The organism is Nitratireductor sp. ATLC21 (assembly GCF_057196525.1).
The window spans coordinates 57,672-113,959 of the sequence record NZ_JBXUOU010000006.1 but is presented as its reverse complement, the minus strand read 5'-3'; the positions used below and the strand labels follow the sequence as shown (position 1 = coordinate 113,959).

The 56,288-nt window shown below is 61.1% G+C and carries 53 protein-coding genes and 5 pseudogenes (2 of these 58 cut by a window edge); 32 read left to right on the top strand and 26 right to left on the bottom strand.

Annotation, left to right across the window (positions count from 1 at the left end; genetic code table 11):
- The 5 genes from AC2CHD_RS20860 to AC2CHD_RS20840 form a co-directional block, all read left to right on the top strand.
- Positions 1-843 carry the 3' portion of a substrate-binding domain-containing protein gene (locus AC2CHD_RS20860; protein ID WP_484555188.1) on the top strand. The gene continues 111 nt to the left of window position 1, outside the view, so 843 of the gene's 954 nt are visible here — the last part of the coding sequence; the start codon falls outside the window, past its left edge; its stop codon occupies positions 841-843.
- A gap of 75 nt (positions 844-918) precedes the next feature.
- Positions 919-2,982: a hydantoinase/oxoprolinase family protein gene (locus AC2CHD_RS20855; protein ID WP_484555187.1), complete on the top strand. Its 2,064-nt coding sequence runs from the start codon at positions 919-921 to the stop codon at positions 2,980-2,982.
- On the top strand, positions 2,979-4,670 hold the full coding sequence (locus tag AC2CHD_RS20850) for a hydantoinase B/oxoprolinase family protein (RefSeq protein WP_484555186.1): 1,692 nt from the start codon (positions 2,979-2,981) through the stop codon (positions 4,668-4,670). Before AC2CHD_RS20855 ends, AC2CHD_RS20850 begins: the two co-directional genes overlap by 4 nt.
- A 5-nt stretch (positions 4,671-4,675) precedes the next feature.
- Entirely contained in the window at positions 4,676-5,974 is a 1,299-nt protein-coding gene (locus tag AC2CHD_RS20845) for an NAD(P)/FAD-dependent oxidoreductase (protein ID WP_484555185.1), read from the top strand.
- Positions 5,971-6,483, top strand: coding sequence for a hypothetical protein (locus AC2CHD_RS20840; RefSeq protein ID WP_484555184.1), 513 nt, complete (start codon positions 5,971-5,973; stop codon positions 6,481-6,483). The genes AC2CHD_RS20845 and AC2CHD_RS20840 overlap by 4 nt, the downstream gene beginning before the upstream one ends.
- Positions 6,484-6,792: 309 nt before the next feature.
- Here AC2CHD_RS20840 and AC2CHD_RS20835 read toward each other — a convergent pair whose 3' ends face one another.
- The 13 genes and pseudogenes from AC2CHD_RS20835 to istA (AC2CHD_RS20775) all read right to left on the bottom strand — a co-directional run bounded on the left by AC2CHD_RS20835 (position 6,793) and on the right by istA (AC2CHD_RS20775) (position 20,132).
- The gene (locus AC2CHD_RS20835; RefSeq protein ID WP_484555197.1) at positions 6,793-7,491 is read right to left on the bottom strand and encodes an IS6 family transposase; all 699 of its coding nucleotides are present in this window, start codon (positions 7,489-7,491) and stop codon (positions 6,793-6,795) included.
- A gap of 139 nt (positions 7,492-7,630) precedes the next feature.
- Complete coding sequence (locus AC2CHD_RS20830; protein ID WP_484555183.1) at positions 7,631-8,722, bottom strand: ABC transporter ATP-binding protein; 1,092 nt, start codon at positions 8,720-8,722, stop codon at positions 7,631-7,633.
- 37 nt (positions 8,723-8,759) lie between these two features.
- Positions 8,760-10,148 (bottom strand): NAD(P)/FAD-dependent oxidoreductase, encoded by a 1,389-nt coding sequence (locus AC2CHD_RS20825; protein ID WP_484555182.1) that lies wholly within the window; start codon positions 10,146-10,148, stop codon positions 8,760-8,762.
- Positions 10,149-10,159: 11 nt separating this feature from the next.
- The gene (locus AC2CHD_RS20820; RefSeq protein ID WP_484555181.1) at positions 10,160-11,029 is read right to left on the bottom strand and encodes a PfkB family carbohydrate kinase; all 870 of its coding nucleotides are present in this window, start codon (positions 11,027-11,029) and stop codon (positions 10,160-10,162) included.
- Positions 11,026-11,871, bottom strand: a complete 846-nt coding sequence (locus AC2CHD_RS20815) for a sugar phosphate isomerase/epimerase family protein (RefSeq protein ID WP_484555180.1) — start codon at positions 11,869-11,871, stop codon at positions 11,026-11,028. Before AC2CHD_RS20815 ends, AC2CHD_RS20820 begins: the two co-directional genes overlap by 4 nt.
- Positions 11,872-11,881: 10 nt before the next feature.
- On the bottom strand, positions 11,882-12,742 hold the full coding sequence (locus AC2CHD_RS20810) for a carbohydrate ABC transporter permease (RefSeq protein ID WP_484555179.1): 861 nt from the start codon (positions 12,740-12,742) through the stop codon (positions 11,882-11,884).
- Positions 12,739-13,704 (bottom strand): carbohydrate ABC transporter permease, encoded by a 966-nt coding sequence (locus AC2CHD_RS20805; RefSeq protein ID WP_484555178.1) that lies wholly within the window; start codon positions 13,702-13,704, stop codon positions 12,739-12,741. The genes AC2CHD_RS20810 and AC2CHD_RS20805 overlap by 4 nt, the downstream gene beginning before the upstream one ends.
- Before the next feature lie 12 nt (positions 13,705-13,716).
- Positions 13,717-15,042 (bottom strand): ABC transporter substrate-binding protein, encoded by a 1,326-nt coding sequence (locus AC2CHD_RS20800; RefSeq protein ID WP_484555177.1) that lies wholly within the window; start codon positions 15,040-15,042, stop codon positions 13,717-13,719.
- Between the two features lie 81 nt (positions 15,043-15,123).
- Positions 15,124-16,137: an SIS domain-containing protein gene (locus AC2CHD_RS20795; RefSeq protein WP_484555176.1), complete on the bottom strand. Its 1,014-nt coding sequence runs from the start codon at positions 16,135-16,137 to the stop codon at positions 15,124-15,126.
- 165 nt (positions 16,138-16,302) lie between these two features.
- On the bottom strand, positions 16,303-17,325 hold the full coding sequence (locus AC2CHD_RS20790) for a LacI family DNA-binding transcriptional regulator (protein ID WP_484555175.1): 1,023 nt from the start codon (positions 17,323-17,325) through the stop codon (positions 16,303-16,305).
- Between the two features lie 215 nt (positions 17,326-17,540).
- Positions 17,541-17,744 (bottom strand): annotated as a pseudogene (locus AC2CHD_RS20785) (integrase core domain-containing protein); the annotation flags it as partial.
- 57 nt (positions 17,745-17,801) lie between these two features.
- Positions 17,802-18,613, bottom strand: a pseudogene (istB, locus tag AC2CHD_RS20780) (IS21-like element helper ATPase IstB).
- On the bottom strand, positions 18,603-20,132 hold the full coding sequence (istA, locus tag AC2CHD_RS20775) for an IS21 family transposase (protein ID WP_484555174.1): 1,530 nt from the start codon (positions 20,130-20,132) through the stop codon (positions 18,603-18,605). Before istA (AC2CHD_RS20775) ends, istB (AC2CHD_RS20780) begins: the two are co-directional and overlap by 11 nt.
- A 112-nt stretch (positions 20,133-20,244) precedes the next feature.
- Here istA (AC2CHD_RS20775) and AC2CHD_RS20770 point away from each other — a divergent pair.
- Positions 20,245-20,361: pseudogene (locus tag AC2CHD_RS20770) on the top strand (IS6 family transposase); the annotation flags it as partial.
- A 383-nt stretch (positions 20,362-20,744) separates the two neighbouring features.
- On the opposite strand, the gene AC2CHD_RS20765 reads toward AC2CHD_RS20770, so the two are convergent.
- Genes AC2CHD_RS20765 through AC2CHD_RS20755 form a run of 3 tightly spaced genes read right to left on the bottom strand, consistent with a single transcriptional unit; the run spans position 20,745 to position 22,725 of the window.
- Positions 20,745-20,945 carry an antitoxin VbhA family protein gene (locus tag AC2CHD_RS20765; protein WP_484555173.1) on the bottom strand — a complete coding sequence of 67 codons (201 nt, stop codon included), beginning with the start codon at positions 20,943-20,945 and terminating at the stop codon, positions 20,745-20,747.
- Between the two features lie 35 nt (positions 20,946-20,980).
- Positions 20,981-21,685, bottom strand: a complete 705-nt coding sequence (gene scpB, locus AC2CHD_RS20760) for an SMC-Scp complex subunit ScpB (RefSeq protein WP_484555172.1) — start codon at positions 21,683-21,685, stop codon at positions 20,981-20,983.
- A 2-nt stretch (positions 21,686-21,687) separates the two neighbouring features.
- Positions 21,688-22,725 (bottom strand): DUF1403 family protein, encoded by a 1,038-nt coding sequence (locus AC2CHD_RS20755; protein ID WP_484555171.1) that lies wholly within the window; start codon positions 22,723-22,725, stop codon positions 21,688-21,690.
- Between the two features lie 125 nt (positions 22,726-22,850).
- Between AC2CHD_RS20755 and AC2CHD_RS20750 the strand changes: the two genes are divergently transcribed.
- Complete coding sequence (locus tag AC2CHD_RS20750; RefSeq protein ID WP_484555196.1) at positions 22,851-24,074, top strand: site-specific integrase; 1,224 nt, start codon at positions 22,851-22,853, stop codon at positions 24,072-24,074.
- 372 nt (positions 24,075-24,446) lie between these two features.
- Positions 24,447-24,728 carry a DUF982 domain-containing protein gene (locus AC2CHD_RS20745; protein ID WP_484555170.1) on the top strand — a complete coding sequence of 94 codons (282 nt, stop codon included), beginning with the start codon at positions 24,447-24,449 and terminating at the stop codon, positions 24,726-24,728.
- 69 nt (positions 24,729-24,797) lie between these two features.
- Here AC2CHD_RS20745 and AC2CHD_RS20740 read toward each other — a convergent pair whose 3' ends face one another.
- Together AC2CHD_RS20740 and AC2CHD_RS20735 are read right to left on the bottom strand one after the other, a co-directional pair.
- Positions 24,798-25,211 carry a PIN domain-containing protein gene (locus AC2CHD_RS20740; RefSeq protein ID WP_484555169.1) on the bottom strand — a complete coding sequence of 138 codons (414 nt, stop codon included), beginning with the start codon at positions 25,209-25,211 and terminating at the stop codon, positions 24,798-24,800.
- Positions 25,208-25,456, bottom strand: coding sequence for a type II toxin-antitoxin system VapB family antitoxin (locus tag AC2CHD_RS20735; RefSeq protein WP_484555168.1), 249 nt, complete (start codon positions 25,454-25,456; stop codon positions 25,208-25,210). The genes AC2CHD_RS20740 and AC2CHD_RS20735 overlap by 4 nt, the downstream gene beginning before the upstream one ends.
- A 155-nt stretch (positions 25,457-25,611) precedes the next feature.
- Between AC2CHD_RS20735 and AC2CHD_RS20730 the strand changes: the two genes are divergently transcribed.
- A complete protein-coding gene (locus AC2CHD_RS20730) occupies positions 25,612-26,325 on the top strand; it encodes a recombinase family protein (protein ID WP_484555167.1) in 714 nt (237 codons plus the stop codon).
- A 24-nt stretch (positions 26,326-26,349) separates the two neighbouring features.
- A complete protein-coding gene (locus AC2CHD_RS20725) occupies positions 26,350-26,559 on the top strand; it encodes a hypothetical protein (protein ID WP_484555166.1) in 210 nt (69 codons plus the stop codon).
- A 63-nt stretch (positions 26,560-26,622) separates the two neighbouring features.
- Here AC2CHD_RS20725 and repC read toward each other — a convergent pair whose 3' ends face one another.
- The 3 genes from repC to repA form a co-directional block, all read right to left on the bottom strand.
- The gene (repC, locus tag AC2CHD_RS20720; protein ID WP_484555165.1) at positions 26,623-27,939 is read right to left on the bottom strand and encodes a plasmid replication protein RepC; all 1,317 of its coding nucleotides are present in this window, start codon (positions 27,937-27,939) and stop codon (positions 26,623-26,625) included.
- A 190-nt stretch (positions 27,940-28,129) separates the two neighbouring features.
- A complete protein-coding gene (repB, locus tag AC2CHD_RS20715; RefSeq protein ID WP_484555164.1) occupies positions 28,130-29,125 on the bottom strand; it encodes a plasmid partitioning protein RepB in 996 nt (331 codons plus the stop codon).
- A gap of 78 nt (positions 29,126-29,203) precedes the next feature.
- A complete protein-coding gene (gene repA, locus AC2CHD_RS20710) occupies positions 29,204-30,400 on the bottom strand; it encodes a plasmid partitioning protein RepA (RefSeq protein WP_484555195.1) in 1,197 nt (398 codons plus the stop codon).
- A 518-nt stretch (positions 30,401-30,918) separates the two neighbouring features.
- Between repA and trbB the strand changes: the two genes are divergently transcribed.
- The 12 genes from trbB (at position 30,919) to AC2CHD_RS20650 (ending at position 41,197) form a co-directional block, all read left to right on the top strand.
- Positions 30,919-31,890 carry a P-type conjugative transfer ATPase TrbB gene (gene trbB, locus AC2CHD_RS20705; RefSeq protein ID WP_484555163.1) on the top strand — a complete coding sequence of 324 codons (972 nt, stop codon included), beginning with the start codon at positions 30,919-30,921 and terminating at the stop codon, positions 31,888-31,890.
- Positions 31,880-32,257, top strand: a complete 378-nt coding sequence (locus tag AC2CHD_RS20700; RefSeq protein WP_484555162.1) for a TrbC/VirB2 family protein — start codon at positions 31,880-31,882, stop codon at positions 32,255-32,257. Before trbB ends, AC2CHD_RS20700 begins: the two co-directional genes overlap by 11 nt.
- Entirely contained in the window at positions 32,250-32,549 is a 300-nt protein-coding gene (locus tag AC2CHD_RS20695; protein ID WP_484555161.1) for a conjugal transfer protein TrbD, read from the top strand. Before AC2CHD_RS20700 ends, AC2CHD_RS20695 begins: the two co-directional genes overlap by 8 nt.
- Before the next feature lie 5 nt (positions 32,550-32,554).
- Positions 32,555-35,002, top strand: a complete 2,448-nt coding sequence (locus AC2CHD_RS20690; protein ID WP_484555160.1) for a conjugal transfer protein TrbE — start codon at positions 32,555-32,557, stop codon at positions 35,000-35,002.
- A gap of 16 nt (positions 35,003-35,018) precedes the next feature.
- Positions 35,019-35,774, top strand: a complete 756-nt coding sequence (gene trbJ / locus AC2CHD_RS20685; protein WP_484555159.1) for a P-type conjugative transfer protein TrbJ — start codon at positions 35,019-35,021, stop codon at positions 35,772-35,774.
- A complete protein-coding gene (trbK, locus tag AC2CHD_RS20680; protein WP_484555158.1) occupies positions 35,771-35,980 on the top strand; it encodes an entry exclusion protein TrbK in 210 nt (69 codons plus the stop codon). The genes trbJ and trbK overlap by 4 nt, the downstream gene beginning before the upstream one ends.
- Entirely contained in the window at positions 35,961-37,127 is a 1,167-nt protein-coding gene (gene trbL / locus AC2CHD_RS20675) for a P-type conjugative transfer protein TrbL (RefSeq protein ID WP_484555157.1), read from the top strand. The genes trbK and trbL overlap by 20 nt, the downstream gene beginning before the upstream one ends.
- 8 nt (positions 37,128-37,135) lie before the next feature.
- On the top strand, positions 37,136-37,798 hold the full coding sequence (locus AC2CHD_RS20670; RefSeq protein WP_484555156.1) for a conjugal transfer protein TrbF: 663 nt from the start codon (positions 37,136-37,138) through the stop codon (positions 37,796-37,798).
- 20 nt (positions 37,799-37,818) lie between these two features.
- Positions 37,819-38,643, top strand: coding sequence for a P-type conjugative transfer protein TrbG (gene trbG, locus AC2CHD_RS20665; RefSeq protein ID WP_484555155.1), 825 nt, complete (start codon positions 37,819-37,821; stop codon positions 38,641-38,643).
- A gap of 3 nt (positions 38,644-38,646) precedes the next feature.
- Positions 38,647-39,114, top strand: coding sequence for a conjugal transfer protein TrbH (trbH, locus tag AC2CHD_RS20660; protein WP_484555154.1), 468 nt, complete (start codon positions 38,647-38,649; stop codon positions 39,112-39,114).
- Positions 39,111-40,412 (top strand): IncP-type conjugal transfer protein TrbI, encoded by a 1,302-nt coding sequence (trbI, locus tag AC2CHD_RS20655; protein WP_484555153.1) that lies wholly within the window; start codon positions 39,111-39,113, stop codon positions 40,410-40,412. Before trbH ends, trbI begins: the two co-directional genes overlap by 4 nt.
- Before the next feature lie 80 nt (positions 40,413-40,492).
- Positions 40,493-41,197 (top strand): autoinducer binding domain-containing protein, encoded by a 705-nt coding sequence (locus AC2CHD_RS20650; RefSeq protein WP_484555152.1) that lies wholly within the window; start codon positions 40,493-40,495, stop codon positions 41,195-41,197.
- A gap of 15 nt (positions 41,198-41,212) precedes the next feature.
- On the opposite strand, the gene AC2CHD_RS20645 is transcribed toward AC2CHD_RS20650, so the two are convergent.
- The 4 genes from AC2CHD_RS20645 to AC2CHD_RS20630 all read right to left on the bottom strand — a co-directional run bounded on the left by AC2CHD_RS20645 (position 41,213) and on the right by AC2CHD_RS20630 (position 44,132).
- Positions 41,213-41,551: a transcriptional repressor TraM gene (locus AC2CHD_RS20645; protein WP_484555151.1), complete on the bottom strand. Its 339-nt coding sequence runs from the start codon at positions 41,549-41,551 to the stop codon at positions 41,213-41,215.
- Between the two features lie 296 nt (positions 41,552-41,847).
- Positions 41,848-42,507 carry an acyl-homoserine-lactone synthase gene (locus tag AC2CHD_RS20640; protein ID WP_484555150.1) on the bottom strand — a complete coding sequence of 220 codons (660 nt, stop codon included), beginning with the start codon at positions 42,505-42,507 and terminating at the stop codon, positions 41,848-41,850.
- 83 nt (positions 42,508-42,590) lie between these two features.
- Complete coding sequence (locus AC2CHD_RS20635; RefSeq protein ID WP_484555149.1) at positions 42,591-43,340, bottom strand: LuxR family transcriptional regulator; 750 nt, start codon at positions 43,338-43,340, stop codon at positions 42,591-42,593.
- Between the two features lie 93 nt (positions 43,341-43,433).
- The gene (locus AC2CHD_RS20630) at positions 43,434-44,132 is read right to left on the bottom strand and encodes a TetR family transcriptional regulator (protein ID WP_484555148.1); all 699 of its coding nucleotides are present in this window, start codon (positions 44,130-44,132) and stop codon (positions 43,434-43,436) included.
- Between the two features lie 314 nt (positions 44,133-44,446).
- Here AC2CHD_RS20630 and AC2CHD_RS20625 point away from each other — a divergent pair, with 314 nt between their 5' ends.
- The 8 genes from AC2CHD_RS20625 to AC2CHD_RS20590 all read left to right on the top strand — a co-directional run bounded on the left by AC2CHD_RS20625 (position 44,447) and on the right by AC2CHD_RS20590 (position 53,343).
- Positions 44,447-45,319, top strand: a complete 873-nt coding sequence (locus AC2CHD_RS20625) for a beta-keto acid cleavage family enzyme (protein ID WP_484555147.1) — start codon at positions 44,447-44,449, stop codon at positions 45,317-45,319.
- An 84-nt stretch (positions 45,320-45,403) separates the two neighbouring features.
- Complete coding sequence (locus AC2CHD_RS20620) at positions 45,404-46,597, top strand: TRAP transporter substrate-binding protein (protein WP_484555146.1); 1,194 nt, start codon at positions 45,404-45,406, stop codon at positions 46,595-46,597.
- A gap of 73 nt (positions 46,598-46,670) precedes the next feature.
- Positions 46,671-47,183, top strand: coding sequence for a TRAP transporter small permease (locus tag AC2CHD_RS20615; protein ID WP_484555145.1), 513 nt, complete (start codon positions 46,671-46,673; stop codon positions 47,181-47,183).
- A gap of 2 nt (positions 47,184-47,185) precedes the next feature.
- Complete coding sequence (locus AC2CHD_RS20610; protein WP_484555144.1) at positions 47,186-48,490, top strand: TRAP transporter large permease; 1,305 nt, start codon at positions 47,186-47,188, stop codon at positions 48,488-48,490.
- A gap of 40 nt (positions 48,491-48,530) precedes the next feature.
- The gene (locus AC2CHD_RS20605) at positions 48,531-50,297 is read left to right on the top strand and encodes a CocE/NonD family hydrolase (protein ID WP_484555143.1); all 1,767 of its coding nucleotides are present in this window, start codon (positions 48,531-48,533) and stop codon (positions 50,295-50,297) included.
- A 110-nt stretch (positions 50,298-50,407) separates the two neighbouring features.
- Entirely contained in the window at positions 50,408-51,388 is a 981-nt protein-coding gene (locus AC2CHD_RS20600; protein WP_484555142.1) for a cyclase family protein, read from the top strand.
- A gap of 63 nt (positions 51,389-51,451) precedes the next feature.
- Complete coding sequence (locus tag AC2CHD_RS20595; RefSeq protein WP_484555141.1) at positions 51,452-52,609, top strand: alpha/beta hydrolase family protein; 1,158 nt, start codon at positions 51,452-51,454, stop codon at positions 52,607-52,609.
- A gap of 209 nt (positions 52,610-52,818) precedes the next feature.
- Positions 52,819-53,343 (top strand): gamma carbonic anhydrase family protein, encoded by a 525-nt coding sequence (locus AC2CHD_RS20590; protein ID WP_484555140.1) that lies wholly within the window; start codon positions 52,819-52,821, stop codon positions 53,341-53,343.
- Between the two features lie 636 nt (positions 53,344-53,979).
- Here the strand turns inward: AC2CHD_RS20590 and AC2CHD_RS20585 are convergent.
- Positions 53,980-54,300 (bottom strand): annotated as a pseudogene (locus AC2CHD_RS20585) (transposase domain-containing protein); the annotation flags it as partial.
- Between the two features lie 119 nt (positions 54,301-54,419).
- Here AC2CHD_RS20585 and istA (AC2CHD_RS20580) point away from each other — a divergent pair.
- Together istA (AC2CHD_RS20580) and istB (AC2CHD_RS20575) are read left to right on the top strand one after the other, a co-directional pair.
- Positions 54,420-55,989: pseudogene (gene istA, locus AC2CHD_RS20580) on the top strand (IS21 family transposase).
- Positions 55,919-56,288: the 5' portion of an IS21-like element helper ATPase IstB gene (gene istB / locus AC2CHD_RS20575; protein WP_484555139.1), read on the top strand. It continues 365 nt past the right edge of the window; only the first 370 of its 735 coding nucleotides appear in the window; the start codon lies at positions 55,919-55,921; its stop codon lies beyond the right edge, outside the window. Before istA (AC2CHD_RS20580) ends, istB (AC2CHD_RS20575) begins: the two are co-directional and overlap by 71 nt.

The window sequence follows — 56,288 nt, the reverse complement described above, 5'->3', positions numbered from 1 at the left end:
GGCTTCCACGAAGCCATCGCCTGTGGCGCACGCGCTGCAGCTGACGAATTTGGCGCTGACATCACCGTTCAGGCTGCCAAGAACTACGGCCCTGCCGATCAGGTGCCGCTGCTGAACTCGGTGCTGGCGCGCAGCCCGGACTTCATCGTCCTCGATCCCACCAACCGCACCTCGCTTGTCGCGCCGCTGATGGATGTCGTGGCGCAGGGCGTGAAGGTGATTGCGGTCGACACGACACTCGACGACACCTCGATGCTGACGGCGCGCATCGGTACTGACAACGTCGAAGTCGGCCGCCAGCTCGCCCGCGCGCTCGCCGAGCAGATCGGCCCCGACGGCGGCAAGGTCGTCATGGTTGGCTCCAGCCCCGGCATCTCGACCGTTGACCAGCGCATTCAGGGCTTCGAGGAAGAGATCGCCACCTTCGAGAACATCGAATTCATCGGCACGCAACATGCCGGCAACGAGGTCTCGCAGGCCCAGAACATGTTCTCCTCGCTTCTGTCGGCGAATCCAGACCTCGTCGGCGTCGCTTCGCCGTCAGAAAATCCGTCGATGGGCGTTGCAGGTGCAATCCGCAACGCAGGCGTGGGCGAGACGGTCGCGGCCGCCGGCGTCGACGCCAGCGAGGCTCAGATCGAGTTGCTGCGTGAAGGCATTCTCGACGCGCTTGTCATCCAGCAGCCCTACGAGATGGGCTACCGAGCCGTCGAGACGGCAGTGAAGGTTGCCAATGGCGAAGACGTCGTCGCTGAGACGGGAACCGGCGCCATCATCGGCACGCAGGCCAACATCGACGATCCGGAGGTGTCCAAATACCTCTACAAGGGTAGCTGCATCTGAGCCACCAATCACGACCGGGGCGCGCCCTCGTGCCCCCCGGAAAGCGACTTCAACCATGGGACCACGCGACTGATCATGAGCACTGTGCTTGGAATTGACATCGGCGGCACGTTCACCGACCTGATCCTCATGCGCGACGATGGCGCTGTCGTGGAGAAGGTTCCGAGCACACCCTCCAACCCGGCGCAGGCAATCGTCGACGGATTGCGGGTGCTCAAGGATCGTCACGGCGTCGACCTTGCAGCACTGGACCTGTTTTGCCACGGCTCGACGGTGGCGACGAACGCCCTGCTTGAAAACAAGCTGCCGGCTACAGCCCTGCTTGTCACCAGGGGGTTCCGGGACGTGCTGGAAATCGGCTCGATGATGCGGCCGTCCCTGTTCGACCTCAAGGCGCAGAAGCCGCAGCCGATCGTGGCGCGCGAGCTCGTTTTCGAAGTCGAGGAACGCATCGGCCGCACCGGCGAGATTGACATCGCCCTCACGCAGGCGGCGATCGACGGCGTGATCGAGGCGCTACGTGCAGCCGGCGTGCGCTCGGTGGCGATCTGCCTCCTCTTCAGTTTCCGCAATGATGCGCACGAACGGGCGCTTGCGGAGGCGATCCGTGCGTCGTTGCCGGATGTCTCGGTCACGGTCAGCGCTGATGTCGCGCCCGAGATCAACGAGTATCCCCGCGCCTCGACCACAGCCATCAGCGCCGCGCTGGAGCCGCTCGTTGCCCGCTACATCGACGAGATGAGCCGCGGCGTGATCGCGGAAGGGTTGGCCGCACCTGTCTATGTGATGCAAAGCTCCGGTGGGGTGATGACGGCGGAGGAAACCGCGGTCAATGCCCACCGCATGATCCTGTCGGGACCGGCCGCCGGCGTGCTTGCCGCGCAGCGGCTCGCGGAATCGACGCCGTATTCCGACATGATCACCTTCGACATGGGTGGCACCTCGACCGACATCTGCCTGATCAAGGACGCCCGCGCAGACCTCGAGCGGGAATCGATGTTCGAAGGCAGGCCGTTGCGCGTGCCGCAATTCGCCATCCATACCATTGGCGCCGGTGGCGGCTCGATCGCGCGTGTTGATGCAGCAGGTATGCTGAAGGTGGGGCCTGAAAGCTCCGGCGCGATGCCCGGTCCGGTCTGCTATGGCCGCGGCGGCACACAGCCTACGGTGACTGACGCCCACGCGGTCCTGGGACGCATCGACCCGGCCAACTTCCTCGGCGGGGAAATGAAGCTCGACGTTGATGCCGCGCGCCGTGCCGTCGAAGAGCGGATTGCGAGCCCGCTGGGTCTGAGTGTGGAGGCGGCCGCGCAGGGAATCCTCGACATTGCGGACGCCGCCATGGCGCGCGGCGTTCGTGTCGTCAGCGTCAACAAGGGCCACGACCCACGCGACTTCGCACTGATACCCTTCGGCGGCGCAGGTGCGATGCACGCGCTGACCGTTGGCGCGCTCGTAGAGGTCGGCCGCGTGGTTGTGCCGCAGCGCGCAGGCATCTTCTCGGCCGTCGGGCTCGCCAGCTCCGACGTCAAGTATGACTTCATCCGCGTGGTCGAACAGCCGCTTGATGCAATGCCGGCGACGGAGTTCCGCGCGGTCTTCGAGCCGCTGGATCGCCAGGCGATCGAACGGCTCAACGACAAGATGCCGGCCGGCGCCTCGATCGACCTGATCCGTACCGCGCAGCTCCGCTACATGCGCCAGGACAACAAGGTCGAGATCGAACTCCCATGCGGCGAGATCACGTCGGATGTTCTGGAGAAGTTGGCTGCAGATTTCCACGAGGCGCACCACTTTCAGTTCGGCCACAACAATCCGGAAGGCCGCATCGAACTCGTCTCGCTTTCGCTGGAGGCGTTTGGCCGAATGGGGCACGCACGTTCGGAACAGATCGGCGCGCTGCCAGATTCCGTTGCCGCCAGACCCCGAACAACGCGACGGGTCCACTTCAAGGAAACCGGCTGGACTGACGTCGGCGTCTACGACCGTCGCGACCTGCAGCCGGGTTCATCCATCGCGGGGCCGGCAGTGATCGAAGAGCGCGAAGCCACCATCATCGTCACGCCCGCCGTGTCAGGGAGCGTCGATGCGGGCGGCAACATCATCCTCGAACGCATTCAGACGGGGGCAGCAGAATGAAGCGCGATCCGATCACCACTGAAGTCGTCCGTCACGCCCTTGAAACCATCGCCGAAGAAATGGGTACTTCGATGAGGCGAACGGCCATCAGCGTCGTCATCAAGGACCTGCGTGACTATTCCTGCGCGGTCTTTGACGCAAAGGGCGGGCTCCTGGCCTGCGCGCTCGACGTGCCAGGCCTGATGGCGGCGATGGCACCTGCCCTGCAGGCGACACTGGCGAAATGGGGCGACGATGTTTCGGAGGGTGATGTCTTCATCACCAACCATCCCTATATGGGCTGCGCGCATACATCCGATATCAATATCTTCGTCCCGGTCTTCGGCGACGACGGCAAGCTGGTCGGCTTCACCGGTGCGATTGCGCACCATGCCGATTGGGGCGGGCGCGTGGCGGGAACTGCAGCCTATGACAGCCGCTCGCTCTATCAGGAAGGCGTGGTGCTGGCGGCGCTGAAGCTCTACGAGGGCGGCAAGCCTGTGCAGGCGATCTTCGATATCATCCGCGAAAACGTGCGCCATCCCGACCAGAACATGGGCGACTTGCGTGCACAGCTCGCTTCCGCGCGTGCCGGCCGCGAACGGTTCGCCCGCCTCGGCAAGACCTATGGTGCGGAAAACCTGCGTGCGATCCTCACCGGTCTCATCGACTACACGTCACGGCGCGTGCGCGCCGAACTATCAAGCCTGCCCGATGGTACCTGGAGTGCGGAAGGCGCTATCGATGACAACGGCATCACCCCGGGTGCGCGGGTGCGTTATGTTGTTGACGTCACCCTTAAGGGCGATGCCATCACCTTTGATTTTTCGCGGGGCGACAAGCAGATGCCGGGCGGCATGAACATTCCTTGGGCGTCACTGCGCTCGGCGGTGCAATATGCGCTGACCTGCATCTTGCCCGATGACATTCCGGTCAACGAAGGCGTCATGGATGCAGTCGCGATCGTTGCGCCGGTAGGGGGGGCCGTGAACCCGGCACATCCGGCAGCCGTCAGCGACCGGCACATCGCCTGCGAGCGCCTTTGTGATGTTCTCGTCAACGCCATGGGTCAGATCGCGCCCGGTCGCACCTCGGCAGGCTGGTGTGTCGGCTTCCCGGTGTTCATCTGCGAAAGCGTATCGCCCAAGACCGGTGACAGCGCGGTGCTGCTGGGCATCATCGCCGGCGGAGCGGGGGCGGCAAACGATCGCGATGGCGCTAGCGGCATCGACGTGCATCTGTCCAACTGCGCTATCATCCCTGCGGAAAGCATCGAGAGCAATTACACGCTGCGCATCGACCGCTACGAGCTGATCCGCGACAGCGGCGGCGCGGGCGAATTCCGCGGCGGCCTTGGCATCCGCGCCGACTACCGCAACATCTCCGGGAAGGCGATGGACGTGCAGACCGAGGTGGAGCAGAACGCGCCCGATTCACCACCGTGGCCGCTGGCGGGCGGACAGCCCGGCACCAATTGCAGCGTGTGGATGCTGAGCGATGGCAAGGAAGAGCCGTTGCCGTCGAAGGGCTATTTCTCGATCCCGCCCGGTGGCGTCGTGTCGATGCGCGGCGGCGGTGGTGGCGGCGCTGGCGATCCGCGCAGGCGGCCGGTGGAACGCGTGCTGGCCGACGTGAAGGCAGACCTGGTCAGTGCTGAAATGGCCCGAAGCGTCTACCGCGTTGATCCGGCAACCAGAGTGAGGATCTGAAAGCCATGAAGCAGGCGCGCCAGAAAGGCACGGCTTTTGGCACCCCCTATTGGGATGAGGGCGTCGGCATGGCGACGACGACACCGGTGACGGAGCTGCCGGCATCAGCCGACCTCCTCATCATCGGTGCAGGATATACCGGCCTCAACGCAGCGCTTGCCGCGGCGAAAGTCGGCCTTGACGTTATCGTGCTCGATCGCGAACATCCCGGATCCGGCGCCAGCGGCCGCAATGGCGGCCACGTCTCCACATCGATGAAGCCCGGGCTGGACGAGCTTTCGGCGAACGTCGGAAAGGAGAAGGCCCGGGCCATACTGTCGCTCGGTAAATCTGCGGTGTCCTACCTGAACGATATGATCGCCGAGGAGGGCATCGACTGCCAGCTCGAGAATTGCGGCCACTTCACCGGCGCGCACAAGCCTTCGGCGATGGTGGGCCTCCGGGCCTGGGCCGACGAGCAGCGGACGCTTGGCAATCCGGTAGAGATGGTGGCGCAACAGGACCAGCGCGCCTATTGCGGCAGCGACCATTTCCATGGCGGTGTGTTCATGCCGGCCTGGCAATCAATCCATCCCGGCCATTACGTGAACGGACTTGTGAAACGCGTGCTCGCCACCGGTGTGCGGATCTTTTCTGGGCAGGACGTGGTGGGTCTTACACAGTCCGCAGCAGGCGCCGACGTCGCGCTTGCCAGTGGCGCAACGATACGGGCGCGTTCCGTCGTGGTGGCAACGAACGCCCATACCGGGCCGATGGCCCCTCGCCTGCGCCGGCAGATAATCCCGATCGCCTCGGTCCAGATCGCAACCGAGCGTCTCGATCCGGAGTTGGTACAACAGCTTCATCCGCGCCGGGCGATGAGTTATGACAGTCGCCGGCTCGTTACCTATACACGCCCGTCGCCCGACGGCACCCGCGTGCTTGTCGGCTCCCGTGTGCCCTTTGCCCCTGGAAATCCGGAAGCCTCGCGCTTGCCGATGCATGCGCGGATGGAACGCCTGTTTCCCGAGCTCGCCGGCGTGCGCAGCGACTATCTGTGGGGCGGCCTGGTCGGTTACACCTTCGACCACCTCCCGCATATCGGTACGGACGGCGTCATTCACCATGCCATGGGCTATTGCGGCACTGGCGTGGCAATGGCGAGCTATTTCGGCCACCTGCTCGGCCGTCGCGTGGCGGACGACACCACAACGATAACCCCACTCGACGGCATGCCGTTTGCCTCCGCGCCATTCTATCGCGGCGAGCCGTGGTTCCTCCCGTTCGCCTTCGCCTGGTACGCATTCAAGGATCGGTTTGGATGAAATCGATCGTCATACCGCTTGATGATCTGCCGGCTCGCGAGGAGTTGCCGGCGGATCTCGTCCAGCCCAGAGATGACCGCTGGCAGCACGGTGAACGGGTCGTCGATTGGCGCGTGCCTGGGGTCGGGCGCGTCACCGCGGGAAGCTGGCACAGCGGCCGGTTCGCGACCAAGCCCTTCTCTTTCGGCGGCTGCGAGTGGCTGCATGTCCTGTCGGGGACGATAGTGTTCGACATTGCCGGCACTCACCACGAAATCAGCGCGGGGAAGAGCGCGCTCGTGCCATTCGGTATTTCCTGCCGCTGGCTGCAACCCGAGCCGGTGCTCAAATATTTCCTGCGCTGGGACGATGCCGGCGAGGGTCAGCCGACACAATTCTGGTGTTCGGGGATGCCTGAAACAGAAATGGCAGAAGGCGCCTTGGCAGTCTCTACGACGAAGGCAAGTTGGCACCACGCTGCCACATCGGTTGCGCTATCGGTCACCGAGGGCATCTTGTATCTTGGTTGACGAGTTGAGACTTCGTAGATCTACCCACCGTGAATGCAGATGGCTGCCCCCGAACACACGACACGCCGTTGAATAGCGAATCGCGGCCGCTTTGTAGGCAGAGAGCACCTGAGGTTTTGTCAGCACATCAAGTTTCGCCGTTCAAGAAGTCAGAGTACAGCCATTCATCGACGTAACACTTAAGGAACTACTGAACGACTTTCGGACCAATTCGCGGCGGATTTGGGGCCGAAGAACGAACATGACGTAATCGCGGGGGTTGTGTCGCAAACGCGGAATGAGCGCGCGGAAATCCTGCATGGCTGACGTTCATGCTGCCAGAGTCGTGAACTGCTCGGCGAGTGATGGAGCGGGATTATAGGCGTACCTCGCCTGCCGCTTGCGCATCATGTGGACCATTTCGATGCCGGACAGGATGGTTGCAGCGCAGGTGGTGGAATTGAAGCCCAGCATGGATCGGATCCGACGTTTGACGCGCCGGTGGTCCTGCTCGATCAGATTATTGAGATCTCGGCTCTGCCGGATGCGGATCGGCTTCACCTTTCGTCGTGATCTGTCCTGAAGTCTGCTTTCGCCGTCGCAGGCAATGATTGCCTCCCGGTTCGTCTGGCTGCCGTCGATGACGATGCGATCAGGCCGGCCATGTCGCTTCAGCGCCTGACGTATGAAGCGCTTCGCCGCCAAAAGATCGCGGGTCTCGCTGAAGAAGAACTCGACCGTGTCTCCTACACTGTCGATGGCGCGGTAAAGATAGGTCCATCGACCACGAACCCGGACATAGGTTTCATCAACGTGCCACTTGCCGGTGACGGCACGCTTCCGTTGATTGAAACGTTCGAGCAGTACCGGCGTGAAGCGAACAATCCAGCGATGGATTGTGGAATGGTCGACGCAAATACCGCGCTCGGCCATCATCTCCTCCAGATCACGCAGGCTGAGATTGTAAGCCAGATACCAGCGTACACACAGCAGGATCACTGATTGGTCGAAATGACGGCCCTTGAACATTGAGTCCTCCCCAAAAATCGAGAAGCTTTGTACCGGAGACATGTTGCCAATCAGTTTGCGACAGAGCCCTTTTGCTCCGCCCATTGGACTGATTTTGCTCCGCCGTTGACAGTCTTCTGCGGCCTTAGTTCATCCTGCATCAAACCGTCTTGCCGGCTGCATCGAAGATATAAATGTCCTGCGCGCGCGCGGTAAAGCGGACGGTCTGCATGCGCGTGAACGAACCCGCCCCGTCAACCTTGACCAAAAACTTCTCGTTCACGCCAGGGAGGTCGAGATAGAGGATCTGCACCTCGCCAAGATGTTCGACAAGATCGACCGTGCCGACCAGGATCGGATCAGCTCCGTCGTCCTCCGCAATGCGCGTGTTTTCCGGGCGGATGCCAATGCTGACCAGCTCGCCCCTCGCAAGCTTACCCGGCTCAGTGGCCAATTCGAGCGTCACCCCGCATTCGAGCCGGCAATGGGCCGATGTCCCGTTAATCTCAACAACTGTTCCTTTCATGATATTCATTGCCGGCGAGCCGACGAACTGCGCGACAAAGAGGTTTGCTGGCTTCCGGTAAAGATCGGTCGGCGTACCCACCTGCTCGATCCGTCCATCCTTGAAGACGACAATACGGTCCGCAAGCGTCATCGCTTCGACTTGGTCGTGCGTAACGTAGATCATCGTCACGTCGGGCATGCTCTGCTTCAGCTTGGCGATCTCGATGCGGGTGGCGACGCGCAAAGCAGCATCGAGGTTCGACAAGGGCTCGTCGAACAGGAATACCCGCGGATTGCGCACGATGGCGCGGCCGATGGCGACACGCTGCCGCTGCCCGCCGGAAAGTGCCTTTGGCTGGCGTTGCAGGTATTTGTCGAGCTGGAGGATCTCGGCTGCCTTGCGCACCCGCGCATCAATCTCCGCCTTCTGTGTTCCCGCGATGCGCAAACCGAAGGCCATGTTCTCGTATACGGTCATATGCGGGTAGAGCGCATAGGACTGGAACACCATCGAGATGCCCCGTTTGGAGGGGGCGACGGCATTCATCCGCGCGCCGTCGATGATGAGGTCGCCGGAGGTTATGGTCTCTAGGCCGGCGATCGAGCGCAACAAGGTCGATTTCCCGCAGCCCGACGGACCGACGAAGACGATGAACTCTCCCGACTTTATATCGAGGTCGATCCCGTGCAGGACCTCCATATCACCATAGGCCTTGCGGATGTTTCTCAGCGACAGATCGACCATCGTTCCATTCCGTTGTTTGATTTCGAAGCATGTGCCGTCAAGGTGCAAGCCCTGCCAGGAATCGCGTGATCGAGCCCGGCTTTCTGTTGAGGATCTCGAGATCGTTTTTGCGCCGGATGGCGTGCCGCACGACCCGCGCGCCTAGATAGCGCAACGGTTCGGGCGGAAGTCGCGTGCGCCTGTCGAGCCCGACCAGCCCGCACCGGCTCCAGGCATCGTCGCGACCAAGCACGAGGCTCGCCATGATGCGGCCGGCCACGGGCGTCTGCGCGATGCCCGTGCCGTTGAAGCCCATCGCATAGAAAATGTTCGCGTGATCCTTCAGATGCCCGAAGACCGGCAGGTGCTGCGCCGTGCAGTCGATCGGGCCGCTCCAGTCGTGGAGCACCGGCACGTCCTTCAGCTCGGGATAGACCCGGTGCATTTCGCGGATATTGTCGGCGCCGCCATCGCCGCCGCGGTTGAACCGAGCATCGACCCGATCGCCATAGGCGATACCGCCCGTGCCCCGACCAAAGATGACCGTGCCGTCCGGCGTGCGCTGATAATAAAGGACATGATGCTGTGCATCGCAGATCGAGGCGCCGTCCGTCCAGCCGATGCGCTCCAAGATGTCGGGCGCGGGCGCCGTCGCGATGACCTGGCTGCTGACCACATAGAGATAGGGGTGCAGATCCGGAATGGCAGAAAGCCAGGCATTCGCGGCAAGCACCACCTTGCTTGCCGACAGCGTGCCGCCGGCGGTGCGCAGTTGCGGCCTCAAGCCGGGCCCGATGTCGAGAACCGGGCTACGCTCATGAACGACGATACCCTTCGAAAGCGCCAGATCGCGCAGTCCTATGGCAAGCTTCGCGGGCTGCACCGTTCCCGCCCGTTCCTCGACAATGCCGGCATAGGAGACGGCTGAGCCGCTGCGGCGCAGGATGTCCTCGCGCCGCAGCGGACGGAAGCGCTCCTCGCCGAGCGCGCGGCAGAGCTCGGCGGCCGAAGTCCAGGCCGCTTCCTGCGCGGTCGAACTGGCCGTCCAGAGCCAGCCGTCGAGCCTCAGGTCCATGTCGATGGCGCCGGAGGCTTGCAGACCGTTCAGTTCCTCGATGGCGTCGGCGGTCGCGCGGCACAGCATCAGCGCATTGTCTTCCCCGACAAGCGCGCGCAGCATGTCGATTTCGGCGAACCAGCTATGGACCTGACCGCCGTTGCGACCCGAGGCGCCGGAGCCGCAGAAATCGGCTTCGAGCACGGTGACGCGTGTTTCCGGCGACTGTTCCTTGATTCGCAACGCTGTCCAGAGGCCGGCATATCCCCCGCCGACGATGGCCACGTCGCAGTCCGCGCCGCCCTGCAGGGGGCGCGTCACGGCATCTGCCGCGATGCTCTGGAGCCAGAAGGAACGGTCGCCCTTCGGCGCGGCGACGGGCGGCCTCATCGTGATGGTATTCATGTTCCGGACCTCTGCGTGCTGCGAATGACATCGTCATATTTGGCGAGCAGCCATCCTGGAATCGCCCGAATGGGCTGCGGGAAGCCGCCGAGATGGGTGCAGGTCTCCGACGCGCGTTCGGCGGCATGGTCGAGCGCGGCCTTTCCGGGCAGGTCCGCGAAGAAGCGCGACGTGATGAAGCTCGCGATGAAACTGTCTCCCGCGCCGCAGGTATCGACGACCGTGACCGGCACCGAGCCTGCCGCCGTTATCCCGGCGCCATCGTCATAGAAGGAGCCGCGCTTGCCGCAGGTGACGACAACCTGAGACGCGCCCGCCGCCCTGAACCGCGCAATCAGCGGCTCGACGGGCTCGGCCGGATCGTCCGGGCCCGAGGCGAAGACCAGCGGCACCCTATCCAGCGGAAGGTCGAAATGCCGTGTGGAGACATCGATGCTGAAGGGCAGGCCATCCTCGACGAGCTGACGAATGAGCTTTACGCTCGAATTGGTGCCGAGATGCACCCAATCGGCCTGCCTCAGCGTCTCGTAGCGGTCGGCGCTCGGGAAGTAGTCCTCTCCCACGCCGAGGGATTCGAGAAGGAAGCGCCGCTCGCCGGCGTCGTCCGTGAGCAGCGTCACGGCGGACGCGCCGGGACGGATTTCGACGTCGGTGCGATCGAGCCCCACCTCCTCGATGGCGCCGAGCATGATATCGGCCTCCGCATCCGGCCCCAGCGCGCCGAAATAGCGGGCGTCCAGCCCGCGCCGGCGCCATTGCGCGGCGACGTTGAGGGCATTGCCGCCCACGGTGACGAATCCCCTGGTGAGGTAGGCATCGAGGCAGTTGTCGCCGACGGCGATGAGTTTGGGATTGGCCTTCGTCATTCCTGGTCCGCTTGATCGAGATGAGGGGCAATGGCGTCGAGGCATCGCCGCCAGGCGGAAACGGGATCGAGCGCATAGGAGCCGTTGCCGAAGGGCTCGAAGGTCAGCGTGCCGTCGAAGCCGTGGGCATGGAGATCGGCAAGATAGGTGTCGAGCGGCAGATTGCCGTCGCCCCAGGCCAGATGCCCGCTTGGCGTTCCGTCGACGACGTGGACATGTGCGATGCGCTTTCCGAACCGCTCGACATAGCCGCCGACGCTGTCGCCCGCAGTCGCCATGGCGACGAGATCGAGAACGATGTCGATATCGTCGCCGTCGAGCGCGCGCCAAAAGGCCTGCAGTTCGTCGGCATTGGTGACGATGTTGCTTTCAAGGCGCTGAAGCGGCTCCAGCAGGCACGAGACGCCGAGCGATCGCGCATGGGCGGCGATGCGGTTGATCGACTGGACCGAATACGCCCAGGCGATGTCCCGGGTTTCGCACTCGAAGCCGCGGCCCGGCGTCAGAAAAAGGTATTTCGCCCCGAGTTCCGCACTGAGGTCGGCGGCCCGCATGAAACGCTCGACGCTCGCCGCGCGGTAAGCGCTGTCGCCGGAAGCGATGTTGACCGGATAGATCACCTGCTCGGGCGTGAAGCAGCGGACCGTGAGGCCGTTGTCGCCGAGGATCGCCTTAACCTCAGCAAGCCGGGCGCCGGTGTCGTGGAAGAGATCAAGATGCGGGGCGATGCCCCAGAATTCCATCCGGCGGAAGCCCAGATCGCTGAGCTTTTCGGCGGTCCATCGGAAGGGGTGGTGCTGGAAGGAAAAATTCGCGCCTATGAGCTGATTTCTTTTCAACATGGTCGCCGCCCTATTTTCCGATGCCTTCGGCAAGCCCGCGAATGAAGAAGCGCTGGGCCGCGAAAAAGGTGACGACGATGGGAAGCGCCGACAGCGTCATGGCCGCGAAGACGACGGCATAATTGGTGCCGTGCTTGGCCATGATGGAGGTGAGCCCGACCGGCAGCGTCTGCAGATCAGCGCCGCTGGTGAAGATCATCGCGAAGAGATATTCGTTCCAGCCGAAGAGCACATGCAGGATGACGCACGACACCAGGATCGGCTTGCACAGCGGCAGCGTCACCTTCCAGAAGATCTGTCCTTCGCTGGCGCCGTCCATGATGGCGGCATCGTCGAGATCGCGCGGCAGGCCCAGCATGTAGGCGCGGATGAGGAAGGTCGTGAAGGGAATGCGAAAGGCGGTGTAGAGGATGATCAGCGCCCAGTAGGTATTGTAGAGGCCGAGATCCTGCATCATGCGCACCAGCGGAATGACGGCGACTGTCGGGCTCAGCATCAGGCCGCCGAGCACGATGCCGACGAAGAACGGCTTGCCCGGCAGTTTCGAGCGGGTGAGGCCATAGGCGGTCCAGGCGCTGATGAGCACCGTGCAAAAGGCCGATCCGAGCGTGACAATGATGCTCGTCGCGATATAGTCGCGGATGCCCTGGTTCCAGGCCGAGACGTAGTTGGCGATGCCGAAGCCGCCCGGCAACGCGAACGGATTGCCGAAGATTTCGGCATTGGTCTTGAAGCCGTTCAGCGCCATCCAGAACAGCGGATAGAGCACGACGATACCGAGACTGATGAGGAAGATGACGAGGCAGACCTTCGCCAGCACCGCGACGAAGTCGGTGCGCTCGCTCTCCCGCGTGTCATGGGTGAGGTTCACAGCTCGACCCTCCGTCTTTTCGTGTACCAGAGCTGCGCGAAGCCGGTGACCAGCGTGATGATGAAGATGACCGACGCGATGGCGGCGCCGTAGCCGAAGTCGTTTTCGATGAAACCCTGCTGGTAGAGCCATGTGCCGAGCACCTGGCTGCTGTTGTTCGGTCCGCCGCCGGTCATCACCATGACTTCGTTGAACACTTGGAAGGCACCGGTAATGGTGACAATCACCATGAGGCCGGTCATTTCACGGGTTAGCGGGAAGGTGATATTCCACAGCCGCCGCCACGTCCCCGCTCCGTCCATGATCGCCGCGTCATAAAGCTCGCGTGGGATCTTCTGGATCGCGATGGCGAAGAGCAGCGTGGAATAGCCGAAACCCTGCCACTGGCTCATGGCGATGATGGCGTAGATCGCGGTCCCCTCCTCGCCGAGCCAGGCCCGCGACCAGTCCGCGAGGCCGATCAGCGTCAGTGCGGAGTCCAGAAGGCCGATACGGGGCTGGTAGATGAAATAGAAGAGCAGGCCCGACACGGTGATCGAGATGGCCGAGGGTATGAAATAGACGGCCCGCCAGAAGCGGCGCCATTTTTCCTGGGCAAGCCCCTCGATCAACGCCGCCAGCACGAAGGCGCCGAAGACCTGGAAGATGATGGAGATGACGGCATAGAGCGTGTTGTTGACGAGCGACGTCCGCACGACCGGATCGCCTTGCAGACGGCGGTAGTTTTCCAGTCCGACGAAGGCGGTCTCGCCGGTGAAGATATCCTGGTTCTTCGTGCTGACGATGAAGTTGTCGATGATCGGATAATAGACGAACCAGAGGATCAGGACGAAGGCGACCAGGACCCAGCGAAACGACAGGATCCCGGCCAGCGGGCCGAACCGGTCGCTTTCAGCCCGGTCCGGCCCGGTGAGGCCGATTTTAACGACCTCACCCTTCTGCTCATGCTTGACGACAGTCATCTCGGGCCGATCCTACTTGGACGAAGCCGCCGCTTCCTTGACCCGCTCCATGACCTCATCCGGTGTCATCGAGCCGCCGATCAGCGCCTGGAGTCCGGAGAGCCAGGCCGATGCCACGCGCGGCGGGTTGGCGGTATCGAGCCAAGGCATCAGGTAGGAGGCGTCGGCGATCACCTTCAGGCCGTCGACCACGGAAGGATTCATGGCTTCCGCGGAATAGCCACCGACCGTCGCGCTCGGCTGGCCGTAGGGCGGCGCGGAAAGAACCTTGCCGTTTTCCGCCGAGGTCACGAAACGCATGAAGTCGATCGCGAGCGGGATGTTCTTGGAGGCCGCATTGATCATGTAGCCTTCCGGCGCGCCCTCGACGGCCTTGGGATCGCCCTTGGCATCCTTCGGCACCGGCAGCTTGAAGAAGCCGAAATCTTCCCGCTTCAGCGCGCCTTCCGCCGTCGCCTGATCGAACTCGATGATTTCCTGATAATACATGGCGGACTGGCCGTTGCTGAATTGCTGCAAGGCCGAGGCATAGGAGGAGCCGTTGGTGCCCGAACCATCGGAGCATTCGTCGATGAGCTGCATGAACTGCGTCAGGCTGACGACATAGCCGGGGTCGGCGAATTCGGCGGTGGCCGGGACGAAATCCTTTTCGAGCGTCGCTTGCGGCACGTTGTAGGCCAGCAGCTGTCCGGCGTAATGCACGCCCGGCCAGCCTTCCTTGTTGCCGAAGGAGATCGGCGTCACGCCTGATTTCTTCAGCGCCGCGCACGCGCCCAGCAAGTCCTCGAAGGTCTCGGGTACGGCAACACCGGCCTTTTCGAACAGGATCTTGTTATAGCCCATGAACTTGGCGTCGAGATAAAGGGGAATACCGTAGAGCTTGCCGTTGTACTGGAAGGCGGAGACGGCGGCGGTCGCGAGCGTCTTGCCCCATTCGGTGTCGGGACCGATGACCGGGGTCAGATCGACCGCGCGGTTGCCACGCACGAAGTTCTCGCCCCAGCTGCCCGTCCAGGTGAAGTAGACGTCCGGCAGCGAATTGGAGGCGACGAGCGCCTTGGTCTTGCCCTTCACGCTGTCGTCGCTCTCCTGGATGAGCTCGACCTTCACGCCGGGATGAAGCTTTTCATACTCCTTGGCCACATCGACGAAGAAGGGAGAAAGCTGTTGCAGGCCGAATTTGGTCAGCACGCTGACCGTGCCTGAATAGTCGACCGGCGCATCGGGATCGGCAACGACCGGATCGGCGGCGGTGGCGGCGCTGACGCTGCCGATTACGAAGGCGGCGGCGGCGATCGCAGCGAGGCTGGTCGTGCTCAAGAACGTATTGGCTTTCATTTCGCAGTTCCTCTCTTTGTTTTCGTTCGTCAGGCATGCACGGCGGGTGGTCGATCCGGCGTTGCCGCCGGACCGGAAACCTCAGTATTCAACGCGCTTGTAGTAACGGCGCGTGGTCAGCGGATGGTCGCGCAGCACCTCCAGATGTGCGCTCAGGCGCTCCAGCATGGTGGCCAGGATGACCGGCGAAATAAGTGCGCGCGTCCTGGCCGACACGCCCGGAAGGCTGGCGGAGGCCGCGTCGAGAACACGCACCTTGTCGGTGTAGCGCTTGGCGAAGTTTTCCACCCGGTCCGTCAGCGGACGGAAGGCATCCTCGCCCTTGAAGATGAAGAGGCTGACGCCCGGCTCCACCAGTTCCAGCGTGCCGTGGAAGAAGTCGGAAGCCTGCACCGGGCGGGTGCGGATCCATTGCATCTCTTCCAGAATGCACATGCCGTAGTAATGCGCCTCCGGCCAGGAGGAACCGGCGCCGGTGAAGATGTGATAGGTCTCGTCTTTGATTTCCTTGGCAAGAGCGGCGGCGTCGGCCTCGTAGCCTTCCTTGACCGAAACCAGCAGTTCCGGCAGCAGCTTCAGCTCGGCCTCGGTCGCATCGAAATCGGCATACTCGCCGCGTTCCGCCAGAAGGGCGAGCACGATAAGCAAGGTCTGGAGATAGAAGGATTCCGAAGAGGTGTCGTCCTCGGCGAAGTTGGTGAAGTTGTGGTCGGCGTCGCGTCCGAGCGGCGTGTCCTTGTGGCCGGTAAGCGACAGCGTCTTCACGCCACGTTCCTTGAGGAAGGCGAGAAGCTGCACGCTCTCCTTGGTGGTGCCCGAAAGCGAGGGCAGAACCACCAGCGCCTTCTCGTCGAGGCCCGCCGGCGGCTCGATGACGACCTGCGCCGAATAGGCCGCCGAAACCGGGAAGAGCGTCGACTGGCGCGCAAGCTCGATGGCGGGCTGGGTGAGAAACTGCACGCCGCCGGTTCCCATGAAGAAGATGCGTTCCAGACCGCCGTCCAGCAGATCGCGCATCAGCACACGCACGTCATTGGCGATTGCAACCGCGCCGCTTTGGATCTTAACAAAGCGATCCCTATCGAAGTTGAGCATTAGAACCTTCCCGTTTCGCGTTTCCGATCGCTTCGCTGTTTGCCAGCGTCGTCACGCAAATGATCGTTGAAACAATATGAGATCGATCTCATACTTATTTAGCGCACAAGATTTCCGTGCTGGCAAGTGGGGCAAAATAAAAATATGGGGGACTGTTCTTGCCGTTCAGCCGGCCACGCTCCGGCTGACGGAGCCGCGCACTATCAGCTTGGTTTCAAAGCGAATTTTTTCCGGCGGATGGTCTTTTCCGGAGAGCCGATCGAACAGAAGCCGCGCCGCCGCCCGCCCGATTTCCGAGACCGGCTGCGAGACGACGGTGATCTGCGGATCGGTGAATGTCGCCAGATTGAAGTCATCGAAGCCGATCAGCGAGACGTCGTGAGGAATCGAAATTCCCATCGAGCGGAAGGCGAGAAGAGCGCCCTGCGTCATCAGGCTGTCAACAGTGAAGAGCGCCGTCGGCGGTGTCTTCTGACTGAACAGCCGTATCGTCGCATCGACCGCGTGCTCTACCGTGGATTGCGAAACCGCGATCATCCGGTCGTCGGGCGCAATCCCGGCGCCGGCAAGCGCGGTCCGGTAGCCGGTCATACGCTCGCGCGAGGTGAAGATGCGCGTGTCATCCTGCAGCAGGCCGACGCGGCGGTGACCCATCGCGATGAGATATTCCACCGCCTTGCGCGCGCCGCCCTCATTGTCGACCACGACGCTGTCGCAGTCGACATTCTCGGCGACACGGTCGATCAGGACCAGCGGCACGTTTTCCGAAATCAGGCTTTGAAGGTGGGCATTGCTGGTGGCGGAGGTCGGCGCGACGATGAAGCCCCGTATGGAGAGCGAGCGCAGGCTCGACAACAGCGAAACCTCCTGATCGAGCTCCTCCTCGCTGCTGCCAATGACAAGATTGTGGCCGCACTCGCGGGCAAGGACCTCGATATCGTGCGCGATGCGCGCGAAGAACGGGTTCTGGATATCGCCGAGAATACAGCCGACGATCGGCAACTGGCCATTGCGAAGGGCCTGCGCCAGGCGATTGCCGCGATAGCCAAGCTTTTCAGCCGCCGCCTGAACCTTCTGAGCGGTTTCGCCGCCGACATAGCCGTAACTGTTCAGGGCACGGGCAGCCGTCGCTCGCGATACGTTCGCAAGCGCCGCCACATCCTTCAAAGTCGCCGGTTTGCGAACCATGTCACCCTTCGATCGTACACAAGAGACCATCGTGGGGTCCTTTGTAGCTTCGGGTTACCCGTTCGCATAGGCCCCTAACGTCGCGAAGGGCGGTGGGCCGACCTTCGCTCAGCCACGCCGACCGCGGCGGGGTCCGGGACCAATGGGTCCTATGAGAGGTGGACCCGCCTAGTGAGACAGTTTGGCGGCTTGGCTAAGGTGGATCGGGTTCGTTTCTACGCCGCCAGTTTCTCCGTCATTTCCGCCATAGCATAGACCTCGTCGGGCGTCCTGCCGCCGAAGGTCGAGTGTGGGCGTCGTCGGTTGTAATAGTCGATCCAGGAGCCGATGCCGCTGCGGGCTTCGCTTCCCGTCTCGAATGCGCTGAGGAAGACGCATTCGTATTTGAGGCTGCGCCACAGCCGCTCGATGAAGACGTTTGTGTTGATTTTCGCTGAGAAGTGACCCGGGATTTTCGCCGAGAACTGACCCGGCTCTTATGTATGTTTCGGGTCTGCGGTTGAGGTCAAGTTCCTGGCCTTCTCCTTTTCGTTTTTGCCATCGTGGGCGGAGCTGTTTTTGAAGCGGAAGCTGTCATTGCCGGTCTCGAGAATGTGGCAATGGTGCGTGAGCCGATCCAGCAGTGCGGTCGTCATCTTGACGTCACCGAAGACGCTCGCCCATTCGCTGAAGCTGAGATTGGTGGTGATGATGATGCTGGTGCGCTCATAGAGCTTGCTGAGCAGATGGAAGAGCAGCGCACCACCTGAGGCACTGAAGGGCAGATAGCCCAGTTCATCCAGGACCACCAGATCGGTATGGGCAAGGCGGCTGGCGATCTGGCCAGCCTTGCCCTGAGCTTTCTCCTGTTCGAGCGCATTGACGAGTTCGACGGTGGAGAAGAAGCGGACCCTCTTGCGGTGATGCTCGATGGCCTGGACACCGAGCGCAGTGGCGATATGCGTCTTGCCCGTGCCAGGACCGCCGACGAGAACGACATTGTTGGCACCGTCCATGAACTCGCAGCGATGAAGCTGGCGCACAAGGGCTTCATTGACCTCACTGCTTGCAAAGTCGAAGCCGTTGAGATCCCTGTAGGCCGGGAAGCGCGCTGTCCTGAGCTGATAGGCAATGGACCGGACCTCACGCTCGGCCGTTTCGGCCTTGAGCAGTTGAGACAGAAGGGGATGGCCGCCTCGAAGGCAGGCGAGCCCTGTTCGGTCAGTTCACTGACGGCCCGGGCCATGCCGTGCATCTTCAAACTGCGCAGCATGATGACAATGGCCGCGCCGGCAGGATCATGACGCATGACGCACCTCCCGGGCCCGGCGCAGGACATCATAGCGTTCGACATTCGCCTGTGGCTCTTTGGTGAGTGTGAGGGCCTGCGGCGCATCGACGACGGGCACCACGGCTGTCTTGCCGTCCAGAAGCCTGTGCAGGAGATTGAGGATATGGGTCTTTGTCGGAACGCCGGTGTCAAACGCCATTTCGACAGCCGTCAGGACGGCCTGTTCATCGTGATGAAGGACGAGAGCCAGTATCTCCACCATCTCCCGGTCGCCGCCCGGATGTTTAAGCAGGTGCTGCTGTAGCCGTTTGAATGCATCGGGCAATTCGGCGAACGGCGCGCCGTTGCGCAATGCGCCGGGCTTGCGCTGGATGACGGCCAGATAATGCCGCCAGTCATACACCGTTCGTCCCGGACCATGGTGTGAGCGATTGAGGATCCGCCGGTGCTCGCAAATGATCTGCCCCTCCGCCGCAACAACGATGCGATCGGGATAGACACGCAGGCTCACCGGACGGTTGGCCAAGGATGCCGGCACGCTGTAGCGGTTGCGCTCCAGATGAACGAGGCAGGTCGGTGAGACCCGCTTGGTATATTCGACGAACCCGTCGAAGGGTCGTGATACGGGCATCAGGCTTTCCATCTCATGCGCCCAGGCCTCAGCCACCGTCCCCGGTTCAAGGCCATGCGGGATCTGATGCCACAGTTCCCTGCAGCGCCGTTCCAGCCAGGCATTCAGCGCATCAAGGCTGGCAGCATGGGGCATGGGCTGCCACAGGCGATGCCGCGCGTCCTGGACATTCTTCTCAACCTGACCCTTCTCCCAGCCGGCGGCCGGATTGCAGAACTCGGCCTCAAAGAGATAGTGGCTGGCCATGGCTGAGAAGCGGGCGTTGACCTGACGCTCCTTGCCGCGCCCGACCTTGTCGACGGCGGTCTTCATGTTGTCGTAGATTCCCCGTCGCGGCACGCCGCCCAGAATCCGGAAGGCATGGTTATGGGCGTCAAACAGCATCTCGTGGGTCTGCAGCAGATAGGCCCGCACCATGAAGGCGCGGCTGTAGCTGAGCTTGAAGTGCGCCACCTGAAGCTTTGTGCGGTCACCGCCGATAACCGCCCAGTCCTCGCTCCAATCGAACTGGAAAGCCTCTCCGGGCTGGAAGGTCAGGGGCACGAAGATGCCCCGGCCGCTCGTCTGCTGCTGACGCTGTCGATCGTCCTTCCAGGTCCGGGCAAAGGCTGCCACCCGCCCATATGACCCCTCGTAGCCGAGGCTCACCAGATCGGCGTGCAACTGCATGATCGTGCGCCTCTGCTTACGCGGCTTGTTGGCTTCTCTTCTCAGCCACGTCGCCAATTTATCGGCATAGGGATCGAGCTTGCTCGGCCGGTGCGGCACCTTGAACCGCGGTTCAACCATATCCGAGCGCAGGTATTTGCGAATGGTATTGCGCGACAGTCCCGTGCGTCGCGCGATCTGCCGGATCGATAGCTTCTCGCGGAAATGCCACCGCCGGATAACGCTTAAAAACGCCATGTCCAACACTCCTGAAACTCCTGCTCAAATCAAGCAGGATAGCGTTCAAACATGGGTCCGTTCTCAGTGGAAAAATCCCCCAATCCCGGGTCACTTCTCGGCGGAAATCAACAGCCTGCAGCTTTTCATGTCGATCTTCTCCGCCGTCCGCAACCTTTTCGTCTCGCCCCGCTCACAACGTTCCGCTCTCTGCATTCGCACTCATCGCCTGCGCGCCATGGCCGAATAGAAAGCTGTAACCATAGGCAGCTGAAAGCAGCGCCACAAATCCAATCGCCTCCCGATCTCGTTAACGTGACATCGCCACGCGCCGCCAGGAACAACCAATACCTCGCCCAGATCCTCCAACCATCACCGCGTTAACCCGGATTCACAGCCGTGGACATGCCCACTGGCCAGCCATCAATGTGCAAATCAGCAGATAACTCTATGGTGCCAACGAGACAGCTCCCATCCCACATCGACGGCTTGTCCGTCGATGGTAAGCAATTTGTACCACAAAATTGCGTATCCTGCCGGAGAAGATACGCCTGAAGTTTCGGCAGCAATTGCAGAGTGCTGGTCGACAACCATCGAACATGTGAGGATATGAATCGATATGCGCATCAACACCTAGCGCGATGATCTTATGAGGCGTCGCTTGTATTCCTCGCGCGTGATATGGCCGAGCACATAGGCCTCGGTCGCCGTCTCAAGGACCGGATCATGCACATATCCTTGGCGAACATTTGCGGCCCTCGCCTGATCCGTCGCTCTCCTGCGGTTTGCAATAGCCTCCGCGGAGCAATCTGGTTTGTCGCGGTTGAACTTCAAAACAGTGTCTCCCTTCCGTCCTGCAGATCGCCGGCTCATTCCAAACCGCCAGCTTCATCTCCACCACGGCCCTCTTCTTCGGCGTGTGCCGGGAACAGCGCATCGGCCGGGAAACCACCTTTCATCAGCAAGCATGCATCCTCGAAGGCTTCCATATCCGGTAGATCGCCTAACGTGTCGAGGCCGAATTCCAGCAGAAACCCGCTCGTCGTGACATAACTATAGGGCGCGCCGGGGGTCGGGCTGCGCGGTCCGGACGCGATGAAGCCCACGCGGCGCAGCACACCGATCAGATCGCGGCTGACCTCCCTGCCCACAAAGGATGACAGTTCGGCGCGCGTGACGGGTTGGAAATAGGCGATGCACATCAAAACCATCATCTCGGACTGTGTGAGATCAACAGTCTTTTCGCCGCCCCCCGTCGCAGCCCGGATGGCATCGGCATAGGCCGGCCGGGTCAGATGTTTCCAGCCGCCGGCGACCGCAACGAGATCGTACGGGCGCCCGCGCAGTTCCTCGCGAATATCGTCGATCAGAAGATCGATGCTGCAAGCTTCGCCGACAATACGCACCAATGTTTCCCGGGAGACCGGCTTGGCGGACGCAAAGATCGATGCCTCGACCCTGTTCATCCATTCGCGCCAGCGCGCCTCTGGCGGCAAGTGATCGAGCTCCCGGTCGAGCAGCGTAGCCTCCCCCTGCCCCTTTTTTCGTTCGGCGCGCGCTGTTTTCGTGATCATTCTCAGAGCCCGTAAATGCGAAAGATTGCACGGCCGGAGAGTTCCCGCACCGCGCCCAGATCCACCAGCCGCTCGAACAGGCGGCGCAGGCCACGGTCGCTCATACCCGCAATCGCCTGCGAAGCCGTAATGGCATCATCCGACAAGAGCTGCTCCACGACGCGCCCGGCGGAACGGGCACGCAGTTTCGGCAAGACCGCGAGCAGTCGGTCTGCCCGCCGCCCCATCTCTGTAAAAAGGTCGATCGCGCGCAGCGCAGCCCGCGCCTGCCCTGCCAGCAACTCCTTGGTCAGCGCCGCGTCCGCATCGGCAGCCGGCTCTTTCTGGTGGAGGGAGTGGCCGCGCCGGACGACCTCGCCCCCGGGCACTCGTCCGGTGCCCAGCAACGGAAGCGAATAGGGCCAGTTCAAACGCTGCGCCAGAAGCGCGTCGGCAAACCAGTTACCGGCCCAGTTACTGGCCCGGCTACCGACGGACGATTCCAAACCGGAGCGCTCGGCAATGCAGAAGGCACCGGACAGCTGTTCCATCGCCCCGCTATGGCGAGCGAGCCGATGCAGCCCGGCCGCACTCTCACGCGCCGTTTCGCCCTCGCCCTTGCCGAAGATCGCCACCAAGCCCGCGAGCCCCTCTTCCGTCAAAAGCTCTGTCGGTGGCCGCGCCGCCAATTGCCGCCAGACCAGCAATATATGACCGGACGGACCAACATCGTCGCCCGGCCGTGTCAGCAAAAGAGCATCGCGCAAAGCCGCTTCATCCTCACGGCGGCCGATCCTTTTCACGGTCGCAGCAGCGGCGGCCAATGCCAGGCGCTGCCGCCATGCGCCAGCCCAGCATTCCCGCCGGCGTATCACCGCATCGAGCGCGCAAAACGCAGCACCCGCGATCTCCGCCATATCGGCAACCTCATATTTCGCAAGGCTTTGGGCGTCATCCACAGCCTGACGCAGCCAGGGCGGCGGAGAATAGGGCGTCGGCGCGCGGCTGTCTTCCGGTCGCCCGTCTTGCAGCCGGAACGAGGTTTGAGAGGATCGAATCATCCGCGACAGGATGAATGAAGTCGGCGCTTTCCGCAATTCATTTCACCCAAAAGCGCCGCGCATGTCGGCACCATATAATGATCGATAATCTTGCCTTATCGCTCGTTTTGTGCGATCCCCGCAAAATGGCCTCTCCCGTCGATCAAAACCCCGAAAAGCGTGCTCAGCGCAGCTCCGCTCGATCACAGAAAACGCCGCCCCCGGTCGACAAGAATGCGCCGGCGATCCCGGTCGGGCGCGAGGGGGATAGCGCCGAGAACCTGCCGGACATCATCGACGTGGTCATGGAAATGGGCCGCGCTCCGGACGAACCGCTGGTAGAAGCCCAGGTCTCCTCCCCGACCCTCTCCAACCCGCGTCGGCCGACGCATCTCGACGCGCTAGCCGATCGCGCCCGCGACTATGTCGAGGCGGCAAGTTCGGCCAACACGCGGCGCGCCTATGCCTCAGACTGGAAGCAGTTCGCGAGCTGGTGCCGCAGGCAAGGCGTCGAGCTGTTCCCGCCCGATCCCCAGGTGGTCGGCCTCTACATCACCGCATGCGCCTCGGGAAAGGCGACGGGGGACAAGAAGCCCAATTCGGTGTCGACGATCGAGCGCCGGCTTTCTGCGCTGACGTGGAACTATGCACAGCGTGGCCAGCCGCTCAACAGAAAAGACCGCGCCATCGCCACGGTCATGGCCGGCATCCGCAACAAGCACGCTGCCCCGCCCCGACAGAAGGAAGCAGTCTTGCCCGAGGATTTGCTCGCCATGCTGGAGACTCTCGACCGCGGAACGTTACGTGGTTTGCGCGACAGGGCGATGCTGTTGCTTGGTTTCGCTGGTGGGCTGCGCCGTTCGGAAATCGTCGGCCTCGATACCGGCCGCGACCAGACCGAAGACGGATCCGGCTGGATCGAGATCCTCGACAAGGGCGTGCTCGTCACCCTGCGCGGCAAGACCGGCTGGCGCGAGGTCGAGATCGGCCGCGGCTCCTCCGACGCCACCTGCCCTGTCGTGACGCTGGAGACCTGGTTGAAATTCGCCAGGATCGGCCACGGCCCGCTGTTTCGACGCGTCACCGGCCGAGGCAAGGCGGTCGGCATAGAGCGCCTCAACGCCCAGGAGGTCGCCCGCCTGGTCAAGCGCACCGCGCTCGCCGCCGGCGTGCGCGGCGATCTTTCGGAAGGCGAGCGGGAAAAGCAGTTTGCCGGCCATTCGCTGCGCGCCGGCCTCGCTTCCTCGGCCGAGGTCGACGAGCGCTATGTGCAGAAGCAGCTCGGCCACGCCTCCGCCGAAATGACCCGCAAATACCAGCGCCGCCGCGACCGGTTTCGGGTGAATCTGACAAAGGCCTCAGGGCTATAAGCCCCCTCCCCTCCCCTGTTTCGAGCACCAGATGCGGGTCGGGAGCGCTCGATCTTCACCGTAGCGTTTCAATTGAAATCGGGACGTAAAACCGACACCGCTGGCCGAGGCCATGCAACAGTCGCCCCATCAGGCACAAAATCGCTACGACGCGGCCGAGCGGAGGAACGGGCAAAGCCACTCGGCTGTTGGATCGAGGCGAAGACCCGTTTACAGGGATGGATGTGAATCCTTAACCGTCAAAAAAACTCCCGCCGGGAACCTGCCAGAGATTGAAGACCGCCGCTTCCAACACCACATACTGCGCGGCCTCCGCATCCGTAAGCGGCTGCGCCTTCATGCGATCAAACTTTGGGCAATGTGGAGGAGGGTATGAACGGCCACATGTTTGATAACCCGATCTTTGTCAAAACCGGCGAGTTTCTTGTCCAGGAAATCGGCTGCATTGCCGATGCCATCGATTTTCTCCAAAGCTGGCCGGAAAGACGCAGAAATCTGATCCACGAGACGGCACTGACAACCTGCTATGAAGCGCATGACGGGCACAAACCGGCCAGTGCCGCGCGCAACGCCTTCGAAGGCTTTGCCAAGCGTGCCGGGATATTGGAGACTTCGGACTCCGTCATGCCATGGTTGACTTCGAAGTCAGTCTAGAACACCTCGTCAGCGCTTTTTTCTGAATGGTCTGCAGAAGCTGGTGTCCCCGCTACCGCACACGGTGGGTCAGAATTCCCAGGGAGAGATCAGTTCCAGACCGGTCGTAGCGAAGTCGCTCAGATTGCGGGTTGCGAGGCGGCCACCATTGACCCGCGCGATCGCCGCGATCATGCCGTCCGGCACCGACATCCCTCGTCCCTGGCGCGTAGCCACACCCATGATGTCGCCATAGGCCAGCGCCGCCGATTCGGTAAGCCCAAAAATCCGGTCGGCGAAGCGTCGCCGCCAGTCCGAAAGCCCGTGCTCCAGGCGCTCGGCACGCTCGTCGGGCCGAATTTTCTGAATGCCGAACGCAATCTCTGCAATGGTCACGGTCGGCAGGGCGAGCTCCGCATCATGGCGGACCAGCCACGCGATCACCGCAGGGTCCGGCAATTTTTTCAGGGTTTCCGAGATCACATTGGTATCGAGGAAAATCAAAGCTCCGGCCCCGTGTGGATCCGTCGCTCGCCGCGGATCACAGCCTCGAGGTCGATATCGGTGCCGTATATCTTAGCAACGCGCGCATAGAAGGCCGAAGCCGGTTCACGACCCGCCTCACGCACCTCATAGGCTTCAAGGGCGCGCTCGACGATATCAGCAATGGAGCGGTGTTCGCGGCGGGCGAGCCGGTGGGCGAGGTCTCGCGCCTTGGCGCTTCGGACGGAAAGCTGAGGTTCGGCCATGGGCGACTCCTTTTTTGGAGTATATAGCACCGGAGGCACCGGCCATCAAGATGGCTGTAGATGGCATGATGTCCACCGGATACTTGCAATTGATCGGTTATCCGTATCTTCTATGTTTGTAAATTCGCCTTCAACTCGGCTCTCAGGCTCTCCAAATGGCCAAAACACCGCCCAATCGTTCCTCTCCTCGACCACAGGGCCGGCTTATCGGCTATGCGCGCGTCTCCACGGACGAGCAGGCGACGGAAGCGCAGGAGATGGAACTGAGGTCGGCCGGATGCCACACAATCATCCAGGAGCATGGTTCCGGCGCCTCGCGGACCCGCCCTGCCCTCGCCCGGCTGATCCGTGAGATCGGCGCCGGCGACACCCTTCTTGTGGTTCGCCTCGACCGCCTGGCGCGCTCGGTGAGCCACCTGCTCAACGTGATCGAGGAGCTGACGACCAAAGGTGCATATTTCCGCTCGCTGCGCGATCCCATCGATACCACGACGCCGCAGGGCATGTTTTCGCTGCAGGTCCTCGGCGCCGTCGCCCAGCTGGAACGGGCTCTCAACTCGGAGCGGACGAAGGCAGGCGTCGAAGCCGCCAAGGCAAAGGGCCGGCTACCAGGCAATCCCGGGGTCAGCGAACGCATGGCCGACAAGTCGCTACTGAGAAAGTCGCCGCCACGACCGCCCGAAGACCGCCTGATGACGCTTGTGGCGGGCATCCATTCCTCCAATCCGGAGCTCTCCTTGCGCGAAATCGCAATCCAGCTCGAGCGTCTTCATGAGCGCACGCCGCGGGGTGGAACGAGATGGGCGCCCTCCTCCGTCAAGAATCTTCTCGACCGGGCAAAGCGCAGCGGCCTGCTCGAGGCCGCCTGAGCACGAAAGCCGGAGAGCGCTGTAATGGAATCGATGACCGTCAACAGCCGGGACGACTCCGCGCAATGGGCGATCGCGCGGGCCCGATCGATCCTGGAGGACCAAGGTTCGGATCTCGCTGCAGCGGTCCGGAACGAAGACGAACAACGGATCAGTGAAACCGCGAACGCTCTTGGCCAAGCGATCGTCGACGCACTGCTCGATGCATGCGACGGGCTTGTCGACGGCGACTGAGCGCAAAACTTCCGCAGCAGGAGGGCCGGAGGAAACAAGGCAGTTCGGCTCATCACGGTACCCTCACCTTCTCGGGCGTTCCAGCGACCGCAGCAGCGCGTCCGAGACTTCCAAACGCTCGCCCGCCTTGTTCTCGTCGATTTGCGGTTCCGTAGGCTTTTCAGCGGAAGACCGGCTGGCGTCCAGCTTGGCGCGCAAAAGCGCCATGACCATCGGCCAGGTGGAGAATTTGCCCTCCCTCGCCTTGTCCGTCAGGCTGCGCAGGTAACCACCAGCGCTGTTGATCTGGTCGGAGCGCTGCAGGATCGCCGCGAGCGTAATCGCGGCCTGAACCTCGCCCATGGTCTCGCAGGCTTCTCGCCAGGCGCTCGGGCTGACCCCGAGCAGTGGTCGGGCCACCTCTGCCGCCGCCAGAAAGTCCCGCCAGTGGCGTATCTCACCCCCTGGCACCAAATCCTTCACGTCCGGGCAGGCATCAAGCACGATCCCCAAGGGCAACTCCCGCTTCGGCAAGCTCCGCAGGTTGTCGTTTTCCGCGGCGTTGCCGCCCGCTTCATTCTCTTTTCGAGAGTCTTCTTCAGATTCTGATATGGAGTCTGTGTTTGAATTCTGTATGTGGCGACCAAAATGGGACTCATTGGCGTCCGGATTCTGTGTTTTTGCAAATGATTCCAACACCTCGAGGATCTCCGTGTAGAGACCGTGAAGATCACAGCAGATGTCCTCGATGAGTTGCCTCGGGGCAGAGCGCGGCAGGCGGCCGACAATAGCCTGGTAGGACTGTTGTACCCTGCCCCAATTCCCCGGAACGTTCTCCTCGATGCCGGTCTCGATCAGCTTGACGACGTCGCGGCGTAGGAGCGTCAGGCGTTCCTTGGCAAGCCGAAAGGCATTCTTTTCGGCCCGAACCGCGTCCGCCAGTTCCTCAAACTCTTCCGCTCGGGCAACGATCGGGGCCAGATCGAACCCGTAGGCCTGTTCGACCTGCCCGCCCCTGCCCTTGCGGGCGAAGCGTTTGCCGTTCGGACTATCGCGACGAATGATCAGCCCGCAGTCGACCAGGACCGCCAGGTGCCGTCGCAGCGTTGTCGCCGGCATGCCGTTTGCACGGGCCATGAGTTGCTCGTTCGACGGCCAGACAATCAGTTCACCGTCGCCCGAGAGCTCCGTTTCTGGATGGAACGAAAGCAGAGCGTTGAGAATGGCCAGCGAGCGGTCCGTTGCGCCGATGAGATCGCGCGCTTCCCGGATCGTGTGGAACACCTTCCATTTCTGGACCTGCGCACCTTCCGGCACGGTCTTCGCCACAGCCTGACTTGCCATCATGCCAAGCGACATCGTTCGCCGCCCAAAGGGCGTCGTTGGGGTATGCGTCTGCATATTTCTTCACCTATCGCTAGGCAATAGAAAACTGCTCGCCGAATCGGCGCTCACGACTCAGAAGAGCCTTGACTGTGATTCTCGGAAGTGCGATTCTCTAGTCACCACAACAAGAGAGGGCTTCCGGAAGCGATTTCGGTGGCCTTTTTCTTTGCCAGATTTCCTTCTGGCCGGAGTTCCGGCCGTTGATTCAGTCGCTACCCTCCTCTCCTTTTTCCTGAAATTCCTGATAGAGGCGCTCTAGTCTCCTCGAGAGATAGGCGCCAAACTGCGAGGCGTCCTTGGCTTTCAAGGCTAAGGTGAAAGCCTTTCCGTTGTCCTTGGTTGAAACCTTCACGGCGTCGTCGGATAGACTCCACGCTTTTTCCGTGGGTGGCTGCTTCTTAGGCTTCCTTGCGCCCGAGACCTTGAGCTTTTCAAGCAAGAAGCCAAACCGATCGGCCTCCTCAAGGGCGGTGAACGCGTCCGATTGAACCAGTTCCAGAGCCTGGGCAGATTTCGCGGGCACCTGTACGATCTTCTTGAGTTCCTCCCAGCGATCACGTCCGACACCCTTGGCGGCGCCAAGAGCTTCGAGAACAGGAGCAGGGATCGTTTCGGCTACCGAGAGCATTCTGGACAGCAAGGTATCATCTATGGTGAGAGCGCTCTTAATTGTTCCTTTGTCGATCCCGGACTCTTGGAGCCGTCTTGCGTAGAGCGATTTTTCAATAAAACTGAGATTGTCTCTGGCAGAGTTCTCCTGGCCCTGCGCAATCACGTGGGCAATCTCTTCGAGAGGCTTGATTACCGCCTTGACCTTCTGGCCAAGTTTTTTGGCGACGCGCACCCTGCGATGTCCAAACACAATGATATGACGGTTGCTTTCTTTGGGATGCGGCCGAACCAGCACGGGCTGATGTTGGCCAGCTTCCTTGATCGCTTCGAGGAGTTCCTGATCCTTGCCTGGATCCTCGCCAATTCGGTCCTGATAAGGGGAGGGATCCAGTGTTTCAGGGTCCAGTGAAACGACCACGTCCCCTTCTAGAACCCGCATCGAATTCTCTGCTAGGTCATCCAGCGACTGCATCATTGAACGCGATGCACCACGACGCGCGTATTCGACGCGCGACTCCCCCTTCTCGGCGGTTTCCGCTGACTTTGCTGGCTGCACGCCAATATTCGCGAGAAGATGCTTCCTAGCCATTCGTTATACCCGAAATCAAAGATATCTTGTTGAACTGCCTCTGTTTTTTGGCGATTTGCACGGCTGTCAAATTCCCGGTCATTTTCGACCCCAAGCCTTGTGAACAAGAGCGGTGATTTCTCTATTCACAGCGTTCAGCGACTCGACCGCCCGGTCATAGGTCGCCCGCACAAACTGAGTGCGCTCGACTTCGTAGACTGTCTGCTTCGTGATACCGGCATCGGAGATGGCTGTAGACTTCACCATTTGATTGTTCAGCATTCTCTTGCTGAACATAGCCTGCATGAAGCCAACCATTTGCGACTGGGGCCCATCCGTCGCCTCGTATCTCGTCGCAAGAAATCGGAACCAGTCGAGATTAACCTTGGCTCCGGCACCTTTGATGGATTGCAGGATACCGCCAAGCATCAGCAGGAATTGACTCATGCTCATGATGTCGAGCATCTGGGGATGCACGGTGATGAGCACTGCAGTGGAGGCGGTTAAGGCGGTCAGCGTCAAATAGCCGAGCTGCGGGGGGCAATCGATCACGACCACATCATACTGGTCGTCGACTTCCTTCAGGGCTTTCGAGATGCGCGTAAAGAACAGGCGGCCCTCATGCGAGTTGGCCGCCGCGAGTGGCGTCTCGTACTCGTACTCCTGAAGCTCCAAATTCGCAGGGACAATATCCAATCCCGGGAAGTTTGTGGGCTGGATTATGTCCTTGATCGAGCGCCGCTGATCGTCATAGCGCAGTGCTTCGAACAAGGAAGGATTTTTGTCGAGCTCAGGCTGAATACCGTGAAGTGCCGTCAGCGACGCTTGTGGATCAAGGTCAATGGCGAGGACCCTGTGTCCCGTAAGCGCAAGGTACTGAGCGAGATGGGCAGTGGTTGTTGTCTTGCCCGAACCACCCTTGAAGTTGACAACTGAGATTACCTGCAGGTGCTCGCCCTCGCGACGGCGCGGCACATAGTTTTTCACGTCGCTCCGGCCGTGTTTGTCGAGATACTCGCGAAGCTCCAGCATTTGCTCTGCCGTGTACGACCGCCGACCCGAGGACGACACCATAGGCACAGGGCCCTTTCCATCGAGGTGGAGTTTCTTGATGTGGTTCTGTGTTACACCGATAAAATCAGCCACCTCGGAAAGCGCGAACAATCGTAGTCCCTTTTGCGCGTCAGGCGGATACTGCTCCAAGCGGAGCATGTTCAGCCGGTCAGAGATCAACTCACCCTGTTGGATGATCTCTTCGTCGAAATCCAACTCGTCTTGCTCTATGACCGGTACCACCGAGATCTCTCTTTCTTTGAAATAACGCTTTTTCCAAAACAACACGCGGGAAAGTGTTATTACTATGGACGATTCTGGATTGGGCGCAAGCGGTTTTTGGTTAATGAAACCCTAATACGAGTCGCTCCGAAAGAGCGTCAAGTTTCGGCTCTGAGCCATTTCTTGTCGGTTTTTCCATCACTTACGCCGCACCCTCTGCGCATTTGACCCAATTTTTTATCTCGGCAGTTTTGACAGGGGAGACAGCGGTGGCGCCGGCTGAGCCTCGTCACTGATCCGAAATTGGCAGAACCCTGCCGATATTGGACCCGACTCAGCAAAGCGAGTCGCGTCAACGCCCCTACCAAAAAAGTATCCAGAGGAAATCAGGGAACCACCCCGGCACTTCTGCCGGGGTGATCAATTCTGGTCATTCGGGCAAGACCTGCATCTCGCAAAGGAGTAGTAGCGGTGAATGCAATGTCGGCAATGAATGGCCGTAGCGAAAGTGACCTGACAATCTCGGGAAGGAGCGAGCCATGAGTTCGACTCCTTCCCGTTCACGGCTCGTGCGTAAACTCCGGGACGCGCTCGGTGAGGCGATCTGCGGGGCACTCGAGGATCCGCTAGTTGTCGAGGTCATGCTCAATCCGGATGCCCGGCTTTTTGTTGAACGGTTGGGGCAGGGGGTCGAGCCCATTGGTGAGCTCGCGCCCGGCGCCGCGGAAATCATTATCGGCAGCGTGGCCCATGCACTGCAGACCGAAGTGGATGCAAGCCAGCCAATCATCTCGGGCGAACTCCCGATCGGTGGGCACCGCTTCGAGGGTCTGCTTCCACCCATCGTCGCTGCGCCCACGTTCACCATTCGAAGACGGGCATCCCGGCTCATCCCGCTCGAGGAATATGTACGCGCCGGAATCATGACCCACCGCCAGGCAACTGTGCTGCGGAGCGCCGTCGCTTCGCGCATGAATATCGTGATCAGCGGCGGCACTGGTTCGGGCAAGACGACGTTGGCCAACGCGGTAATTGCGGAGATTGTCTCTCTGTCGCCGGACGACCGGCTCGTCATCCTGGAGGACACCTCGGAAATCCAGTGCGCAGCCGAGAACGCGGTTGCCCTGCATACCAGCGACACAGTGGACATGGCCCGGCTCTTGAAGAGCACGATGCGGCTGAGGCCGGACCGGATCATCGTCGGCGAGGTTCGCGACGGCGCCGCGCTCACCCTCGTCAAGGCATGGAATACCGGCCACCCGGGCGGCGTGACGACCATTCACGCCGACAACGCCGTCTCCGCGCTTCGCCGCCTCGAGCAATTGACCGCGGAGGTCAGCCAGCAGCCGATGCGTGAGGTTATCGGCGAAGCCGTCGACCTCGTCGTCTCGATCGGACGAGCCGGCCACGGGCGGCGGGTGCATGATGTCATGCAGGTCACGGGCTTCGACGGCGCGCGCTACGCGACCGATCACCATCCCCAGATTGACGAGGAAAGCCATGCCGAATAACACCCGCCCTCTGGCCGCCATCCCGGTCGCGGCAACGCTCTTGCTTGTCGCGCTTGCCGCGCCAGCGCTCGCCTCAAGTGGCGGCGGCCTGCCCTGGGAAGGGCCGCTCCAACAGATACAGCAGTCCATTACCGGTCCGGTTGCGGGGTTCATCGCGCTGGCCGCCGTTGCGGTCGCAGGCGGCATGCTGATCTTCGGCGGCGAGCTCAACGATTTCGCGCGCCGGCTGATGTATGTCGTGCTGGTCGCCGGCATCCTCCTCGGCGCCACGCAGATCGTCGGCCTGTTTGGCGCGAGCGGCGCCTCGATCGGCTATCGGGCCGACGGGGCACCGCAGGCCGGGGCAGGGGAGGGGAGCGATGGCTGAGCCTGGCGTTTCTCTCGTACGATCCCGCATCCATCGGGCGCTTTCGCGCCCGAACCATTTGATGGGGGCCGATCGCGAGCTGGTGTTGCTGACCGGTCTTGCCGCGGTCATCCTGATCTTCGTGGTCCTGACGTGGTTTTCCGTGCTGTTCGGGATCGCTATCTGGGCCGCCGTGTTGGCTGCGCTTCGCATGATGGCCAAAGCCGATCCGATGATGCGGCAGGTCTATCTGCGCCATATCGGCTACCGCGCAGGCTACCGTCCGACCGCCTCACCTTGGCGGAGGCCCTGACTGGAATGGTCGCGCTTCGTCAGTTCCGCAACACCCGGCCGTCCTTCTCAGACCTACTGCCCTATGCGGGACTGGTCGACGATGGCGTGATCCTGCTTAAGGACGGGTCGGTGATGGCCGGCTGGTATTTTGCCGGCCCGGACTCGGAGAGCTCGACCAATATCGATCGCAATGAGGTGTCGCGGCAGATCAATACGATCCTGTCCCGGTTCGGATCGGGCTGGATGATTCAGGTCGAGGCGGTGCGTATCCCCACCGTCGCCTATCCCGCTCGCGAGGACTGTCATTTCCCTGACCCGGTGACACGCGCGATCGACAACGAACGCCGGGTGCATTTCGAGGCCGAGAGCGGGCATTACGAGAGCCAGCACGCCATCATTCTCACCTACCGGCCGCCCGAGCGGCGCCGGTCGGGCCTCGCACGCTATGTCTATTCCGACAGCGACAGCCGCTCGGAGACCTATGCCGATGTGGTTTTGGACACCTTCCGCACGTCGATGCGCGAGTTCGAGCAGTACCTGGCCAACGTGCTTTCGATCCGGCGCATGGTGACGCGCACGGTCGCCGATCCCGAAACGGGTCACGAGATCCAGTACGACGAACTCTTCCAGTTCATCCGGTTCTGCATGGTGGGCGAAAGCCATCCGGTGCGCCTGCCGGCAATCCCGATGTATCTCGACTGGCTGGCCACAGCTGAGTTTAACCATGGCCTGTCGCCGGTGGTCGACGGACGGTATCTGGCGGTCGTCGCGATCGACGGGTTTCCGGCCGAGAGCTGGCCGGGGATCCTCAATTCGCTCGACCTGATGCCGCTCACCTACCGGTGGTCAAGCCGCTTCATCTTCCTCGACGACCAGGAAGCGCGCGCAAAGCTCGAACGCACGCGAAAGAAATGGCAGCAGAAGGTGCGGCCCTTCTTCGACCAGCTGTTCCAGACCCAGAGCCGCGCGGTCGACCAGGACGCCATGACGATGGTCGCCGAGGCCGAGGACGCCATTGCCGAGGCCTCGTCGCAGCTCGTCGCCTTTGGCTACTACACACCGGTGATCGTCCTCTTCGATGCCGACGACGCGCGGCTACGCGACCAGGCCGAAGCGGTGCGCCGGCTTGTCCAGGCCGAAGGGTTCGGCGCGCGCATCGAGACACTCAATGCGACCGAAGCCTATCTCGGCAGCCTGCCGGGCATTACCTATGCCAATGTCCGCGAACCGCTCGTCAACACGCGCAATCTGGCGGACCTCATCCCGCTCAACTCGGTCTGGTCGGGCAGCACGACAGCGCCGTGCCCCTTCTATCCGACCGGCTCGCCACCCCTGATGCAGGTCGCCTCGGGCTCAACACCCTTCCGGATGAACCTGCATGTCGACGATCTAGGGCATACACTCGTCTTCGGTCCGACCGGTTCGGGCAAGTCGACATTGCTTGCGCTGATCGCGGCGCAGTTTCGCCGCTACGAAAACGCGCAGATCTTCGCCTTCGACAAGGGCCGATCTCTGCGCCCGCTCACAATCGCCGCCAATGGCGATCACTACGAAGTCGGGGCAGGGGAGGGGACTTCTCTGGCGTTCTGCCCGCTGGCCGAGTTGTCGACCGAGGGAGATCGGGCCTGGGCGAGCGAATGGATCGAGACGCTGATCGCCATGCAAGGGGTCGCGATCACGCCCGATCATCGCAACGCGATATCGCGGCAGGTCGGACTCATGGCCTCGGCGCGCGGCCGCTCGCTCTCGGATTTCGTGAGCGGGGTGCAGATGCGCGAAATCAAGGACGCGCTCCACCACTACACGGTCGACGGGCCGATGGGCCAATTGCTGGACGCCGAAGAGGACGGGCTGGCGCTCGGCGCGTTCCAGACCTTCGAAATCGAGGAGCTGATGAACATGGGCGAGCGCAATCTCGTGCCCGTGCTCCTCTATCTCTTCCGCAGGATCGAAAAACGCCTGACGGGCGCGCCCAGTCTCATCGTTCTCGACGAAGCCTGGCTGATGCTCGGCCATCCCACCTTCAGGGACAAGATAAGGGAGTGGCTCAAAGTGCTGCGCAAGGCGAACTGCGCTGTGCTGCTCGCCACACAGTCGATCTCGGACGCAGAACGCTCTGGCATCATCGACGTGCTCAAGGAAAGCTGCCCGACCAAGATCTGCCTGCCGAACGGCGCCGCGCGCGAGCCAGGCACGCGGGAATTCTATGAGCGCATCGGCTTCAACGAGCGTCAGATTGAAATCGTCGCGACCGCGACGCCGAAGCGCGAATACTACGTCGCAAGCCCCGAGGGCAGGCGGCTTTTCGACATGGCACTGGGCCCGGTCGCACTCGCCTTCGCAGGCGCCTCGGGCAAGGAAGACCTCAAACGCATCGATCAGCTGCACAAGGATCATGGTCCGGACTGGCCGGCTGCGTGGCTCATGGAAAGAGGGATCGGTAGTGCCGAAGCCATTCTCACACGCGATTAGGATCACGGCCGCCTCTATGGTGAGCGCGTGCCTGGCTTTCACGGAGCCGGCTTATGCCGGTGCGGTCACCGGGAACGCAACCGAATGGACCCAACTCCTCAACAACGCCGAACTGGTGGGACTCACGGGCCAGTCGGCCGAGCAGATCCAGAACCAGATCACGCAGATCACGCAACTTTCCGAGCAGATTCAGAATCAACTCCGCATCTACGAGAACATGCTGCAGAATACCCTGCGGCTGCCCGATCACGTCTGGGGTCAGGTCGAAAGCGACCTCATGCAACTCCAGAACCTCGTCAATCAGGGCGAGGGCATCGCCTTTGCGATGGGCAATATCGACGACGTTCTCAAGCAACGCTTCGAGAGCTTCGCCGAGTTCGAGACGGGGCTCGCGAAGGGCGAGGATTTCTCCGCGAGCTATCAGTCGTGGTCGGACACCAACCGCGAGACGATTTCGGCGACGCTGCGGGCGGCCGGACTGACGGCCGATCAGTTCGCCAGTGAAGAGGCGACGATGAGCCAGCTTCGCTCGATGTCGCAGAGCTCCGTCGGACAGATGCAGGCGCTCCAGGTCGGCCACCAGATTGCGGCGCAACAGGTGGCGCAGACGCAGAAACTGCGCGGTCTCGTCTCCCAGCAAATAACGATGATGGCGACCTGGCACCAGTCCGAACAGGCCGCAAAGGATCTCGCGCAGACACGCCGCGAGGAGTTCTTCAACTCGAATGCGCCTTCGACATCGGGCGGTCAGGAAATGGAGCCGCGCTGGTGACAAGAACACTGATCATCGTGGCGGCAGCCACTGTCATTGTCGGCATCGCTGTTGCGGTCTGGGTCGTCCCAAACCTTGGCGGGGAACCGGACCGGGCACGCCGACCCCTCGACACACCACCTGAGTATGACACCACCGGCGGGCAGGAGATGCGGCCGCGCTGGGGCAACGGAGAGGGGCAGGGCGATGAGGCCCCCGAGAACTAAACTCGCCCTTGCCGTTTTCCTCGGCGTCCTGCTTCTTCTCCAGCCCGCCCTTGCACAGGACGGCTCACTTCTCACGACGCTGGAAAACGAGGTCGCGGATGCCGCGCAGGGCTGGGAGACGACCGTCATGCAGGCGGCGCGATCGCTGTTCTGGATCCTTGCCGGCATCGAGGTCGGTATTGCGGCGGTCTGGCTGGCGCTCGGTGCCGCGTCGCTCGATACATGGTTCGCCGAGCTGGTGCGGCGCATCATGTTCATCGGTCTGTTCGTCTTCATCCTTGAGCAGGGACCGGACTTCGCACGGGCAATGGTCGACAGCCTGTTCCAGATCGGCGCAGGGGGCGGATCGGCCTCACCGGCGAACGTCTTCAACGCCGGCCTGCAGGTCGCCAGTCAGATGTCGGAGAAGGCGCAGTTTGGGCTGTTCGAGGACAATGCGCTGGCGATCGCGGCCGTGTTCGCCATGGTGATCGTGGTCATCGCCTTCAGCCTGGTGGCCGCGATCTTCGTGGCCGTGATGGCGGAAATGTATGTCGGGCTGCTCGCCGGGATGATCATGCTGGGCCTCGGCGGCTCGAGCTTCACCAAGGACTTTGCGGTCCGGTATCTCGTCTATGCGTTCTCCGTGGGGATGAAGCTGATGGCACTTGTGATGATCGCGCGCATCGGTTCGCAAGTCCTCATCGATCTTGCCAACTCCCCCTCGGGCGCCGACGAGTTTCTCTCCACCCTCGCCATCGGCGGCATCTCCGTCGTGGTCTTCGTCATCGCCATGTACGTGCCCAACATCGTCCAGGGTGTCGTGCAGGGGGTATCGGTGACCGGCGGCATGGAGACGATCCGCCACGGCGGCCAGGCCGCAACCATGGCCGCCGGCGGCGCCGCGCTGGCCTGGGGCGGGGCGAGGGCAGGGGCCTCGGCCTATTCCGATGCACGGGCCGCCGGCAGCTCGTTCGGCGCGGCTGCGCTCAAAGGCATGGCCAGCGGCGCGACTGCCGCGGGTTCCGCGCTCGCCTCGGCCGGGCGGGACAAGGCAATCGGCGTTCCGGGCACCTGGGGCGCATCGACGCTCGGTCTTGCCAATTCCAAGCTCGACCAGAGCCAAGGCCGCCCCACCACCAGAAAATCAGCAGACGACAAGGCGTGACGTAGACCATGGCCGCAAAGAGCCCACCGGAGAACCCCTACCTTGCCGCGCGCCAGGAATGGAACGAGCGCTACGGGTCATATGTGAAAGCCGCCGCGTCCTGGCGCATCGTCGGCGTGACCGGCATGCTGATGGCGGTGATCGGTTTCTCCTATGCGCTCTATCAGAGCACCCAGGTGCAGCTGGTGCCCTATATCGTGGAGGTCGATCGGCTCGGCACGGCCGCGAGCGCCGGCTTCCCGCAACAGATCGAATATGCCGACCCGCGCGTGGTGCGTGCCACGCTCGGCAGCTTCGTCAGCAATTTTCGGTCGGTCACGCCCGATGCGGTGGTGCAGAAGCAGTATATCGACCGCACCTACGCGCATCTGCGCACGGCCGATCCGGCGACGGAGAAGGTCAGCGCCTGGTTCCGGGGCAATTCGCCGTTCGACCGCGCCCGCACGATGACGGTTGCTATCGAGGTCACGAACATCGTGCCGCTCTCCAACCAGAGCTACCAGGTCGACTGGACGGAATATGAGCGCGACCGGCAGGGCAGGGAGCAGGACGTAAAGCGGTTTCGGGGCGTGGCCACGGTCACGCTCACCCCACCCCAGGACGAGGCGGTCATCCGCCTCAACCCGATCGGCCTTTACCTCAGAGATTTCGACTGGACGGCGCAGCTGTGAGTGCCCGGAGGATCCCTTTCATGAATTTTTCCAAATTCCGGACCGCAAAATTTTGCACCGGACTTGTTTTCTCGACGATTGCAGTGTCGGCCATGGCGCAGCCCCTGAGTGTCAACGAACAGCGTGGCACGAGCATTTCCGGCCAGTGGCAGCAAGGGCAGGGAGTCGTGACGCGCGGCCCCGACGGGAAGGTCATCTTTCTCTTCGGCCAGGTTCAGCCGTCGGTGGTCTGCTCGCCACTGCAGGTGTGCGACATCGAGCTCCAGCCGGGCGAGATCGTGCGCGACGTGTTGCTCGGCGACACTGTGCGCTGGAAGGTCGAGCCGGCGACGTCCGGAGCTCCGGGCAGCCAGGCCGTGCATCTGATCGTAAAGCCGTCGGAAACCGGCCTCGTCACCTCGATGGTGGTGACCACCTCGCGGCGCACCTACCACATCCAGCTCAAGTCCCATCAGACGAATTACATGGCGCGGGTGGGTTTCGACTATCCCGAAGACGTCAATGCGCGCTTCGCGGAGATTGCCGCGCGCATGGAGGCGAGCATCGTGCCTGGCGCCGGTGTGCTGGCGGAGCAGCTCAATTTCTCGTTCCGAGTGAGCGGAACGGCGAGATGGCGGCCGACCCGCATCTACAGCGACGGCCAAAAAACCTACATCCAGTTCCCCTCGTCACTGTCGGGCCAGGATGCGCCGGTGCTGTTCGTGGTTTCCGGCGGCGAGAACCGGATCGTCAACTACCGCATGAACGGCGCCATGATGGTGGTCGACTATTACATCGACAGCGCGATCCTCGTCTCGGGCGTCGGGCGCGACCAGGAGAAAATCACGATCAGGCGGGGAGGGTAGGGGATGCACCGTTCCATTTTCTTTCCTCGTCTGGTCGCTTTCGTGCTGTGCGCCGCACTGCTGGCCGGGTGCCAGTCACTGGGCAATTCGGGACTGGTGTCCAGTTCGGCAACCGCGCAGCTCACCCCGGAGGCGGCGTCCTCGATCGCAGGGGATATGGTCGGGCGGTTTGCCGAGCAGGTCGGTCCCGGCACCACGACGATCCAGCTTGAGCCGGACGGCTCCATATTCGGCGCGGCGCTGGAGTCTTCACTGAAGGGTTGGGGCTATGCCGTCGCCACTGACCAGGTGACGGAGGGGACGAATACCGTTGGCCTCGCCTATGTCGTCGACGCGTTCGAGGGCAGCATCCTGGTCCGGCTGTCGACCCAAGCGCTCGATCTCACGCGCATGTACCAGCTGGGCGGGGAGGGGGCGACGCCGGTCTCTCCGCTTTCGATCATGCAGCGCGATGCAAGGGAGCCGTCATGACCGAGAGCTTGAAGCTCGGTGGCTCCGATCTCTCTGGCGGGCCGCGAATCCGGCGCCTCAATCGCCTGCCGATCGTCGTGGCGATCGTGCTGGTGGTGCTCTTCCTGGCCGCGATTTTCTACGGCCTGTCCTCGCGCGGCATTCGCCTGGGCGATGACGATGCAGCGTTCGCACCTGGCTCCCGCCCGGCCTCGACGCATGCCGACCAGATCAAGGAGGGTGTCCCGAACGGCATCATCGGCGAACCGGTGCAACCGCAGCCGCTACCGATTCCCGTTGAGCCGGCGGAGCCAGAGGAAAACCCGTTCATGCCGGAGCCACGGGATGCGTCCACGGCCGAACAGCAACAGACGGCGTTGGAGCCCGAAGAGATATGGCGCGCGCGCCTCGAGCGAGAGCAAGAAGAACAGCTCATGCGGGAGCTGCACCGTCAGCGCATGGCGCGCTATCAAGCCAATGACGCGGCGTTCGATTCCCCGATTGCCGTTTCGTTGGGCGACCTTTCGGCTGACAGCACCGACGGCACTGCCGCGGCGCCTGGCAATCCGCAATCGTCGACAACGCGGCCACAGAGCGCGCTTGACCTCTACGCCGCGGCCATGGAGGCGGGCGTTGGTGGCGCCACGGACGCGAACGGGCAGGCAGCCAAGGAGCGCTTCTTCAATCAGGACATCCGGGATCTCGGGTACCTTCCCAATCCGGTCGTGGGACAAATCTCGCCCTATGAGCTCAAGCGCGGCTCGGTCATCCCGGCAACGCTCATCACGGGAATCAATTCCGATCTTCCCGGCCGCATCACCGCCCAGGTCTCGCAGAATGTCTATGACAGCGCGACCGGCCGGCACCTGCTCATCCCGCAGGGATCGAAGCTCTTCGGCCGCTACGATTCCGAGGTCACATTCGGACAGGACCGCGTACTCGTCATTTGGACCGATCTCATCTTTCCGAACGGATCGACGCTGCAGATCGGCGGCATGGCGGGGACCGATGCGGCTGGCTATGGCGGGTTCCGGGACCAGGTCGACAACCACTATCTGCGCACATTCGGCTCGGCGATCCTCGTCGCCCTGATCGGGGCCGGCACCGAAATGATGCTGCCGCAGGACCGCAACAGCTTGGGCACGGCCAACAGCGCCGAGGACGCCGCCAGACGCTCCTTTGCCGAAACCTTCGGTCAGATCTCCGAGCAGACGGTCTCGCGCAACCTCAATGTCCAGCCGACACTCGAGATCCGTCCGGGCTACCGGTTCAACGTCCTGGTCGACCAGGATATCGTCTTCCCCGGGTCGTATCGGTAGCGATGACCCATTTCGTTTTCAACGCTCCGTGCAGAAGGGTCGCCTTCTGTCGCGGGACTTGCCATTGGACCCCCCCGCCCTTGAACGCCAATCTGCTCAATCTCATCGACAGGCTTTCGCTGCCGCTTGACGAGCGTGCGGCCCGCCGGTCGTTACGGGATTTCGCGGACGATACGGGCTTCGACTTCTACGCCTACCTCTATCTTCGTGGTCCCGAGAGCTTCGCGGTCTCGAATTATCCGCGCGCTTGGCAGGAGCTCTATGTGGAACGGGAGTTCATCCGAGTCGATCCGGTGGTGACCAAGGCAAAGCACGGACCGCCGTTGTTCTCATGGTCGGCGGATGAGGCGAGGCGCAACGGACGGCGGGACGTGATCAAGTTCTTTGTCGAGGCCAACCGGTTCGGCATCAGGTCCGGAACCTCGATCTCCATTCTTGTCGGATTCCGGGACCGCATGGTGTTCACGCTTGCGAGCGGGAGGCCTGTATCGAAACAGAGCGAGGATATCGATCCAGTCACCGCGGCGGTTTCGGTCGCCTTCGTGCACTCCCGACTCGGAAGCACAAGCGGTGACGTATCGCTTGCCTCCGGCATCCGGCTCTCACCGCGCGAGGCCGAGTGCCTGCGCTGGTTCGCTGAGGGGATGGCGATGCAGGATATCGCGCTCATGCTGGACATTTCCTATCGCTCGGTGCGGTCCTATATCGACGCGGCGACAAACAAGCTCAGAGCGGCGAACAACCGGCAGGCAGGCACGATCGCCACGCGCATCGGGCTGATCTAGTTCCGATAGACCCAGCTAGTTGAGCACCGGGCGATGTCCGTCGACCTCGGGCACGAATCCGAGGCGTTCGACCACCAGGCTGACAATTTGATGCTGCGCATGGAGGTTGAGCATGGCGATCCGGTAGTCGTGCCTCAGCTGCCCCAAATGCTCGTCGGTTGCACCGGCGCCTTCAAACCGACCGATCTCCTCGAATAGCTCCTGGGCTTTCTGCAGTCGGCTCCTGTTCTCCCGAATGACCGCGACGGCCACCTGCTCCAGCTCGTTCTCCGTCAACTCGGCCAAGAGGGCCTGGATGACACTGGATGTCTCAGCCCGGTTGGGATCGATATCGACGCCTAGCTTTGTTCGCATGAAATCCCTGCGGCTTGGTTCGCGGTACGCCCCCGCGAACGATAAGACCTCGACCCCAAGCCGGGGGTTGGAAAAACCGCCTTAGACGGCCCCTGCGACCTTTAGCACCGAGGCGCCTGGACATACGTCGCAGGCCCCCGGCCAATGGCCAGAGGATCTCTGGTGTCGAAACGGTCGACACCAAACCGCTAAGGTGGGGTTTTCCACGCCCCAAGGCGGCGCGTACCGCCTCGGGGCCCTTATAGGACATGGTTACATTTCACACCAGAGAACCATTTGACAAAAACGATGGTCAGTCAGGGGTGGTGTGGGTCCGGAATCAGCCGCGGCTCCACAGCCGCGAGCACCGGGGTGAGAAACCTTCCGGCCTCCCCTAGACGCTTTCGCATTGCGTCCGACATGTCGAATACGCCGGCATAGGTCATCGTCCTGCCAATGCGGGTTGGAATCCCGATGACCTCAAAGGCGCAGTCGATCGAGCGAAAGATACGCGCCATTCGCGCATCGAAAACCGACACGATATGTTCGATACCGGCGCGCTGGCAGACTTCGACAATGCCGCACAGAAGCTCGATCGTCGTCCGGTTGACGACATGGTTTGCTGCGGCGCGCTCGCAGCCACTGAACGCGGCAGGGTTCACCGCGAACCGGGAGCTTTCCCAGATGAGGGGGCTCGCCGGGGCGCCGCCGGGCACAAGAACCGGGAAGACGTCACGCAACATGTTCGGGCCGGTGGTCGGCAACAGCCTTACCGCGCCCTGGAGCGCTCCGGTCCGGTCGTCCAGCGAAAGCAGGTAGAGGGGATCTTCAGCGTCGAAACGGTCAATCTCCCTGCCATCAGTGACAGCGACATCCCATTCGAGCCGGTCGGCGAACACTGCCGCCCGCATCCGAAACATCTCATCGATCAGGGTGGGGTGACGCTCGCGCTCCGTGCCTTCGACGATAGTGATCATGGTGTTGCTCCTTGCGTTTGCTGAAAACGCTGGAGCAACTAGACAACGGGCGAATGCCTCGAAATCCGGCGTATCTGCCGGATTTACGGCAACTGAGTGAGCAGATTAGCCTTGCTGGCTTTGTTAACTGCATGGGTGTTGTTGGCGGCGCCGAGCTTGTGGCGGGCACTCTCGAGATAGCAGCGCACTGTGTGCTCCGAGAGGCCAAGGATAACGGCTGTTTCCCAGGCCGTCTTCCCCTCGGCGACCCACAACAGGCATTCGCGTTCGCGCGGGGATAGGCTGACGGACTCTGTTTGATTGCCTTCCAGCCGCAGGACCGCCTGATGCATATGGAGGGCCAACAGCTGGAAATCACGCATGTAGTGGAGGCGAAGGTGCCTCCAGTCCCGATCGCTAGCATCGCTGGTAATCGAGACCAATGCCGTGTCGCCATGTTGACCGTGGATCGGAAAAGATATGCCGTGGCGGCCGAGACCGAACTCGGTTGCTTCTCCGAACATGCGCTGCACGGCCGCGTCGGTCCGATCGAATTCGTCCCAGTCGATAGGCAGCATGCGGTGCAGGCCGACCTGAACGGCAGGATCGACATCAACAAAGCGCTCGGCTTTATAATGATCTACCCAGGCTGGAGAGTAGGTCACAGCAAGGAACGGACCATGACCGAGCTGCGCGGTCACTCCGGAGCTCAAGTAGGCGAACGTCTTCAGCCCATAGGTATCGAGCAGACCGTCAAGGAATTCAGCAAGCTCCGCTACGTCTGCGAGTTTTTCGAGCTTTACAATCAGTCCGAACAGTTCCGCATCATCGAACTCTCGATCTTGAGGGGTCATGCTCAAAGCGCTTTCTGCAGTGCCGTAGTAGATTGTGAACGCCGATCGTCGTTTTCGCCCGATGTAATTCGCAGACGAACCGGTCTCTCCGCGTCAGGCTTCAGGTCGACGAGATGAACCCCGGTCGGAAGGACGTTCAGCTGGTAACGGAGCGTGGAATCCTGCAACGAGGAACGGAATCAGGTGTCGAAGGGTTTCTTCGCCGTCGCGAGGATCGCAGGCTCCATCAGTAATGCTCTGAATCCGGCCGTTGTCCAGCATGCTGTAAACCATGGTGCCCAGCAGAAAGTGAAACCGCCATTCCAATTCCCTTCGAGGGATGTGTGGAACAGCCCTCGTGAGGGCATCGACGAAAGCTCTGCTAGAGTTGTCGAACGCGGCGCTGAGCACGCGCCTGGAGAAATCTTGCGGCTCCATTGCAAGGCGAGCTCTGAGCCTTGCGAACGCGATGCCGCCGTACTTCTCTTCCTTTCCGGAGTTTAGGGCCGGACGAAGGAACGCCTCGAGAATTTGCACAAGCAGGGATGGTCTGCCGGGACCGTCCTTGCACTGTCGCAGCATCTGCATCCGGGCTTCGGCAATCGGTTGCGCCTTTGCTGAGAAGAGCGCCTCCAGCAATCCCTCTTTCGACCCGAAGTGATAGTGTAGTGAAGCGACATTGACATGCGCCGCCGACGTGATTGCGCGGATGCTGACGGCATCAAAGCCTTGATCTGCAAATAGCATCTCGGAGGCTGCAAGGATGCGGTCACGCGGAGTCAGTTGCTTTAAATTCTCCTGGAGGCTGGTCATCAGGGTATATCGCTTCAGTTGCGGTGGTCGGATTCGCCGTTCATCGAAACCTCCCCCTCAGATTGCAGTCCGATTCTAGGTCCAAATTAAACGTTTGTTCAAATTGGTCAAGTTCATCGAATCACTGCGATTCTGCCACAAATAGCCAATTAAAAACAATTGGATGCCTAAATTTTCTGGGGAATATCCACAAAGCCAAACTGTTCGGTTGACGTAAATAAACGATTGTTTATATGATTGACTTCAGCTTTGGTGACATCGTTGCCGTCGGAGCTTCCGTGGGCTGCAAGCGGCCTGCGACACATGGAGGAAACATGACCAAGACAATCCTTACCGTCGCCGTGACCGGCAACCAGACCACACTTGCGCAGCATCCCGGGCTGCCGTGTACGCCAGCAGAAATCGCCGAAGCATGCATCAGCTCGGAAAAGGCTGGCGCAGCGATCGCACATATCCACGTTCGTTACCCGGACGGTGCACCGAGCATGGAGCTTGAGCACTATAGCGAAGTAGTCGACCGCATCAGGAGTGCAGGGGGCCAGATTCTCATCAACCTGACGACAGGCCCAGGGGGGCGTTTCACGCCTTCCAAGGATGACCCCAAGGTCGCCGCTCCTGGCTCGACGCTGACTCACCCGATGCGCCGCGTCGAACATATCGTGACACTGAAGCCGGACATCTGCACTCTGGACCTTAACACGATGTGGTCGGGAAACTCGGCCGTTATCAATCCGCCAGAAAGCCTAAAAGTGATGGCCGAGGCGATGCGTGAAGCCGGGTCGAAGCCGGAGCTTGAGGTGTTCGACAGTGGCGACATCCATCTAGCGCACGCTCTGTTGGAGCAGGGTGTTCTCGACGTCCCGCCATTGTTCCAGATCGTTACCGGCATTCGATACGGCTTCAGTTGCACCACTCAGACGATGGCCTACGCAAGATCGCTTCTGCCCGACCGAGCCCATTGGGCGGCATTCGGCGTCGGCAGGATGATGTACCCCATGCTCGCTCAGGCCTTCATCTTGGGTGGCCACGTCAGGATAGGGCTCGAGGACGGGGTCAAGCTGGACCGAGACACCCTCGCCCCGAGCAACGCTGCCTTGGTCGAGAAGGCGAAACGCATTGTCAACGATCTCGGTGGCGAACTTGCCTCACCAAAAGAGGCCCGGACCATCCTCGGCCTCGGGAGATGACGGGATAGCATTGAGGCGGTAGGCACCAAAGCACTGCCGCAAGTCGAGACAAGACATTCAGACCAAGCAACAAGGGAGGAAACAATGCTGGCTAAGATACTCGGAACGACAGCTGTAATTGCGCTGATGGCCACTGCGAGTATCGGCAAGGCGCAGGAAGCGTCCGGCTCTGGCGACCTGCAAGGGCGCCTGTCTGTCGCGAACGCCTGGCTGGACGGGACACTCGAGAGCTATGGCGATCACACCATTGCCTACAATGGCGAGCCTATCACGATCCGTGCGACCAGCCACATTCCCGAATTGTCCGATTCTGCCGTTTTCGTCAAGCAGGCCTACCGCATTCTTGAGGCGATGTCCGGCGGCAAGATCATTGTGCAAGATCGCTGGGGCGGAACTGTACATGGAGTGAAGGAAGGACTCGAAGCAAACCGATCCGGAATCACGGACATGGCCGCATGCTTCTCGAACCTGAATGCCGCAAGCTTCCCGTTAACACAAGCACTTGCACTCCCAGGCATATTCCCCAATGAGGCGGTCATGGCCGCCGTCGCTAGCCAGTTGGCCGAAGAGTACTTCCGTCCGGAATTCGAACGATACGGTGTCTATATCGGCTACATCGCCGGGTCTTCGCCGTTCAGCATATTCTCGAAGAAGCCAATCACGAAGCTTGAAGATCTGGCCGGCCTCAAGGTGCGGACAGGAAGCGGACTCCAGCAGGAAATCTACCAAGCCTTGGGTGCAACGCCTGTTTCGATGGGATCGGGCGATTTCTACTCGGCATTGCAACGTGGTCTCATCGACGTCGTTACGACCTCGATTGCGGCGGCGGACACGTTCCGTGTCAACGAAGTGGCCTCCGATTTCACATACACTCCGATAAATGTGGCGCCCTTGGAGTACTGCATGAATCCCCGCACCTACGAAGCGCTGCCGCCGGATCTGCAGAAGGTCTTCTATGACTGGAATCAGCAGATGGCGCAAGTGTACACGCAATTGCGGTTCATTGGCGCATCTGAAGAGGCCCGCGAGCAGTTCATTGACGAAGGAGTCAACTACCACGAGATCGATCCTGAGGAATGGACGCGGTGGCAGGCCAAGTGGGAACCGGTCGTTGAAGCCTATATCGAGCAGGGCGAGAAAGACGGGCTGCCAATGCGAGAACTGGTCGCGAAAATGCGTGAGTTGTCCAGGAAGTATTCCGAATTGACGCTGAACGAATTGCTGCAGGAGACAATCGAGAGCCCTGCAATGGGCGTTTCTCCTGTCGCGAGCAATTAAGCTGCCGGCGAACCCGCCCATGCCGCGCGTTCAACTCGCTGGCATGGGCACCATTCAACAGTCGGAGTCTCGAATGTCTATACTGAAATTCATGGGTGACATCCCGCGCTTCACGAGCCTATTCGGTGCTTACGTTGTGTTGCCGTTGCTGGCCATGCTGATCACCGTTGACGTCGTCATGCGTTACGCCTTCAACAGCCCGATTATCTGGTCGCTGGAAGCCGGTGAATACCTTCTTCTCTTGTTCTTCATATGCTCCCTAGCTTGGTCCATCAGGGCCGGGGTTCACATCAGAATGACCCTTCTGTGGGATGGAATGGGCTTTCGATACAGGCGCATTGTGAGCTTGATCTATGCTGTGGCACTGATCATTCCGTTCGCGATGATTGCGCACAAGGCGATCGAGGAAGCGCAGTTCGCAAGTCGCCTCGGTATGAGAACCAATGATCTCTCAATGCCAATTTGGCTCTGGTATTCGCTTGTTGCGATTGCCGCAGTAATGACGGCGCTACAGGTTCTTGCACTCGCGGTCGAGATCGTACGCGGGCGCCGGCTCACGCTCGACGACAATCTCGCGGGGCATTGATTATGGAGCCGCAAACGATTGGTCTCATAGCATTCGGTGTCGTACTTTTCTTGATTTTTCTGGGCGTTCCTATTGGGGCCGTGCTCTTGCTTGTCGGGGCAGTGGGGCTCACAGTTCTCGAGGGATTGCACTACGCCGAGACCCAGTTACTTCTTAACGTGATGGATCAGGGCACGAAGTTCGCTCTGATCTCGATCCCACTATACGTCCTCATGGGACAGCTGGTTTATCGGACCGGGTTGGCGAGTGACCTTTATGGATGTGTCTACAGATGGGTCGGGCGTCTTCCCGGCGGGCTAGCGATCGCCTCAGTCATCGCAGCAGCGGGCTTCGGCTCTGTTTCGGGCGGTAGTGCCACTGCGGTTGCGACCCTCGGACCGATGTGCATGCCGGAAATGCGCAAGTTCAATTACAACGGAGGGCTTGCCGCTGGATGCATCGCTGCGGCCGGCACACTCGGCATTCTGATCCCTCCGAGCATCTTCCTGATCGCGTACGGTCTCTGGACCGAAACCTCAATCGGCGCACTCTTCATCGCAGGGATCGTGCCTGGGCTCATGATGACAGCCGCTTACTCCGCGGCAGTCCTGATCCTGTGCCTGATCAATCCCAAACTTGGGCCCGTCGGAGAGAAGTTCACTTGGCGTGAAAAGTTCACGGCATTGACCAAGGTCCTGCCGGTGTTTGGTATCTTCATGATCATCACTGGCGGCATCTACGGCGGAGTCTTCGATCCGACTGAAGCCGGTGCCTTTGGTATCGTCGGCGTCTTGATCTTCGCTGGCCTGATGGGGCGACTGAGCTTCGGCGTCCTAGTAGATTGCCTAAAGTCGAGTGTCGGAACCAGCCTGATGATCTTCCTCGTCCTGCTCGGCGGTCATGTGATCAGTCGGTTCCTCGTATTGACCGATCTGACATCTGACCTCGTGCAGTGGATCGTCGCATTCGATCTCTCACCCTATGAGCTGATTGTTGTGCTGACCATTATGTACATCGTCCTCGGGATGCTCCTCGATATATGGGCTATGCTGCTTTTGACGATCCCTTTTGTAGTTCCAGCCGCAGTCGCCACCGGAATCAATCCGATCTGGTTCGGTATCTACATTATCGTCATGTCAGAGCTTGCGGCGATCACGCCACCTGTTGGGCTCAACGTCTACATCATGGCCCGCAATGCGCCGGAAGTTTCGGTCGGGCGAATATTCCTCGGCGTGACGCCGTTCTTTATCGCGTCACTGATCATAATCGCCATCCTGACAGCCTTTCCGGGAATCGTGCTCTGGCTGCCGAACATGGCATTCGGCTGACCGGCCGGTTGTCACATCAACTTGAGATGAGGTTTCCCAAATGAGCTTGAACGTCGATGAAAAACCAATCGCACAGTACGCAAGCGAGGAACGCGACGGCATGCGCATCGACTGGGACGTGCCGATCGAGATGGATGACGGCAATGTCGTGCGTGCGGACGTCTACCGCCCGATCGCCGGGGGACGGTACCCGGTGATTATGTCGCACGGGCCCTACGGCAAAGGTTTGGCAGTACAGGAGGCCTACAAGAGCGCCTGGACAAGGATCATCAAGGGCGCGCCGAACGTGCTTGAAGGATCGTCGAACGTCTACCAATCCTGGGAGGTGGTGGATCCGGAGAAGTGGGTGCCCGACGGCTATGCGGTTGTCCGGGTTGACTCGCGTGGTGCGGGACGATCGCCGGGTTATCTTGACCCTTATTCTGCACGGGAGATTCGCGACTTTTACAACTGCATCGAGTGGGCAGGGGTGCAGGCTTGGTCAAATGGGAAGGTCGGCCTCAACGGCATTTCCTATTTCGCGGTGAGCCAGTGGTTGGTCGCTGGGTTGCAACCGCCGCACCTCGCAGCCCTCTGCGTCTGGGAGGGCTGCGGTGATCAGTATCGGGACGCGTTCCGACACGGCGGCATTATGTGCAACTTCATGATTGGTTGGGCGAAACGGCAGGTCGTCACCGTCCAGCACGGCTACGGCGACCGCGGCGGCAAAAATAAAGTGACCGGGCTGAACGTCGCGGGAGACGAAACTTTTCCAGAAGATATTCTTGCGAAGAACCGCAAGGATATGGCCCGTGCTGCAATAGAGTACGAGTTCCTCGACAACTACTACATTGAACGTTCGGCTAATTATCCTAAGGTGAACATCCCCCTGCTGTCAGCTGCGAACTGGGGCGGAATGGGGCTCCATACCCGCGGAAATTTCGTTGGCTGGGAACTGGCTGGAAGTAAGCAAAAGTGGCTTGAGGTGCACGGCGACAGCCATTTTACCCCGTTTTACAAGCAGGAAGGAGAGGCGCTTCAGAAGCGGTTTTTCGGCCACTTCCTCAAGGGTGAGGACACCGGATGGGACCGGCAGCCACCGGTTGAGCTGAAAGTCCGTTACCCTGGCGAAAAATTTATCAAACGGGCCGAAACCGAATGGCCACTGGCACGGACCGAGTGGACGAAGTTCCACCTTGACCCTGATACAATGTCGCTTGGCCTCGAACCAACGGAAACAGAGGCCACCCTCGACTACGATACAACCGGAGAGGGGCTTCTATTCTCGACGGGTCCCTTGAAGAAAGAAATGGAGATCACAGGTCCGATTGCGGCGCGGTTCTCAGTGTCCTCCGCGACCACGGATGCCGATTTATTCCTCGTGCTGAGGCTCTTCGACCCGGACGGGAGGGAAGTCACATTTGTTGGCTCGAACGATCCCCGCGTTCCGATTGGCCTCGGCTGGCTGCGGGCTTCGCATCGCAAGCTCGATCCGGAGTTGTCAACGCCTTGGCGGCCTTGGCATAGCCATGACGAGGCATGGCCTCTTACGCCGCAGGAGCCGGTCCAGGTTGAGGTGGAAATCATTCCAACCTCGATTGTGATCCCCGTCGGCTATTCGCTCGCTCTCATGATTAGGGGAAGGGATTTCGAACATCCCGACGATGCTGCTATACCCGACGCGCCGTACCCAATGCGCGGCGTTGGCCCGTTCTACCACAACGTTCCGGCGGACCGGCCTCCTGAGGTATTCGAAACAACAAACACTCTGCATTTCGGCAGGGACCATCCCGCCTACCTGCTCCTGCCGGTCATTCCCGCCAGTTGATAGGGCACAAAGGCGGCAGAACCGTTCCGGGCATATGCATCATTCACCAACCAGCCTGACGTCGTCGGCCTGGATAGCTAAACTCATTCGTACTCCAAAGGAGCAAGCCAATGCACTCAACAGATCGGCCACGCATTGATCGAAGCGACATCGATAAGGCTGCGGAGGACCTAAACAACTGGGGCAAGTGGGGCGAAGACGACCAACTCGGCACACTGAACTATACCAGCGCAGGGGATATCATCCGCGCCGCAACACTGGTCCGGCAAGGAAAGGTCATCTCCCTCGGGTTGAATTTCGACAATAACGGTCCGCAGGCAGGGCGATCAAAATTCCCTCCTGTTGGGCGCTTCAACCCCATCCATACTATGCTTCGCACTGGGACCGACGCCTATTCTGGTGTCCTGGACAAACGCGGGATGCGGTCGGCGGATGACATCGTGATCATCCCGTCGCAATGCGCCACGCACTGGGACGGTCTCGCCCATATCTTCTTCGACAACCACATGTGGAATGGCTACGACTGCCGCGAGGTTTCGTCCTTTGGGGCAGCAAGGAACGGTATCGAACAAACGAAAGAGAAATTCGTAGGCCGGGGCGTGCTTCTCGATCTGCCGCGATATCTCGGTCTCGATTGGTTGCCGGAAGGTTTTGCGATCACGACGGACTTGCTGGATTCCTGCTGCGAGGCGCAAGGCGTGAAAGTCGGTACCGGCGATTTCCTTCTCATCCGCACTGGACAAATGGAGGAGAAATTCGCCGCCGGCTCTTGGGACGGCTACAACGGAGGTGATGCACCTGGCATGGCGTTTGAGACCCTTTATTGGCTCCAGGACAAGCAGGTCGCGGCTGTGGCTATGGATACGTGGGGGTGCGAGGTCCGACCCAATGAATCGGTCGAAGGCATAAGCCAGCCATGGCACTGGATCTGCATACCCATCATGGGTTTGACGATGGGAGAGATCTTCAAGCTCGACGTGCTGGGAGAAGAGTGTGCGAAGACTAGAGCATATGACTTCCTCTTCGTCGCCCCTGCGTTGCCGGTAACGGGTGCTGTCGGCTCTCCAATCAATCCGCTTGCCATCCTTTAAACTAAAAAGCCTGTATCCGCGCGATACCAAGCCGGACAATCGAAGATTCGAGGAGGACACAGGATGTATGAGTATTTTGATAAGAACTATGCTTGGAATCTGACCGCGGTCACGTTGATCGAGGAGGTCGGCATTATTACCCAGCCCGCAGAAGCATTCGAAGCAGCGGCACCCTTCCAGGATAGCGATCCTGTAGAGGCAAGCGTCGCCTGGCACGACGCGATGGTGGCAATGGGGGAAAATCTCGAATGCTACGCCGAGCGCGATCTGGCCGATGGCCACGGGCTTTCAGCGTCGCGCAAGTTCCACCGGGCCGCCATGTTCTTCATTCGGGCCGAGCGCATCATGTCGCACGACGATCCGCGCCAGATGGCAGCCTATCGCCGTGCTATCGCAAATTACCGAAAAGCGCGCGAGCATGCGAAGGACGGTGTGGAATTCATCGAAATCCCGTTTGAAGATGGGATGATGCCGGGTCTTCTGGTCAAAGCCGACGACGTGCAGGGGAAACCTGCGCCAATCGTTATTCACATACAGGGCTTCGATTCCATCAAAGAGACTCAATTTCCCATGTTTCAGGAGTACCGGCGGCGGGGTCTGTCCATATTGATCATGGATCAACCAGGGGCAGGAGGAGCAATCAGGCTATATGGCCTCAAGGCCCGGCACGACTCTGAAACCTATGTCAGCAAGATCGTCGACTGGATCAAGAAGCGCCCGGATCTGACGACTGATCGCATTGGCTTGCAAGGGATCAGCCTCGGTGGTTACTTCGCACCGCGTGCCGCCGCGTTCGAACCTCGTATCAAAGCTGTGGCCTGTTGGGGCGCGCTGTTCGACTGGCCTGCATTGTGGGCCAAACGACTAGCAAATCCGGGCGATTCGCATCCCTCTGTTACCAATCCGCTGAAACACGCAAGGTGGACTTTCGGCGCTGGCACTCAGGCAGAGCTTTTGGCAGTAATTCAGAAGATGACGCTTGCGGGGGTGGTCGAACGCATTGATTGCCCGCTACTGGTGATCCACGGCGAAAACGACCGTCAGGTTCCGGTGTGCCAAGCGCACGAGACCTATGAACGCGCGAAGATGGAAGACAAGACGCTCAAGATTTTCACCAAGAATGAAGGCGGAGCCGAACACTGCCAAATCGACAACAGGGCAATCGCCGCAGACTACGTCTCGGACTGGTTTGCATCGCGTCTCGCGGAAACGCCCGATTGATCCGAGTCCGAAGGGGACGGGCCCTCACCGGGGCTTGATGCTCGGTTCGACAAGGCTGCAACCTAAAGTATGCCCTTTTCCCGCTGTCGAATTCCCGATGTAGGCACGGGCGATATTGAGGAGGCGTTGCTTGGCAAGCCTGCGATGCATCGACCCAATCGTCAGTACTGGCGAGTAGCTTCCACTCGCAAAAATTAAGGAATGTTATCGTGACGTTGTATGCTCTCGACGGAGTTCGCCCAGACGTCTCGGCCGATGCAGGGTTCGTGGCGCCAGATGCCGTACTTATCGGCAAAGTCGTGCTGCGCGCCGGCGCCAGTGTCTGGTTCGGGGCAGTGATCCGAGGCGACAATGATCTTATTGAGATCGGAGAAGGCTCCAATATCCAAGACCATGCGGTTCTGCATACGGATCCCGGATTGGAACTACGTGTTGGTCGACACGTGACCGTCGGACATAGGGCGGTACTTCATGGCTGTACAATTGGCGACTGCACTCTAATTGGAATGGGAGCAGTTGTGCTGAATCGCGCGGTCGTGGGATCCAACTGCGTTATCGGAGCAGGAGCGTTGGTCACGGAGCGCACCCAGATCCCGGACAATTCACTCGTGGTCGGAGCTCCGGCTCGCGTTGTCCGCGATCGGACTCCGGATACCAAGGCAGATCTAGTGGAGCTTGCGGCTCGATATACGACTAACAGCACCAGATACGGGAGGAAATTGAGCAGAATTTGAGGTCAAGCACTTCTAAGTAAGCGGACTTTCATCGGATGCGGTGCGAATGGGCGCTATTGACCGCGGCTGTGGGGAAAGCCCGTGCAATCATTCCGCGGACAGCGCTGGGCCTAGGTGTTTGATCCCAGGTTTTGATGGTGCATTATTTTCCCAGGAATGGAGGGATGCACTATGGGACAAGTTCTTCACGGCAGCGCCACAACGACAGAGGCGGTCCGTCGAGCAATACAGAATAGTCATGTCTGGACGGCGCCCGCCGATCAAGGGTTTGTTTTCAGCAATGGGATAGTCGCGGGTGCGGTCATGTCTCCGGCCTGTTCCTGCGGTTTTGTGACCGCTGGCCCTGATGGTATCCGCTGATCCTTTGGCCTGATCAAGAGAGCGAGCTCGAAGCTCCGACTTCTGTGGTTGCCGTCCGTTAAGCAAGTAGTTTTTGACTTTGTGAAACGTGTGATCGAGTGCGGTCTTCTTTCAGGCCTTTGAATGCGGCACTTCCAAAAGCCGCTGGCCGGTATGGTGATCTGCGGATGAGGTCCAAAACTATGCTCCGAGCTCTTAGGCTCGTCGTCGCAGGCTGGTTTACCCCATCCGGATCGGTTCGATCATGCGTAAGCGTCGGCTGCGGCCCACTTGGTTTCAGCTTAACGGCACGAAGTTCCATGGCAGGAGCTCGTCGATCCGGCTTTTGGGATGTCCGGCGGCGATGGTCTCCAGGGTGGCCTTGAGATAGGCGAAGGGCTCGACGTTGTTGATCTTTGCGGTCTCGATGAGCGATGCGATGCGCCCCCAGGTGCGGCCGCCCTCGTCATGGCCTGCAAACAAAGCGTTTTTCCTGTTCAAGGCAATTGGCCGGATCAGGTTCTCGACGCTGTTGCTATCGATTTCGACCCGACCGTCGTGAAGAAAGGTCTGCAAACCATCCCAGTGACGATGGATATAGGCGAGTTTCTCGCCAAGACGGTGTGTTTCGGCGTGGAATAAGGACCCTGTTTCAGGGGTGATCGGCATCCAAAAGGGACCCCTGTAACGCAGGGGCTTCAGACTGCCTTCGGTATCATCGGAGGCACTTGTTTTGGATGTTGGTCGTGGAGACGATTGCGAAGATACGCCGGCTGTCGCTGGTTCAGGGGAAGTCGATCAAGGAGATCTGCCGCGAGTTGCGGATATCACGGAAGGTGGTCCGCAAGGTGCTTCGTTCCGATGCGACCGAGTTCCGGTATGAGCGTCAGCACCAGCCGAAGCCGAAGATCGGCCCATGGCAGGCGCAGCTCGATGCTCTGCTGGACGGCAACGACGCGAAGCAGAAGCGCGAACGGCTGACGCTGATCCGCATCTATGAGGAACTGCGGGCGCTGGGCTACGAGGGCAGCTACGACGCGATCCGGCGCTACGCCAGGAGCCGGGAGACGGGGCGCAGCGCTGCGATGGCCGAGGCCTACGTGCCGCTGTTCTATCCTGCGGGCGACGCCTACCAGTTCGACTGGAGCCACGAGATCGTGCTGATCAACGGCGTCACCGTGACCGTGAAGGTCGCCCGTGTCCGGCTCTGCCACAGCCGCATGATGTTCGTCAGAGCCTATCCGCGCGAGACGCAGGAGATGGTGTTCGACGCCCACGATTGGGCCTTCGCCTTCTTCGGCGGCGCCTGCACGCGCGGCATCTACGACAACATGAAGACGGCGGTGGAGACGGTCTTCATCGGCAAGGAGCGCCAATACAATCGCCGCTTCCTGCAGATGTGCAGCCACTATCTGGTCCAGCCCGTCGCCTGCACGCCGGCGTCCGGCTGGGAGAAGGGTCAGGTCGAGAACCAGGTCGGCCTGGTGCGCGAGCGCTTCTTCACGCCGCGGCTGCGCTTCAAGAGCTACGAGGAGCTGAACGCCTGGCTGCTCGACAAGTGCGTCGCCTATGCCAAAGCCCACCGCCATGTCGACCAGCCGGAGCGCACGATCTGGGACGTGTTCGAGGAGGAGCGCGGCAAGCTGGTCGAGTATCGCGGCCCCTTCGACGGATTCCATAGCGTTCCCGCCTCGGTGTCGAAGACCTGCACCGTGCGCTTCGACAACAACAAGTACTCGGTACTCTCGACCGCGGTCGGCCGGCCCGTCGAGATCCATGCCTATGCCGATCGCATCGTCATCCGCCAGGACGGGACCATCGTGGGCGAACATGCCCGCTGCTTCGGCCGCAATCAGACGGTCTACGATCCATGGCATTATGTGCCGGTGCTGGCGCGCAAGCCCGGCGCGCTGCGCAACGGTGCGCCGTTCCAGGGCTGGGAACTGCCGCCGGCGATGGATCGGGTCAGGCGCCGGCTGAAGGCAGCCGACGACGGCGACCGGCAGATGGTGGCGATCCTGACAGCGGTGCTGTCGGATGGGCTCGATGCCGTCGAGACTGCGTGCCAGCAGGCGCTTGCCGAGAACGTCTGCTCGTCCGCTGTCATACTCAACATCCTAGCCGGACGCCGCGATCCGGCGCCGGCCGTCACGATCCTCACATCAGACGCGCTGCGTCTGCGACACGAGCCGCAGGCCGACTGCGCTCGCTACGACAGTCTCAGGAGGGCAAGCTGATGGAACGCACCCAGGTTCTGGGCCTGATGGGAACGCTGAAGCTCTACGGCATGCGCAGCGCCTACGATGAGATCATGGCCACCGCCATCAAGCGCCAGCACGAGCCGCCGCGGGTCGTCGGCGACCTGCTGTCGGCCGAGATCGCCGAGAAGCAGGCGCGTTCGATCAAATACCAACTCACCGTCGCCAAGCTGCCGCTGGCCAAGGACATCGACGACTTCGACTTCGCCGACACGCCCGTCAACGAGACGCTCGTGCGCGACCTCGCCACCGGCGCCTTCGTCGCCGACCAGCGTAACGCCGTGCTCATCGGCGGCACCGGCACGGGCAAATCGCACCTGGCCATCGCGATCGCCCGCGCACTCATCC

What these genes read in the sequence shown, in the direction of transcription:
- AC2CHD_RS20855 (WP_484555187.1), top strand. Translation starts at nt 919, where the DNA reads ATGAGCACTGTGCTTGGAATTGACATCGGCGGCACGTTCACCGACCTG.
- AC2CHD_RS20850 (WP_484555186.1), top strand. Translation starts at nt 2,979, where the DNA reads ATGAAGCGCGATCCGATCACCACTGAAGTCGTCCGTCACGCCCTTGAA.
- AC2CHD_RS20845 (WP_484555185.1), top strand. Translation starts at nt 4,676, where the DNA reads ATGAAGCAGGCGCGCCAGAAAGGCACGGCTTTTGGCACCCCCTATTGG.
- AC2CHD_RS20840 (WP_484555184.1), top strand. Translation starts at nt 5,971, where the DNA reads ATGAAATCGATCGTCATACCGCTTGATGATCTGCCGGCTCGCGAGGAG.
- AC2CHD_RS20835 (WP_484555197.1), bottom strand. Translation starts at nt 7,491, where the DNA reads ATGTTCAAGGGCCGTCATTTCGACCAATCAGTGATCCTGCTGTGTGTA.
- AC2CHD_RS20830 (WP_484555183.1), bottom strand. Translation starts at nt 8,722, where the DNA reads ATGGTCGATCTGTCGCTGAGAAACATCCGCAAGGCCTATGGTGATATG.
- AC2CHD_RS20825 (WP_484555182.1), bottom strand. Translation starts at nt 10,148, where the DNA reads ATGAGGCCGCCCGTCGCCGCGCCGAAGGGCGACCGTTCCTTCTGGCTC.
- AC2CHD_RS20820 (WP_484555181.1), bottom strand. Translation starts at nt 11,029, where the DNA reads ATGACGAAGGCCAATCCCAAACTCATCGCCGTCGGCGACAACTGCCTC.
- AC2CHD_RS20815 (WP_484555180.1), bottom strand. Translation starts at nt 11,871, where the DNA reads ATGTTGAAAAGAAATCAGCTCATAGGCGCGAATTTTTCCTTCCAGCAC.
- AC2CHD_RS20805 (WP_484555178.1), bottom strand. Translation starts at nt 13,704, where the DNA reads ATGACTGTCGTCAAGCATGAGCAGAAGGGTGAGGTCGTTAAAATCGGC.
- AC2CHD_RS20800 (WP_484555177.1), bottom strand. Translation starts at nt 15,042, where the DNA reads ATGAAAGCCAATACGTTCTTGAGCACGACCAGCCTCGCTGCGATCGCC.
- AC2CHD_RS20795 (WP_484555176.1), bottom strand. Translation starts at nt 16,137, where the DNA reads ATGCTCAACTTCGATAGGGATCGCTTTGTTAAGATCCAAAGCGGCGCG.
- AC2CHD_RS20790 (WP_484555175.1), bottom strand. Translation starts at nt 17,325, where the DNA reads ATGGTTCGCAAACCGGCGACTTTGAAGGATGTGGCGGCGCTTGCGAAC.
- istA (WP_484555174.1), bottom strand. Translation starts at nt 20,132, where the DNA reads ATGGCGTTTTTAAGCGTTATCCGGCGGTGGCATTTCCGCGAGAAGCTA.
- scpB (WP_484555172.1), bottom strand. Translation starts at nt 21,685, where the DNA reads ATGATCACGAAAACAGCGCGCGCCGAACGAAAAAAGGGGCAGGGGGAG.
- AC2CHD_RS20755 (WP_484555171.1), bottom strand. Translation starts at nt 22,725, where the DNA reads ATGATTCGATCCTCTCAAACCTCGTTCCGGCTGCAAGACGGGCGACCG.
- AC2CHD_RS20750 (WP_484555196.1), top strand. Translation starts at nt 22,851, where the DNA reads ATGGCCTCTCCCGTCGATCAAAACCCCGAAAAGCGTGCTCAGCGCAGC.
- AC2CHD_RS20745 (WP_484555170.1), top strand. Translation starts at nt 24,447, where the DNA reads ATGAACGGCCACATGTTTGATAACCCGATCTTTGTCAAAACCGGCGAG.
- AC2CHD_RS20735 (WP_484555168.1), bottom strand. Translation starts at nt 25,456, where the DNA reads ATGGCCGAACCTCAGCTTTCCGTCCGAAGCGCCAAGGCGCGAGACCTC.
- AC2CHD_RS20730 (WP_484555167.1), top strand. Translation starts at nt 25,612, where the DNA reads ATGGCCAAAACACCGCCCAATCGTTCCTCTCCTCGACCACAGGGCCGG.
- AC2CHD_RS20725 (WP_484555166.1), top strand. Translation starts at nt 26,350, where the DNA reads ATGGAATCGATGACCGTCAACAGCCGGGACGACTCCGCGCAATGGGCG.
- repC (WP_484555165.1), bottom strand. Translation starts at nt 27,939, where the DNA reads ATGCAGACGCATACCCCAACGACGCCCTTTGGGCGGCGAACGATGTCG.
- repB (WP_484555164.1), bottom strand. Translation starts at nt 29,125, where the DNA reads ATGGCTAGGAAGCATCTTCTCGCGAATATTGGCGTGCAGCCAGCAAAG.
- trbB (WP_484555163.1), top strand. Translation starts at nt 30,919, where the DNA reads ATGAGTTCGACTCCTTCCCGTTCACGGCTCGTGCGTAAACTCCGGGAC.
- AC2CHD_RS20700 (WP_484555162.1), top strand. Translation starts at nt 31,880, where the DNA reads ATGCCGAATAACACCCGCCCTCTGGCCGCCATCCCGGTCGCGGCAACG.
- AC2CHD_RS20695 (WP_484555161.1), top strand. Translation starts at nt 32,250, where the DNA reads ATGGCTGAGCCTGGCGTTTCTCTCGTACGATCCCGCATCCATCGGGCG.
- AC2CHD_RS20690 (WP_484555160.1), top strand. Translation starts at nt 32,555, where the DNA reads ATGGTCGCGCTTCGTCAGTTCCGCAACACCCGGCCGTCCTTCTCAGAC.
- trbJ (WP_484555159.1), top strand. Translation starts at nt 35,019, where the DNA reads ATGGTGAGCGCGTGCCTGGCTTTCACGGAGCCGGCTTATGCCGGTGCG.
- trbL (WP_484555157.1), top strand. Translation starts at nt 35,961, where the DNA reads ATGAGGCCCCCGAGAACTAAACTCGCCCTTGCCGTTTTCCTCGGCGTC.
- AC2CHD_RS20670 (WP_484555156.1), top strand. Translation starts at nt 37,136, where the DNA reads ATGGCCGCAAAGAGCCCACCGGAGAACCCCTACCTTGCCGCGCGCCAG.
- trbG (WP_484555155.1), top strand. Translation starts at nt 37,819, where the DNA reads ATGAATTTTTCCAAATTCCGGACCGCAAAATTTTGCACCGGACTTGTT.
- trbH (WP_484555154.1), top strand. Translation starts at nt 38,647, where the DNA reads ATGCACCGTTCCATTTTCTTTCCTCGTCTGGTCGCTTTCGTGCTGTGC.
- trbI (WP_484555153.1), top strand. Translation starts at nt 39,111, where the DNA reads ATGACCGAGAGCTTGAAGCTCGGTGGCTCCGATCTCTCTGGCGGGCCG.
- AC2CHD_RS20645 (WP_484555151.1), bottom strand. Translation starts at nt 41,551, where the DNA reads ATGCGAACAAAGCTAGGCGTCGATATCGATCCCAACCGGGCTGAGACA.
- AC2CHD_RS20640 (WP_484555150.1), bottom strand. Translation starts at nt 42,507, where the DNA reads ATGATCACTATCGTCGAAGGCACGGAGCGCGAGCGTCACCCCACCCTG.
- AC2CHD_RS20635 (WP_484555149.1), bottom strand. Translation starts at nt 43,340, where the DNA reads ATGACCCCTCAAGATCGAGAGTTCGATGATGCGGAACTGTTCGGACTG.
- AC2CHD_RS20630 (WP_484555148.1), bottom strand. Translation starts at nt 44,132, where the DNA reads ATGACCAGCCTCCAGGAGAATTTAAAGCAACTGACTCCGCGTGACCGC.
- AC2CHD_RS20625 (WP_484555147.1), top strand. Translation starts at nt 44,447, where the DNA reads ATGACCAAGACAATCCTTACCGTCGCCGTGACCGGCAACCAGACCACA.
- AC2CHD_RS20620 (WP_484555146.1), top strand. Translation starts at nt 45,404, where the DNA reads ATGCTGGCTAAGATACTCGGAACGACAGCTGTAATTGCGCTGATGGCC.
- AC2CHD_RS20615 (WP_484555145.1), top strand. Translation starts at nt 46,671, where the DNA reads ATGTCTATACTGAAATTCATGGGTGACATCCCGCGCTTCACGAGCCTA.
- AC2CHD_RS20610 (WP_484555144.1), top strand. Translation starts at nt 47,186, where the DNA reads ATGGAGCCGCAAACGATTGGTCTCATAGCATTCGGTGTCGTACTTTTC.
- AC2CHD_RS20605 (WP_484555143.1), top strand. Translation starts at nt 48,531, where the DNA reads ATGAGCTTGAACGTCGATGAAAAACCAATCGCACAGTACGCAAGCGAG.
- AC2CHD_RS20600 (WP_484555142.1), top strand. Translation starts at nt 50,408, where the DNA reads ATGCACTCAACAGATCGGCCACGCATTGATCGAAGCGACATCGATAAG.
- AC2CHD_RS20595 (WP_484555141.1), top strand. Translation starts at nt 51,452, where the DNA reads ATGTATGAGTATTTTGATAAGAACTATGCTTGGAATCTGACCGCGGTC.